The sequence below is a fragment of the Pseudomonas sp. OF001 genome (assembly GCF_904426495.1).
In the GTDB taxonomy this organism is placed as follows: Bacteria; Pseudomonadota; Gammaproteobacteria; order Pseudomonadales; family Pseudomonadaceae; genus Geopseudomonas.
Map to the genome: position 1 here is coordinate 1 of NZ_CAJGBM010000015.1, position 57,671 is coordinate 57,671.

General features: G+C 64.2%; 40 protein-coding genes and 3 pseudogenes (1 of these 43 running past the window's edge). 7 read left to right on the forward strand and 36 right to left on the reverse strand.

What is annotated here, in order from left to right; translation table 11 throughout:
- Positions 1–498: 498 nt before the first annotated feature.
- The 12 genes from RA210_RS10920 to RA210_RS10975 all read right to left on the reverse strand — a co-directional run bounded on the left by RA210_RS10920 (position 499) and on the right by RA210_RS10975 (position 14,597).
- Positions 499–2,082, reverse strand: a complete 1,584-nt coding sequence (locus RA210_RS10920; RefSeq protein WP_201486461.1) for an amidase — start codon at positions 2,080–2,082, stop codon at positions 499–501.
- A 118-nt stretch (positions 2,083–2,200) separates the two neighbouring features.
- Complete coding sequence (locus RA210_RS10925) at positions 2,201–2,992, reverse strand: SDR family NAD(P)-dependent oxidoreductase (protein WP_201486462.1); 792 nt, start codon at positions 2,990–2,992, stop codon at positions 2,201–2,203.
- A gap of 88 nt (positions 2,993–3,080) precedes the next feature.
- The gene (locus RA210_RS10930; protein ID WP_136490410.1) at positions 3,081–4,457 is read right to left on the reverse strand and encodes a DUF1329 domain-containing protein; all 1,377 of its coding nucleotides are present in this window, start codon (positions 4,455–4,457) and stop codon (positions 3,081–3,083) included.
- A 219-nt stretch (positions 4,458–4,676) separates the two neighbouring features.
- A complete protein-coding gene (locus tag RA210_RS10935) occupies positions 4,677–6,365 on the reverse strand; it encodes a class I adenylate-forming enzyme family protein (protein ID WP_201486463.1) in 1,689 nt (562 codons plus the stop codon).
- A 15-nt stretch (positions 6,366–6,380) separates the two neighbouring features.
- Positions 6,381–7,523: an acyl-CoA dehydrogenase family protein gene (locus tag RA210_RS10940; RefSeq protein ID WP_201486464.1), complete on the reverse strand. Its 1,143-nt coding sequence runs from the start codon at positions 7,521–7,523 to the stop codon at positions 6,381–6,383.
- A gap of 10 nt (positions 7,524–7,533) precedes the next feature.
- Complete coding sequence (locus RA210_RS10945) at positions 7,534–8,724, reverse strand: acyl-CoA dehydrogenase family protein (protein WP_201486465.1); 1,191 nt, start codon at positions 8,722–8,724, stop codon at positions 7,534–7,536.
- A 151-nt stretch (positions 8,725–8,875) separates the two neighbouring features.
- Positions 8,876–10,042 carry an acyl-CoA dehydrogenase family protein gene (locus tag RA210_RS10950; RefSeq protein WP_201486466.1) on the reverse strand — a complete coding sequence of 389 codons (1,167 nt, stop codon included), beginning with the start codon at positions 10,040–10,042 and terminating at the stop codon, positions 8,876–8,878.
- A gap of 10 nt (positions 10,043–10,052) precedes the next feature.
- A complete protein-coding gene (locus RA210_RS10955; RefSeq protein WP_201486467.1) occupies positions 10,053–11,228 on the reverse strand; it encodes a lipid-transfer protein in 1,176 nt (391 codons plus the stop codon).
- A 17-nt stretch (positions 11,229–11,245) separates the two neighbouring features.
- Positions 11,246–11,665, reverse strand: coding sequence for a MaoC family dehydratase (locus RA210_RS10960; protein WP_136490416.1), 420 nt, complete (start codon positions 11,663–11,665; stop codon positions 11,246–11,248).
- A complete protein-coding gene (locus RA210_RS10965; protein WP_201486468.1) occupies positions 11,637–12,770 on the reverse strand; it encodes an acyl-CoA dehydrogenase family protein in 1,134 nt (377 codons plus the stop codon). Before RA210_RS10965 ends, RA210_RS10960 begins: the two co-directional genes overlap by 29 nt.
- A gap of 10 nt (positions 12,771–12,780) precedes the next feature.
- Positions 12,781–13,740 carry an OB-fold domain-containing protein gene (locus RA210_RS10970; RefSeq protein WP_442963397.1) on the reverse strand — a complete coding sequence of 320 codons (960 nt, stop codon included), beginning with the start codon at positions 13,738–13,740 and terminating at the stop codon, positions 12,781–12,783.
- 74 nt (positions 13,741–13,814) lie between these two features.
- Positions 13,815–14,597, reverse strand: a complete 783-nt coding sequence (locus RA210_RS10975) for an SDR family oxidoreductase (protein ID WP_201486470.1) — start codon at positions 14,595–14,597, stop codon at positions 13,815–13,817.
- A gap of 137 nt (positions 14,598–14,734) precedes the next feature.
- On the opposite strand from RA210_RS10975, the gene RA210_RS10980 reads away from it, so the two are divergent.
- A complete protein-coding gene (locus RA210_RS10980; protein ID WP_136490420.1) occupies positions 14,735–15,520 on the forward strand; it encodes an enoyl-CoA hydratase in 786 nt (261 codons plus the stop codon).
- Positions 15,521–15,529: 9 nt separating this feature from the next.
- On the opposite strand, the gene RA210_RS10985 is transcribed toward RA210_RS10980, so the two are convergent.
- The 10 genes from RA210_RS10985 to RA210_RS11030 all read right to left on the reverse strand — a co-directional run bounded on the left by RA210_RS10985 (position 15,530) and on the right by RA210_RS11030 (position 26,096).
- Positions 15,530–15,760 carry a hypothetical protein gene (locus RA210_RS10985; protein ID WP_201486471.1) on the reverse strand — a complete coding sequence of 77 codons (231 nt, stop codon included), beginning with the start codon at positions 15,758–15,760 and terminating at the stop codon, positions 15,530–15,532.
- 392 nt (positions 15,761–16,152) lie between these two features.
- Positions 16,153–17,316 (reverse strand): helix-turn-helix transcriptional regulator, encoded by a 1,164-nt coding sequence (locus RA210_RS10990; protein ID WP_201486472.1) that lies wholly within the window; start codon positions 17,314–17,316, stop codon positions 16,153–16,155.
- On the reverse strand, positions 17,316–18,632 hold the full coding sequence (locus tag RA210_RS10995; protein WP_236574720.1) for a DUF1329 domain-containing protein: 1,317 nt from the start codon (positions 18,630–18,632) through the stop codon (positions 17,316–17,318). The genes RA210_RS10990 and RA210_RS10995 overlap by 1 nt, the downstream gene beginning before the upstream one ends.
- A 75-nt stretch (positions 18,633–18,707) precedes the next feature.
- Positions 18,708–20,333 (reverse strand): DUF1302 domain-containing protein, encoded by a 1,626-nt coding sequence (locus RA210_RS11000; protein ID WP_201486474.1) that lies wholly within the window; start codon positions 20,331–20,333, stop codon positions 18,708–18,710.
- 221 nt (positions 20,334–20,554) lie between these two features.
- Positions 20,555–21,241, reverse strand: a complete 687-nt coding sequence (locus RA210_RS11005; protein WP_201486475.1) for a protein phosphatase 2C domain-containing protein — start codon at positions 21,239–21,241, stop codon at positions 20,555–20,557.
- Positions 21,241–21,924 carry a hypothetical protein gene (locus RA210_RS11010; RefSeq protein WP_236574712.1) on the reverse strand — a complete coding sequence of 228 codons (684 nt, stop codon included), beginning with the start codon at positions 21,922–21,924 and terminating at the stop codon, positions 21,241–21,243. The genes RA210_RS11005 and RA210_RS11010 overlap by 1 nt, the downstream gene beginning before the upstream one ends.
- 23 nt (positions 21,925–21,947) lie before the next feature.
- The gene (locus tag RA210_RS11015; RefSeq protein WP_201486476.1) at positions 21,948–22,595 is read right to left on the reverse strand and encodes a hypothetical protein; all 648 of its coding nucleotides are present in this window, start codon (positions 22,593–22,595) and stop codon (positions 21,948–21,950) included.
- A gap of 157 nt (positions 22,596–22,752) precedes the next feature.
- A complete protein-coding gene (locus tag RA210_RS11020) occupies positions 22,753–23,655 on the reverse strand; it encodes a VOC family protein (protein WP_201486477.1) in 903 nt (300 codons plus the stop codon).
- 147 nt (positions 23,656–23,802) lie between these two features.
- Positions 23,803–24,879, reverse strand: coding sequence for a Rieske 2Fe-2S domain-containing protein (locus RA210_RS11025; RefSeq protein WP_201486478.1), 1,077 nt, complete (start codon positions 24,877–24,879; stop codon positions 23,803–23,805).
- A gap of 17 nt (positions 24,880–24,896) precedes the next feature.
- On the reverse strand, positions 24,897–26,096 hold the full coding sequence (locus RA210_RS11030; RefSeq protein WP_236574714.1) for an acyl-CoA dehydrogenase family protein: 1,200 nt from the start codon (positions 26,094–26,096) through the stop codon (positions 24,897–24,899).
- Positions 26,097–26,715: 619 nt separating this feature from the next.
- On the opposite strand from RA210_RS11030, the gene RA210_RS11035 reads away from it, so the two are divergent.
- Both RA210_RS11035 and RA210_RS11040 read left to right on the forward strand, forming a co-directional pair.
- The gene (locus RA210_RS11035; protein ID WP_201486479.1) at positions 26,716–27,606 is read left to right on the forward strand and encodes a HamA C-terminal domain-containing protein; all 891 of its coding nucleotides are present in this window, start codon (positions 26,716–26,718) and stop codon (positions 27,604–27,606) included.
- Complete coding sequence (locus RA210_RS11040) at positions 27,603–30,152, forward strand: DEAD/DEAH box helicase (protein WP_201486480.1); 2,550 nt, start codon at positions 27,603–27,605, stop codon at positions 30,150–30,152. The genes RA210_RS11035 and RA210_RS11040 overlap by 4 nt, the downstream gene beginning before the upstream one ends.
- Before the next feature lie 88 nt (positions 30,153–30,240).
- Here RA210_RS11040 and RA210_RS11045 read toward each other — a convergent pair whose 3' ends face one another.
- From RA210_RS11045 to RA210_RS11060, 4 genes are all read right to left on the reverse strand, one after another.
- Positions 30,241–30,405, reverse strand: coding sequence for a hypothetical protein (locus RA210_RS11045; protein WP_201486481.1), 165 nt, complete (start codon positions 30,403–30,405; stop codon positions 30,241–30,243).
- Positions 30,389–31,669, reverse strand: coding sequence for a type II toxin-antitoxin system HipA family toxin (locus RA210_RS11050; protein ID WP_201486482.1), 1,281 nt, complete (start codon positions 31,667–31,669; stop codon positions 30,389–30,391). The genes RA210_RS11045 and RA210_RS11050 overlap by 17 nt, the downstream gene beginning before the upstream one ends.
- Positions 31,659–31,913 carry a helix-turn-helix transcriptional regulator gene (locus RA210_RS11055; RefSeq protein ID WP_136490433.1) on the reverse strand — a complete coding sequence of 85 codons (255 nt, stop codon included), beginning with the start codon at positions 31,911–31,913 and terminating at the stop codon, positions 31,659–31,661. Before RA210_RS11055 ends, RA210_RS11050 begins: the two co-directional genes overlap by 11 nt.
- A 221-nt stretch (positions 31,914–32,134) precedes the next feature.
- Positions 32,135–34,015, reverse strand: coding sequence for a DUF262 domain-containing protein (locus RA210_RS11060; RefSeq protein WP_201486483.1), 1,881 nt, complete (start codon positions 34,013–34,015; stop codon positions 32,135–32,137).
- Between the two features lie 450 nt (positions 34,016–34,465).
- On the opposite strand from RA210_RS11060, the gene RA210_RS11065 reads away from it, so the two are divergent.
- Positions 34,466–34,807: a DUF2790 domain-containing protein gene (locus tag RA210_RS11065; RefSeq protein ID WP_178084087.1), complete on the forward strand. Its 342-nt coding sequence runs from the start codon at positions 34,466–34,468 to the stop codon at positions 34,805–34,807.
- Between the two features lie 75 nt (positions 34,808–34,882).
- Here RA210_RS11065 and RA210_RS11070 read toward each other — a convergent pair whose 3' ends face one another.
- The 3 genes and pseudogenes from RA210_RS11070 to RA210_RS11080 form a co-directional block, all read right to left on the reverse strand.
- A complete protein-coding gene (locus RA210_RS11070) occupies positions 34,883–35,713 on the reverse strand; it encodes a DMT family transporter (RefSeq protein ID WP_201486484.1) in 831 nt (276 codons plus the stop codon).
- A gap of 111 nt (positions 35,714–35,824) precedes the next feature.
- Positions 35,825–36,103: pseudogene (gene glyA, locus RA210_RS11075) on the reverse strand (serine hydroxymethyltransferase); the annotation flags it as partial.
- Positions 36,076–37,341: a benzoate/H(+) symporter BenE family transporter gene (locus RA210_RS11080; RefSeq protein WP_136491021.1), complete on the reverse strand. Its 1,266-nt coding sequence runs from the start codon at positions 37,339–37,341 to the stop codon at positions 36,076–36,078. The pseudogene glyA and the gene RA210_RS11080, both read right to left, overlap by 28 nt.
- A gap of 336 nt (positions 37,342–37,677) precedes the next feature.
- Here RA210_RS11080 and pdxR point away from each other — a divergent pair, with 336 nt between their 5' ends.
- Complete coding sequence (pdxR, locus tag RA210_RS11085) at positions 37,678–39,174, forward strand: MocR-like pyridoxine biosynthesis transcription factor PdxR (RefSeq protein WP_201486485.1); 1,497 nt, start codon at positions 37,678–37,680, stop codon at positions 39,172–39,174.
- A 266-nt stretch (positions 39,175–39,440) separates the two neighbouring features.
- Here pdxR and RA210_RS11090 read toward each other — a convergent pair.
- Positions 39,441–39,568 (reverse strand): annotated as a pseudogene (locus RA210_RS11090) (IS3 family transposase); the annotation flags it as partial.
- A 60-nt stretch (positions 39,569–39,628) separates the two neighbouring features.
- Here RA210_RS11090 and RA210_RS11095 point away from each other — a divergent pair.
- Positions 39,629–39,808 (forward strand): annotated as a pseudogene (locus RA210_RS11095) (transposase domain-containing protein); the annotation flags it as partial.
- Between the two features lie 341 nt (positions 39,809–40,149).
- On the opposite strand, the gene RA210_RS11100 reads toward RA210_RS11095, so the two are convergent.
- From RA210_RS11100 to RA210_RS11210, 6 genes are all read right to left on the reverse strand, one after another.
- Positions 40,150–41,517 carry an HlyD family type I secretion periplasmic adaptor subunit gene (locus tag RA210_RS11100; protein WP_136491019.1) on the reverse strand — a complete coding sequence of 456 codons (1,368 nt, stop codon included), beginning with the start codon at positions 41,515–41,517 and terminating at the stop codon, positions 40,150–40,152.
- Between the two features lie 13 nt (positions 41,518–41,530).
- Positions 41,531–42,547 (reverse strand): glycosyltransferase, encoded by a 1,017-nt coding sequence (locus RA210_RS11105; protein WP_136491018.1) that lies wholly within the window; start codon positions 42,545–42,547, stop codon positions 41,531–41,533.
- Positions 42,548–42,776: 229 nt separating this feature from the next.
- On the reverse strand, positions 42,777–53,360 hold the full coding sequence (locus tag RA210_RS22080) for a putative Ig domain-containing protein (RefSeq protein ID WP_236574716.1): 10,584 nt from the start codon (positions 53,358–53,360) through the stop codon (positions 42,777–42,779).
- A complete protein-coding gene (locus RA210_RS11200) occupies positions 53,357–53,668 on the reverse strand; it encodes a hypothetical protein (protein ID WP_136491819.1) in 312 nt (103 codons plus the stop codon). The genes RA210_RS22080 and RA210_RS11200 overlap by 4 nt, the downstream gene beginning before the upstream one ends.
- Complete coding sequence (locus RA210_RS11205) at positions 53,668–55,875, reverse strand: peptidase domain-containing ABC transporter (protein WP_201486486.1); 2,208 nt, start codon at positions 55,873–55,875, stop codon at positions 53,668–53,670. The genes RA210_RS11200 and RA210_RS11205 overlap by 1 nt, the downstream gene beginning before the upstream one ends.
- Positions 55,876–56,031: 156 nt before the next feature.
- A complete protein-coding gene (locus tag RA210_RS11210) occupies positions 56,032–56,925 on the reverse strand; it encodes a LysR family transcriptional regulator (protein WP_201486487.1) in 894 nt (297 codons plus the stop codon).
- A 174-nt stretch (positions 56,926–57,099) separates the two neighbouring features.
- Between RA210_RS11210 and RA210_RS11215 the strand changes: the two genes are divergently transcribed.
- Positions 57,100–57,671, forward strand: partial view of a CoA-acylating methylmalonate-semialdehyde dehydrogenase gene (locus RA210_RS11215; RefSeq protein ID WP_201486488.1) — the 5' portion only. 937 nt of this gene lie beyond the right edge of the window; only the first 572 of its 1,509 coding nucleotides appear in the window; it begins with the start codon at positions 57,100–57,102; its stop codon lies beyond the right edge, outside the window.

Consider the following 57,671-nt stretch of genomic DNA (forward strand, 5'->3'; position numbering starts at 1 on the left):
TGTTAGGCCTGCCGCCAGCGTTCAATCTGAGCCATGATCAAACTCTTCAGTTCAAATCAATTCGGGTTTTGAGAAAACCCTAAACTTGGCTCAGCAATCGCAAAAAACTCTCGAATTCACGAGTGTTACTTGTGATGCTGATAATCTTGCGACTGTCAGTCTTACCTCACAAGCACCCACACGAATTGCTTGATTCAACTTGTTAAAGAGCGTTTCGATCGATTCACTCAGCGCTTCCGCTTCATCTCAACCGAGGCCGCGCATTCTACAGCAGCCTTTCAACCTGTCAAGCGTTGACTTCAGAAAAAATCTTTCTAAATCAATCACTTACCCTCAATTGGCGAGCAATCCAAGCCAAGCGGGGCTGCGAATAATACAGCCATTCCGGCCGTTGTCAACACACGGAAGATCGAAAGTTCGGGCAACACCTGAGTGCAGGCGCGCCCCGATGGATGCCAAACGCCGCCCATGGCCGGGCGGCGTTCGCAGCTGCGATCCTCAGAGCACAGCCCGCCGCCCCTGCCACGGCCGCTCGCGCTCCAGCTGGGCGGCCAGCCTGAACAGCAGGCCCTCCCCGCCCAGCCGCGCGGTGTACATCATGCCGATCGGCAAGCCGCTCTCGCTCCAGCCGGAGGGCACCGACATCGCCGGCTGGCCGCTGACGTTGGCGACCACGGTGAACGCGGCGCTGCCGGTGGCGGCGCCGGCGTAGTCTTCCCAAGGCTGGCTGAGGCGCAGCTTGCCGAGTTCCGGGGTCAGGGTGGCGGTGACCGGCGAGAGGATCACGTCGAAGCGCTCGAACAGCTGCTCCATCGCCAGGCTGACCGCCTCGAAGGACTGGCGGGCGCGGAACAGCGCTTCGCCGCTGACGCCCTGGGCGCGCTCGAGCACCTTGCGGGTGACCTGTTCGAGGTCGTCCGCGCCGGCGCTACGGCCAAGCAGCTGCTCGCGGTCGCGGATCGCGGTCAGCAGCGCGGTGCCGACGACCGCGCCGTGGGTGCCGAACACCTGCTGCGGCTGCACCGGCTGCGGGATCTGCTCGATCTCGTGGCCGAGCGAGAGCAGCAGCTTGACCGTGTCGTCGAGCACCCGGCGGATGTCGGCGTCCAGCGCCAGGCCGGTCAGCGACTGGTCGATCAGCGCCACGCGCAGCTTGCCCGGATCGCGGCCGACCTCGTCGACGAAGGGCCGCTCCAGCGGCGGCAGCCAGTAAGGGCTACCCGGCTCGTGGCCCTGGCCGACATCGAGCAGCAGCGCCGAATCGCGCACGCTGCGCGACACCACGTGGGCGGCACTGGCGCCGAACCAGCCCTCGAACCTGCCGGGGCCGCTGGGCGTGCGGTAGCGGCTGGGCTTGAGACCGAACAGGCCGCAGTAGGAGGCGGGAGTGCGGATCGAGCCGCCGCCGTCGGTGGCATGGGCCGCCGGGACGATGCCGGCAGCCACCGCTGCGGCCGCGCCGCCCGAGGAGCCGCCGGCACTGTGCGCCAGGTTCCAGGGGTTGCGGGTCTGCCCCCACAGCAGCGACTCGGTGGTGGTGGTCAGGCCGAACTCGGGCACCGCCGTCTTGCCGAAGGTCACCGCGCCGGCAGCCTCGTAGCGGGCGGCCAGGGTGCTGGTGTACTTGGCTGGCGGGGCGTCTTTGAAGAAGCGCGAGCCGTTGCTGGTCGAGGTGCCGGCCAGGTAGGTATTGAGGTCCTTGAGCAGGAAGGGCACGCCGGCCAGCGCGCCCTCGCGGGACAGACCCTGGCCGCTCCGGGCGGACAGCAGCTGCCGGGCGTAGTCGTCGTGGTGCATCACCACGGCGTTGACCTTCGGGTTGACCGCATCGCAGCGCGCCAGCGCGGCGGCCAGCAGCTCCTCGGGGCTGATCGCGCCGCGGCGCACCTGCTCGGCCATGGCCGTGGCGTCCAGCTCGAGATATTCGCGTTGCGACAGCCCGCTGGCGGCGATGCCGAAGCGCGGCAACAGGCTCGCCCCGGCGAGCACCGCGCCGGCCTTGAGAAGCTGCCGGCGCTGCAGCTGCAGGCCTTCGCCAGCTTCGACCTGTAGTTGACCCTGCGGGCCATCCGCCTTTTCCATGATTCTCGCCTCTTATCGTTATGGTTCGCTCGGTTGCCACATACAGCCTGCAGGGGCGAACTCATTCGCCTGACAGGGCCGCGTTGGCGAATTAATTCGCCCCTACAGAGCGGTGCGGTCAGTCTTTCATCTGCGGCGCCCAGGCCACGCCATTGATGTGGGCGCCGCCGTCGACGAACAGGGTGTTGCCGGTCAGGTAGCGGGCGTCGTCGCTGGCCAGGAAGGCGGCCACCGGGCCGATGTCGTCGAGCGGATCGCCGACCCGGCCCATCGGGTTGGCGGCGGCGATGGCTGCGGCGTTGTCCGGACTGGCCGCGGCGAACCGCCGGTAGGCCTCGCTGACTGCGCCGGGGCAGATCACGTTGCAGCAGACGCCCTCCGCGGCCCATTCGCGGGCGGCGCTGCGGGTCAGGGTGCGCAGGGCCTCCTTGGCCGCGTTGTAGTCGGCCGTGTAGAGGTGGGCGTTGACCCCGTTGAGCGAGCACAGGTTGATGATGCGCCCGCCGCCGCGTTTGCGGAACTCCGACAGGGCCGCCTGCATGGCCCAGAAGGCGGCCATCACCGCCATGTTGAAGGCGCCGAGCAGACGCTCGTCGCCGAGATTTTCCAGCCTGGCGTAGCCCGAGCCGCGCCAGGCGTTGTTGACCAGGATGTCCAGCCGACCGAAGCGCTCGACTGCGGCAGCCACCATGGCCTGCACCTGCTGCTTGTCGGTGACGTCGACCCGCTGGAAAGCGGCGTCGACGCCCCAGGTTTCGCGCAGCCAGGCCGCGGTCTCCTCGCCGGCCTGTTCGTTCACTTCCGCCACCAGCACCCGGGCGCCCTCGCGAGCCAACGCTCCGGCGATGCCGCGGCCGATGCCCATGCCGGCGCCGGTGACGATGGCGACCCTGTCCTGCAGCTTGCCCATCTCCTTCTCCTTCGTGGCGATGCTCGAAAAAAGGGCCGCTCACCCGAAGGGAGCGGCCGAACGGAGCGACTCTGTGACGATGCCGGCCTCAGCGGCCCTGGGCGCGGATGGCGTCAGCCGTGTACATGCTGGGGACGTACTTGCCCTCGTTGAGGATCGGCCCGCGCTTGGACTCGTTGGTCAGGGTGTAGCCGACGTACTGTCCGGAGCTGAGGTCGTGGTAGAAGGACGAGCCCGCCTGCCAGGCGCTCATGTCGGGGTGGTAGTAGTAGTTGATGAACGCAAACTTCCACAGCTCGCCGCGCGAATCGTAGTTGTCCGCCATCACCGCGTTCCAGGTGTCCTCGTCGATGAACAGCACGCGCTTGCTGTACAGGTGGCGGTAGCCTTCCTTGAGAGTCGCCTCCAGCACCCAGACGCGGCGCAGCTCGTGGCGCAGCACATCGGGATTGGGGTGGTTGGGCGTCAGGATGTCGGCGTACTTGACCTCGCCGCTGTTGGCCTTGAATGCGTTGGCCGGCACGTACATCTCGCGCTTGCCGAGCAGCTTCCACTGATAGCGTTCGGGCGACCCGTTGAACAGGCGGTCCTCGTCGATGATCATGGTGCCGTTGGTGCCGATCATCGGCTGGTCGAAGCCATAGCCCGGCAGCTGGCGCACGCGTCGGGTGCCCGGGTTGTAGGTCCACGCCTGACGATCGCTGGTGACGAAGTTGTACGGCTCATGGGCGATGTTCATGGTGCCCTTCTCGCGCTGGGGCGAGAGGGTGGTGTTCCAGCTCATCGCCTGCATGCCGGTGGCGGTGTCCGGCTCGACCTTCGGGTCGTTGGCCTGCGACATGTTGCGCTGCCAGGTACGGCCCCAGGCGATCTTGCCGTTGGGCAGCACGCTGGCGATGTCGCGGATGTTGTCCTCGGTGTAGGCGCGCACCGGCAACTGGTGGTTCCACAGCACCTCCATGGCGCTCTTCGGGATCGGGAACGGCACCTGGCCGAGCCCCTTGACGCCCATGCCGTCGTTCTCCAGCTCGGCAGTCAGCGCGTTCTTCTTCGCCCGCTCGCAGACGTAGTCCGGATAGCGGAAGTCGCGATGACCAGGGTAGACGTTGATCTTGTAGGTCTCAGGATAACGCTTGAGCAGCGCCTTCTGCCCTTCGCTCAGGCGCTCGGCGTACTGATCCATGTTCTGCGCAGTGATCACCGCCACCGGCTTCTCGTCGGCGTAGGGATCGACCGGCTTCTGGCCGGAGAAGCGCACGTGGTTCCAGCCGGGAACCTCTCCCAGGTACTTGCCGGTGAATGCGGGAATGCTGCCGTCCGCGTTGCCGGCGCGCTCGGCGCCGGTGCAGGTGAGTTCCTTACCGAGCTTGGCGGCTTCCTCGGGGCTTACCTTGGCGTGGGCGCTGGCGATCAGGCCTGCATTGACCGCCAGTGCTATGGCTAGCGCAACACCTTTTCTGTTCATTGTTGTTGGTCTCCGATGGGGTGGTCCGGCTTGGGTGCCGGAGTCCATGTTTCCCAATGGGGGTTCTCCAACTCATCGTCCATCAGGACTACAACGCGCCGCTTGCGGTCGGGATCATGGGCACATCCTTGCGGCGGCGAAAACGCCAGCGCCCGCACCCGAGACTTCCGGGGAAGCTCGGGTGCGGGTGCACTCTGGCGTGCGTCTGAAACGGCGGCTCTAGCGCAGGAAACGGCGGACGAAGTCCTCGCGCAGCTCGCGCTTGAGCAGCTTGCCGGAGGCGTTGCGCGGCAACTCGCCGTGCACGACCTGCAGGTGCTCGGGGACCTTGAAGGCTGCCAGGTGGGCAGCGATGTGCGCGTGCAGCGCCACCTCGTCCACCCCGCTGCCCTCACGCACCCGCGCCACCAGCGCCACCGCCTCGCCCATGCGCTCGTCCGGCACGGCGAAGGCGGCCGCCTCCAGCACCCCGTCCAGGCCGCTGGCGCAGGCCTCGACCTCGGCGGCGGCGATCTTCTCGCCGCCGCGGTTGATCAGGTCCTTGAGCCGGTCGGTGATGCGCAGGAAGCCCTCCTCGTCCACGCAGCCGACGTCGCCGGTGGCCAGCCAGCCGTCCTGCAACACCTCGGCGGTGGCCGCCGGCAAGCCCCAGTAGCCGCTCATCAGGGTCGGCGTGCGCAGCCAGATCTGCCCTTCCACGCCCGGCGCCTGCGGTGCATCGGGCGTGTCGCCGATGCGTACCTCGACGATAGGCAGCGGCCAGCCGACACAGGCCGGCTTGTAGACGAACTGGTCGCCGCCGATGGCCGCGCCGACACTGTTGCTCTCGGTCATGCCGTAACCGGCGCCGCCGATGGCGTTCGGCTTGACGCTGGTCAGTTGCGCCAGCAGCCCCGGGTTGGCCGCCGCACCGCCTAACCCTAAGCCGAACAGGCTGGCGGTGGCGTCGCTGGCGAAGCGCGGCGAGGCCAGCAGTTGCTGCATCATCGCCGGCGAGCCACTGAACTGGGTGCAGCGCTCGCGCTCGATCAGGTCGAGGGCGCGTTCGGCGTCCCACTTGTACATCAGCACCAGACGCCGTCCGCCGCGTAGGGCCAGGAGGAACTGCGCGTGCAGGCCGCTGACATGGAACAGCGGCACGGCCATCAGGTTGGTCGGCGCGAAGCCGCTGTCGATGATTGCCTTGATGCGCTGCGGCGAGCTCATGGCGGCGAAGGCGCCCTGGAACTCCAGGGCGGCCAGCGCCTGGCACACCGCGCGATGGGTGGACAGCACGCCCTTGGGCTTGCTGGTGGTGCCGGAGGTGTAGAGGATCAGCAGCGGGTCGTCGGGCTGGAACACCAGTGGCGGCAGGAGTGCAACGTCCTCGGCGAGCAGCGCCTCGTAGTCGCACACCCACCGGCCCTGCCCCGGCGCGCCGACGGCGATGGCCTGCAGGTCGAGCGGCTCGAGATCGCCCTCGACCAGCGCCAGGCGCGCCGCGTCGCACAGCAGCACGCGCGAGCCGGAATCCTCCAGGCCGTGCAGCAGCTCCTCGCGCTGGCCCCAGCTGTTCAGCGGCACCACGATGGCGCCGCTGGCCACCGCGGCGACGAAGGCCACCAGCCAGGCCGGCTGGTTGCGCATGGCGATGGCCACGCGGTCGCCCTTGCGCACGCCGAAGCGCGTACGCAGCTGCGCGGCCAGGCGGTCGACCTGGGCGAAGAACTCGGCGAAGGTCAGCCGCTGGTCCTCCCAGACCACGAACTCGCGCTCGCCGTGGGCGCGTCCGGCGTTCAGTGCGGTCAGCAGGTCCGGCTGCGCGTTGCGGAAGCAGCGCGGGCCGTCGTCGTCAGGCGCCACCACCTCGAAGGGCGAGCCCGGTGCGATCAGTTGCCGCCAGGCCGCTTGCCAGTTTTCCATGCTCATCTGTCACCCCCGCCGTCAGACCAGCGCGCCGTAGCGCTGGCAGTGGTAGTCGGTGTCGCCGAGGCAGGCCTGGGCGACGCGGATACGCTTGAGGTACAGGCCGACGTCCAGCTCGTCGGTGACGCCGATGCCGCCGTGCATCTGTACCGCCTCGTTGCTCACCTTGTCGGCGGCGACCCCGGCCTTCCACTTGGCCAGACTGGCCAGGCGGGCGCGCTCGCCAGCATCGAGGCTGGCATCGTCGAGGGCGGCGAGGCCGGCCATGACCGCGCTGCGCGCCAGCGCCAGCTCGACGTACAGACGCGCGGCGCGGTGCTGCAGGGCCTGGAACGAGCCGATCGGCGCGTCGAACTGCACGCGGGTCTTCAGGTAGTCGAGGGTGGTGGCGAACAGCGTCTCGGCGGCGCCGAGCAGCTCGGCGGCCAGACACACGCGGCCGCGATCCAGCGCCGTTTCCAGCGCCGGCAGGCCGTTGTCGAGTTCGCCGACCAGCGCATCCGCGCCGACCGTCACGCCATCGAACTGCAGGCGCGCGCAGTTGCGCGAGTCGATCAGCGCGGCCGGAGATACCGTGAGACCCGGCGTGCCGGCCTCGACCAGCAGCAGCGACAGGCCGTGGGCCTCGCCGCGCTGACCGGCGGTGCGCGCCAGCACCAGGTAGGCATCAGCCTGGACACCGTCGACCACGAACAGCTTGGCGCCGGACAGCCGCCAGCCGGCCTCGCTGCGCTCGGCGCGCAGCTCGGTGGCCAGCGGGTCGTGGCGGCCGCTCTCGTCGATGGCCAGGGCCAGGCGCTTGTCGCCTGCGATCAGCGCCGGCAGCCAGCGCTGCTGTTGTTCGGCCGTTCCGGCCAGTTGCAGCAGGGAGCCGGCCAGCACCACGCTGGACAGTAGCGGACTGGCGCTGAGGTTGCGGCCGATCTGCTCGAACAGCGGGCCGAGGCTCTGGCAGCCGAAGTCCAGGCCGCCGAAATCTTCGGGGAACGGGATGGCGCTCCAGCCCAGCGCGACCATCTCGCTCCACAGGGCGGGATCGAAGCCGAGCGGCGCGCGCTCGTCGCGCAGGCGGCGCTGGGCGGCCACCGGGCTGCGCGCGGCGAGGAATTCGCGCGCGGTGTCGGCCAGCAGCCGTTGTTCTTGGTTGAAAATCAGGCTCATGGCGTGCTCCTCACTTGGCGTCCGGCAGGCCGAGCACACGCTTGGCGATGACGTTGAGTTGAACTTCCGAGGCGCCGCCGGCGATGGTCAGGGCGAAGCCGTTCAGCCAGGCCTTGGTGATCGCCAGCTCTTCGCTGGTGAAGGCGTCGCCTTCCCAGCCGAGGGCGTGATAGCCGAGGGCGTCGAGGAGGATCTCGAACTTGTCGCGATCCTGCTCGCTGTGCACCAGCTTCATGATCGCCATCAGCCCGGAGATGTCCTGGCCGCTGCGCGCCTCCTCGCCCATGCGCTGCACGGTGAGGCCGTAGGCGTGCTCGTCCATCGCACAGGCCAGCGCGCGGGCGCGCAGGGCCTGGTCGGCCGCGCTACGCGGTTCGGGCAGGTAGCGCTCGACCAGCGGCAACAGGTGGAAGTGGTTCGGCAGGCTGGTCTCGCCGAACTTGGACATGGCCTTGCGCTCGTGCTGCAGCAGGCTCTTGCCCAGCGTCCAGCCGCCGTTGAGCGGGCCGATCAGCTGGCTCTTCGGCACCTTGACGTTGTCGAAGAACACCTGGCAGAACGCCGACTTGCCGCTGATCAGGTCGATCGGGCTGACGCTGATGCCCGGCGAGCGCATGTCCAGCACGATCAGGCTGATGCCCAGGTGCTTGGGCGCGCTGGCATCGGTGCGCACCAGGGCGTACATCCAGTCGGACTTGTCGCCGTAGGAGGTCCAGATCTTGGTGCCGTTGACCACGAAGTGGTCGCCCTCGTCGCGGGCGCTGGTCTTCAGGCTGGCCAGGTCGGAGCCGGCGTTGGGCTCGGAGAAGCCCTGGCACCAGCGGATCTCGCCGCGCGCCATGGGCGTGAGCAGGTCGCGCTTCTGCTGTTCGCTGCCGTATTCGAGCAGCACCGGGCCGAGCATCCAGATGCCCAGGTTGATCTGCGGCGGCCGGCACTTGAGCCGGCGCAGCTCGCTTTCCAGCACGGCCACCTGCGCGGGCGACAGCCCGCCGCCGCCGTATTCGGTCGGCCAGTCCGGGCAGAACCAGCCCTTGTCGCGCATGCGCTCGAACCACAGGCGCTGGTCTTCACTGCTGAACTCGACCTGGCTGCCGCCCCACACCAGCTCGCCCTCGGGCGTCGGGGTGCGCTGCGAGGGCGGGCAGTTGGCCTCGAGCCAGGCCCGCGTTTCCTGGCGGAAATCGTCGATTGCGCTCATCTGTTGTTGTCCTTCTGTCGTGCGCGGGGACTCTGGCTGGGCCGGCCCCCGACGAGCAATGTAACGGAGTTCGCCGCTTGGCAGCACACCGGGGCACGCCTGTAGGGGCGAATTCATTCGCCCCTACAGGGAGCCGTCCGTGCGTTTGCCCTCAGCGCCCGCGCGGCATGCCGAGGCCGAACTGGGCGATCAGCTCGCGCTGGATCTCGTTGGTGCCGCCGCCGAAGGTCAGAGTCACCGAGGCGCGCACCTCGTACTCCAGCTCGCCCTGCAGCAGGGAGGCCGCCGAACCCTCGCGGATCAGGCCGTTGGCACCGACGATCTCCGACAGCTTGCGCAGGATCTCGATGGCCGACTCGGCGCCGTAGACCTTGGTGGTCGAGGCCAGCGCCACGCCCATCTGCCCGCGCTCGAGGTCGGCGGCGATGCGGAAGTTGATCAGGCGCATCGCCTCCAGGCGTGCGTAGCACTCGGCCAGCGCGCTGCGCACCCAGCCGTGGTCGACGGCGCGGCGGCCCTGCTCATCGGCGCTCCTGGCCCACAGGTAGACGCGGCGGAACAGCCCGGCCACCTTGTCCGCCCAGGAGCCCAGGCCCAGGCGCTCGTGGTTGAGCTGCGCGGTGATCAGCTTCCAGCCGCCGTTCAGCTCGCCCACCAGCATGTCGGCCGGCACCCTGACGTTGTCGTAGTAGGTGGCCGCGGTCGGGTTGCTGCAGGTCGGGATCACCGTGGTCGAGAAGCCGGGCAGCTGGGTGTCGAGGATCAGGATCGACACGCCCTTGTGGCGCGGGCGCTCCGGGTCGGTGCGCGCGGCCAGCCAGATGTAGTCGGCCGCCTCGGCGCCGGAGGTCCACAGTTTGTTGCCGTTGACCACGAAGTGCTCGCCTTCCGGGCGCGCGGTGGTCTTCAGCACGGCCAGGTCGGAACCGGCATCCGGCTCGGAGTAGCCGATGGCGAAGATGATCTCGCCGGCGGCGATGCCGGGCAGGAACTTCTCCTTCTGCAGCGCGGTGCCGTACTCCATCAGCGCCGGTCCCACGGTGCTGATGGTGACGAAGGGCAGCGGCGCGCCGGCGATGTTGGCCTCCTCGAAGAAGATCAGCTGCTCGGTGGCCGCGTAGCCCTGGCCACCGTGTTCCTTCGGCCAGCCGACCGCCAGCCAGCCGTCGCGGCCCATCTGGCGGATGGTCTGGCGGTACAGGTCGCCGCCTTCCTTGCCGCGCAGCTCGCTGCGCAGCTCGGGAGTCATCAGGTTCTGGAAATAGTCCCGCACCTTGAGGCGCAGGGCGTGTTGCTCGGGGGTCAGATCGACGAACATGTTGCGCTCCTCAGGCCGCGCCCAGGATCAGGCCACTGGTGGGCACGCCGGTACCGGCGGTGACCAGCACGTTCTCCGCGCCGGCGACCTGGTTGACCGAGCTGCCGCGCACCTGGCGCACGCCCTCGGCCACGCCGTTCATGCCGTGGATGTAGGCCTCGCCGAGCTGGCCGCCGTGGGTGTTGATCGGCAGGCTGCCGCCGCGGGCGTGCAGGCCGTCGCGGATGAAGTCCTTGGCCTCGCCGCGCTTGCAGAAGCCGAACTCCTCCAGCTGCGGCAGCACGAACGGGGTGAAGTGGTCGTAGATCACCGCGGTCTGCAGGTCCTGCGGGCCGAGGCCGGACTGCGCGTACAGCTCGCGCGCCACCACGCCCATCTCCGGCAGGCCGGTGATGTCCTCGCGGTAGAACGAGGTCATGCTCTGCTGGCCCTCGGCGATGCCCTGCGAGGCGCCCTTGATGATCACCGGCTTCTGCCGGAGATCGCGGGCGCGCTCGGCCGAAGTGATGACCATGGCCACCGCGCCGTCGGACTCCTGGCAGCAGTCGAGCAGGTGCAGCGGCTCGCAGATCCAGCGCGAGGCCTGGTGCTCCTCGAGGGTGATCGGCTTGCCGTAGAAGAACGCCGCCGGGTTGGTGGCGGCGAAGTCGCGCACCGCCACGGCCACGCGGCCGAAGTCCTCGCTGGTCGCGCCATAGGTGTGCATGTAGCGCTGGGCGAACATGCCGACCCAGGCGGCCGGGGTGTGGAAGCCGTGCGGCATGTACCAGCCGTAGTTGACCGCGTCGAAGATCGGCGCGCCGCCGAAGTCGTGCGGCTTGCCGAAGCGGTACCAGGAGCGCTCGTTCATCGCCCGGTACACCACCACCACCTTGGCCACGCCGGTGGCCACGGCCATCGCCGCGTGCATCAGCGGCGCGCAGGCGCCGCCGCCACCGTGGGGGATCTGCGAGAAGAACTTGACGTTCTTGCAGCCGAGCAGGCGCGCCACCTCGTACTCCGGCACGTTGTCCATGGTGTAGGAGCTGAAGCCCTCCACCTCGGACGGGTCGATGCCGGCGTCGGCCAGCGCGCCCAGGGTGGCTTCCATGGCCAGGCGCAGCTCGGTGCGCCCGGAGTTCTTGGAGAATTCGGTCGCGCCGAGGCCGACGATGGCCGCGCGTCCGGAAATCGAATTGCTGGTCATATCCTGTCTCCTGCGCCTTACGGCAGCACCAGCGTGGCCGTGCCGGTCACGTGGTTGCCCATGGAATTCTTGCCCTTGAGCGTCACCTGCACGGTGCGGCTGGCGGCGTCCTGAGCGGTCACTTCGCCGCTGAAGGTCATGGTGTCGCCCGGGTAGTTGGGCGCGCCCAGCTTGATCTTCAGGTCGGCGAAGCGCGCGGCGGGGCCGGCCCACTCCTCGACGTAGCGCTGCACCAGGCCGCTGGTGGTGAGGATGTTCATGAACACGTGCGGCGAGCCGAGCTCGCGCGCGGCGTCCTTGTCGTGGTGGCCGGGGAAGTAGTCGCGGGTGGCGATGGCGCCGGCGGTGATCAGCTGCACGGTGATCGGGATCGCCAGCTCCGGCAGCGCCTGGCCGGGGAGCACTTCGTCAAATGCCTTGGTTTTCTTCGAGGTCATATTTCCATCCCAGCTTGTCGTTGTTGGCCAGCCAGTCGCCGAGGCGCTCGAGGGTCGCGGCGCTGCCACCAAGGGTGATGCCCAGGGCGCGGCTCCAGTAGAGGTAGCGGTGGATCGGATAGGTCAGGTCGACGCCGATGCCGCCGTGCACGTGTTGCGCCTTGTGGCCGACCAGGTGGCCGGCCTCGCAGGCGAGATACTTGGTCGCCAGCGCCTCGGCAGTCGCCGGCAGGCCGGCGTCGAGGCGCCAGACCAGTTGCCAGAGCGCCGAGCGCAGCGCTTCGACGGCGATATGCGCGTCGGCCATGCTCATCTGCACCGCCTGGAAGCTGCCGATGGCGCGGTCGAACTGGCGGCGCTCGTTGACGTATTCCACGGTGCGGCGGATCTGCTCGACGGAGACGCCCAGCTGCAGGGCGGCCAGCGCGGCGATGGCGCGGCTTTCCAGCCAGTCCAGCGCGGCGACCGGCAGCAGCGCCCCGGTCGGCACCACCACGGAGCTGAAGCACAGGTCGGCGACCGCCTCGCCCTGGGTGAACACCCCGGCGGTCTTGTCGATGCCGGCCACGCGCAGGTCGACCAGCAGCAGGCGCGGCGCGCCGGCAACGTTGGCCAGCAGCAGGGCCTGGCAGACGTTGGCGCCCAGCGGCACGGCGGACGCCGTGCCGTCCAGCTGCCAGCCGCCTTCTACTTCGCTGGCCTCGAGGGCGATGCCCTTGGCGTTGGCCAGACCATCGAGCGCCAGGGTCAGCAGGCGCTGGCTCTCGGCGGCGGCCTGCACGGTCTCGGCGGCGGCGTCAGGGGCGAATTTCGCCAGGGTGGCGGCGGCCAGCTGGTGGCGCCACAGCGGCACCTGGCCGAGCGCGCGGCCCTGGGCTTCCAGCACCAGCATCAGCTCGGTCATGCCCAGGCCGCTGCCGCCGAAGTCCTCGGGGATGGCCAGGGCGTGCAGGCCGGTTTCCACGCAGCTCTTCCACAGGCCGCCCATGAACGGCTCGCCGGAGCCGTCGAAGGCGCGTAGGCGGTCGTCGGTGCAGTAGTCGGCGAACAGGCTGCCGGCCATCTCGGCGATGGCGCGCTGTTCCTCGTTCAGTTCGAAGTCCATGGTCCGTTCCTCACTGCGCGACCGGCCGGAACAGCGGCAGGATCAGTTCGTCGTCGAAGGTGTGGAACTCGACCTGCACGGCCTGGCCGATGGCCAGCTGGTCGCGCTTGACGCCGACCAGGCCGGCGGTCAGGCGCACGCCCTCCTCCAGCTCGATCAGGCCGATCGGGTTCGGGTAGTCGAACGGCGGCACTTCCGGGTAGTGCATGACCACGAACGAATAGATCGTGCCCTTGCCGGAGGACTGCACGCTGTCCCAGTCGAAGGAATGGCAGCTGGCGCACACCGGCGCCGGCGGATGGCGCAGGGTGTTGCAGGCGGTGCAGCGCTGGATCAGCAGCTTGCCTTCGGCGCAGCCTTCCCAGAAGAAGCGGGTGTCGTCGCTGATGCCGGGCTTCGGCCGCTTGATCTTCGGGATGGCGGAGGCGCTGTCGCCCTCGGCGGCCGGCTTGACCGGGTTGGCCGGACGGAACTTGAACACGCGGAACAGCAACTGGCCAACCGGCTCGTCGCCTTCGGGCTGCTCGGAGAAGAAGCTCATCACCAGGGTGACGAAGTAGCCGGTGCCCAGCGCGGTGGTCTTCTCATCGCCCACCGCGTCGAGGCGGGTGGTGTAGTAGAGCTTCTCGCCGAGTTTCACGTAGCGGTCGAAGCTCAGGTCGGAGTTGACCGCCACCACCGAGGCGAAGCCGTTGGCTTCCAGCAGCTTGAGCACCTCGTAGGGGTTGGCGTCGGTGGACCCCGGCGCGTAGTTGTTCTGATGCAGGCCTTCCAGGCACCAGGCCTGCAGCATGGCCGGCGGCGCGACGATGCCGCCGTGCTCCGTGGTGGCCGCGTAGTCGGCGTCGAGGTACAGCGGGTTGTCGATGCCCATGACCTCGCACCACTGGCGGATCATCGGCGCGTTGACCGCGTCCCAGGCGTAGACGCGACCGTACTCGCGTCCCACCATGGCCCGCACGGCGGGCATGAATTCTTGTTCAGCCAAGATGTTCTCCTCGGAGTTGAGGGCGGCCCGCCGCACGGCGGACGCGCCGGCTTCGGTCATTGATGGGCGGAATTGGCTGCGGCGAGGAACGCGGGCGTCTCCCCGCCCCCGTGCAGCAGGAGGTTGCAGCCGCTGGCGTAACCGGCCAGCGGCGAAGCGATGTACAGGCAGGCGTTGCCGATGTCCTCGGGGCTGGCCATGCGCCCGGCCGGGATGGTGCCGGCGACCGCGGCGATGCCCGCCTCGTCGCCGTAGTGCAGGTGAGCCTGCTCGGTGCGCACCAGGCCCGGGCTGACGGTGACCACGCGCACCTTGGGCGCCCACTCCACCGCCAGCGAAGTGACCAGGGCCAGCACGCCGGCCTTGGCCGCGCCGTAGGCGGCGGTGCCCGGCGAGGGACGCAGGGCGCTGATGCTGCCGATGAACACGATCACCCCGCCCTCTTCCTGGCGCTGCATCAGCCGGTTGGCGTGCTGGGCGACGTTGAGCGGGGCGATCAGGTTGAGGCGGATGATGCCCTCGTGGAAGCGCGGCGAGGCCTCGCCGGCCAGCACGTGGGGGCTGCCGCCGGCGTTGTTGACCAGCACGTCGAGGCGCCCGCAGCGCTCCTCGATCACCGCGAACAGGGTGGCCAGCGAGTCGGCGTCGCGCACGTCGGCGGGGAGGAATTCGGCCTGGCGGCCGTCGGCTTGCGGCAGCGCCTCCGGGGCGTTGCGACCGCAGACCAGCACGCGGGCGCCGGCGGCGAGGAAGCTCTGGGCGATGCCCGCGCCGACGCCCTTGGTGCCGCCGGTGACCAGCACCACCTTGCCGGTGTAATCGAGGTTCTGAGTGGCCATTGCATGCTCCTTGATAGCTGCATGGCTTCACTCTAGGGACTGGCCTTCGCCGAACTCGTCGTTCAAACGGACGATGAGTGACGGCCCCGCACCTGCGAACAATCGCCCATCGCTCCCGTCTTGCAGAGAGGTCGCGCATGTCCGCCGACAACCTTGTTCCCGTGCTTCTCGACTTTCCCGCCGAAGGCGTCGCCCGCCTGCGCCTGAACCGCCCGCAGGCCACCAACGCCCTCAGCCTGGAGCTGCAGGCGCTGCTCTCCCGGCACTTCGCCGAACTGGGCGAGGACCCGGCGGTGCGCTGCATCGTCCTCACCGGGGGCGACAAGGTGTTCGCCGCCGGCGGCGACATCACCAGCATGGCCGGGGTCGGCGCCATCGACATCTACCAGCGCCACACCGAGCGGGTCTGGGCGCCGATCCAGCACTGCCCCAAGCCGGTGATCGCCGCGGTGTGCGGCTACGCCTACGGCGGCGGCTGCGAGCTGGCGATGCACGCCGACATCATCATCGCCGGGCGCAGCGCGCGCTTCTGCCAGCCGGAAATCCGCATCGGCATCATGCCCGGCATCGGCGGCACCCAGCGCCTGGTGCGCGCGGTGGGCAAGGCCAAGGCAATGCGCATGGCGCTCACCGGCGCGCCGATCAGCGCCGAGGAAGCCTGGGTCGCCGGGCTGGTCAGCGAGCTGGTCGACGACACCGAGGTGCAGGAACGCGCCCTGGAGATGGCCCGCGACATCGCCGCCATGCCGCCGCTGGCCGCCGAGCAGATCAAGGAAGTGATCCTCGCCGGCATGGACGCCTCGCTGGAGGCGGGCCTGGCCCTGGAACGCAAGGCCAACGCCCTGCTGTTCGCCTCGCGCGACCAGAAGGAAGGCATGCAGGCGTTCATCGACAAGCGCAAGCCGCGCTTCGAGGGGCGTTGAGGGCCTTCCTCAGCAGGCGACCAGCTTGTCCTGCACCGACAGACGCATCACGTAGCCGAGCTTGACCAGCGACGGCCCGACGATGGTCAGCATGTGCGAGCCGACCACCAGGCCGAGGCCGATGGCCTCGTCGAAGCAGTAGGCGCCGAGCACGCCGACGAGCAGGACGACCACGCCGGACACGACCAGGTTGTTGGCCAGATGGAAGACTTTGCTGGGGGATTCAAGCACACCGGACATCTCAGGCACCTCCACAACGGGTTTCAGCAGTTGCGGAAGACCAATCAGGAAACGTGCCAGGCGGGCGGGGGCTTGCAGATCAATAACCTAGCGAAGAGCTCGGGCATTTGCGGTCGAAACGACACGAAAAACAGCTGTCATAGCGACTACACAGGCGAGTCGGAATGACCCGCACGCCTTGCCGTAGGGTGCGCCCTGCGAACCATCCAGTGGGCCGTTTGTCCGCACGCAGACAAGGTGCGCACGGCGCACCCTACCGGAGTATCTTGCCGAACGCCAGACAGGTTTGCCCGGCTAGCTCCCGGAGCTGCCCGGCTGGCCCCTGAGCCGATTAATCCACCTATTCGGCTCATCAGATGAGCCGAATAACCGCCGCAATCGGCTCACGCCCCTCAATCCAACGCCACCACACTGCACAACAACAGCTGCACCAGCGCGGTCTGCCGCTTCACCCCCGTCTTGGCGAACACCGCGCGCAGGTGGCTGCGGGCGGTGTTGCGGCTGATGCCGAGGCGGCTGGCACTTTCCTCGAGGGTCAGGCCTTCGCCGAGCAGCACGGCCAGTGCGGCTTCGGCCGGGGTGAGCTGGTAGAGCTGGCGCAGCAGGGGCTCGGAAGGCTGCGCCGGGCGGCTGCTGTCGCGCAGGATCAGCTCGACGGCCGCGGCGCGGCCGGCCTCGGCGCTGGCGGAAAGGGGGATGCTGCGCACCAGCACGCTGAGGCCGCCGGGCTGGCCGCCGCGATCCAGGGCGATGGCTTCCACCAGGCCGCTGCCGTTGCGGCCGGCGGCGGCCTGCTTGATCAGCCGCCACAGGCGGCGGTCGTCGCGCGGGGCGACGGCTTCAAGCATGCCGTTGTGCAGCTGCAGGCTGTCGCCCTCGGCGAGGATCTCCTCGGCGACCTTGTTGATCCGGCAGATGCCGCCGTTCTCGTCGAGCAGGATCGAGCCGATGCCGATGCGCTCCAGGGTGCCGACGTACAGCCGGCAGGCGCTCTCCACCCGGTCGAGGTGGGCATACAGGCGCAGCGCGCGCCGCAGATGCGGCAGCAACAGGGCGCACAGAGCCCGCTCCGTCTCGCTGAACGGCCCGCTCTGCGGCGGGCGGCTCAGACGCAAGCGGAATTCACGCTCGCGGCCGTCGTCGCTGCGGATGTCGGCGCCCATCATGTAGCGCACCTGCAGCGGTTCGAGAAAATCGCGGTAGATCACGCTGCCCAGCCACTCGCGCTCGTCGATCAACTCCTCGAGCATCACCACGGTGTCGCGCGGCAGGTTGACGAACGGGTCGACCGCGTACAGCGAGCTGCTGTACAGGGCGTGGATGTGCGGCCGCGCCTCGCCGGCGAACACCACCAGGCCGCGATCCTCGGCGCTGGGCAGGCGGATGGTCAGCGAGGCGTAGTTGGCGCGGAACTGCCGGCGCAGGGCGTCGAGCAGGGCGTTCCACGGCTTGTCCTCGAGCAGGCCGTCGTAGACCAGGCCGATCAGCCCCTGCAGCTCGGCGTAGCTGGTGCCTGCAGCGAGGCAAGGGGCGCACGCGCCCCCTGCCCCGTCCATCACAGACCGCCCCGGCGGGCCGCCTCCGGTCCGAACATCGCCGGGCGGAAGCCCGCCACGTTCAGCTTGAAGCCCTTGGGCTGCTCGTTGATCAGGTTGAACGCCAGATAGGTGTTCTCCAGCAGGTCGTGGTACAGGCCGACACCGGCCTGCATCGTCTGGGTCTCGTAGGCGTAGAAGAAGTTGAGCATCGAGGTGCGCCACAGTTCGCCGCGGCTGTCGTAGTTGTCGGCGACGATGGGGAACCAGGTGTCCTCGTCGATGTACAGACGACGCTTGCCGTACAGGTGGCGGTAGTCGGTCTTGAGGGTGCCTTCCAGCACCCACACGCGGTGCTTCTCGTAGCGCATGTGGGTCGGGTCGATATGGCCCGGCTTGAGGAGGTCGGCGTACTTCAGCTCCGGCGAATGGATGCGATAGGCGTTGTAGGGGATGTACAGCTCCTTCTTCTCGACGATCTTCCAGTCGTAGCGCTGGCCGGAACCGTTGAACAGCCGTACCTCGTCCACGGTGATCGAGCCGCCGGTGCCGGGGAACGCCATGTCGAAGCCGTAGCCGGGGGCCTGGCGCACGCGGCGGGTGCCCGGGTCGTAACGCCAGCTCTGGCGCGGCTCGGTCTTGTCGTTCCAGAACTCCATGCCGGTGTTCACCTCGCCCTTGTCGCGCAGCGGCAGCAGGGTCTCGTTGAGGTAGAAGGACGACTGGCCGCTGGTGTCGCCGATGCGCCCCGGCTCCAGGTGCGGCGCCAGGTTCTTCGAGTGCACGCGGCCCCAGTTGACCTTGCCGTCGCGCAGCACATAGGCGTTGTCCGAGACGTATTCCTCGGTCCACGCGCGCACGGTGAACAGCGAGGCGTTCTTCAGCAGTTCCAGACCATTCTTCGGCAGCGGGAACGGCGTGCCGCCGGTCTTGGCCACCACGCCCTCGCCGTCGTCGGTCAGCTGGGCATAGCCGACGTTGGCCTTGGTCGCCTGGCACACGCTGTCGTTGAAGCGGAAGTCGCGATGCGAGGGATAGACCGGCATGCGGAAGGTGTCCGGATACTGCCGGAACAGCGCCTTCATGCCGTCGGTGAGGTGCTGCTCGTACTCGGCCATGTTCGCCGCGGTGATGGTGAACAGCGGCTTCTCGTCCGCATAGGGATCGAGCGGATGGTTGCCGGTGCCCTGGAAATTCACATGGGGCGGCGCGCCCAGCCACTTGCCGGAATACTCCGGAATGCTGCCGTCGGCGTTGCCGGCGCGCTCGGCGCCCATGCAGGTGAGGGTGCTGCTGTCCAGCTGGGCCGCTTCATCGGTCTTGGCCAGTGCCGGCATGGCGAGCGCGAACAGCGCGCCGCAGGCGAACAGGCTGGCGAGTTGCGTGTGCTTCTTCATGGGTCCCTCCCCTTCTCAATAGGTGTACTTGGCGTTCAGCGACAGGTAGTCGCGATCCGCCAGGGTGCGGCCGTTGGCGATGTCGGCCGAGCCGAGGTAGCCGACGTAGGTCAGGCCGACCTGGAAGTTGCCCAGGTACTTGAAGTCGCCGCCGACGGTGATGCGCTTCTCGTCGCGGCCCAGGCCCGAATAGGCGCTGCCGGAGACGTTCTGGTTCCAGAACACCTTGGTGGTCAGGTCCCAGCCGCTGAACAGGCTCGGGTAGTCGAACATCGCGCCGACGCCGACCAGCGTGCTGCCGCGGGTCTGGCCGTCGTACTCGAAGTCGTCGAAGGTGCCGTTCTGAATGCCGCCGGTGACGACCAGATCCTCGACGCTGTCGATGCGCTGGTGCACCACCTCGCCCATCAGCGTGGTCTGGTGGGCCAGTGCGGTCGGGCCGATCATGTACACGGCGTTGAGGTTGCCTTGGATCAGGTTGCCGCGGGTCGGCGCGCCGTTGGACAGGTAGACCGCGGCGTCCTCGCGGTAGCTGAGGTCGCTGCCGATCTGCACCGCATCGCCGAGCTTGGTGCTCAGGCTCAACCCGGTCAGGGCGATGTCGTCGAAGTAGCCGAGCTGGTAGGCCGGCGCGTTGCCCGGCCCGGTACCGCGGCCCACGCGCTTGAGCGAGGAGTACTGGGTGTTGCCGGTGAAATCGAAGAACAGCGCCGGCACCCGGTCGTGGTAGCGGTAGTGGTAGAGGCCGACCTCGGTGTTCTGCGCCAGCTGGTAGCGCAAGCCCAGGCCCCACTGGCCATCGTCATCCGGCTCCACCTCGCCGGCGTAGTTGACCACTGCCCCCCCGGGCAGACGGAAGAACTGCGCGCCCGGTCCGAAGTAGTCGCTGCCGAAGAAGTCGCCCACCGGGTTGATCAGGGTCTCCTCCCACTCGTACTGCCAGAAGCCGACCAGGGTCAGGTCGTCGGTCAGCGAGAAGGATGCCGACAGCTGGCCGACCGGCAGGTAGGCGTCCTTGGCCTCGGTGCCCGGCACGTTGAACTTGGTGGCGTCCACCGGCGCCTGGCCCTGGCTGATGTTCGGCCAGAACAGGCTCTCGCCCCAGGCCACCAGGTGGCGACCGGCCTTCACCGACAGGTAGCGGTCGTCGAAATTCCAGCTACCGAACACGAAGGCGTCCAGCAGTCGGAACTCGCCGCCGCTGCGCTCGCGGGTCTTCTCGATGAAGTGGTCGTGGGCGCCGAACTTGTTGACGGTGGCCGGCGAGTCGTTGTCGTTGCTGCCGTGGTAGGCCGCATCGTAGAAGTGGCTGGCGCGGACCATGGCGCCGACGTTGTCGTGGCGCAGCAGCGCCTCGCCGAACAGGCTGACGCGGTTGGTGATCAGCGAACCACGGTCGAAGTTGCGCGTGCCGTCGTCGGAGTTGATATCGTTGAGGTACTCGTCGGCGGGCTTCTCGGTCCGCACCGAGGCGGTGTAGTTCACCGTCAGCGACGATTCGAGGGTGGTCGACTCGCCGAGTTCGAGGGTCGGCAGGGCGCTCGCCGCCCCGCTGCTCAATGCCACGGCCACTGCGAGCAACTCGCGCAGGTACGGCGGCTGGCCGGCGCGCCGGCACTCCTTTCTTGCTGCCTTGGGCATACTGCCTCCGGATTATTGTTTTTCTGGCATTGCAGGCCCGCGCTCGGACAAAGCCACCACGCGGGCAGGTCCATGACCCCGCCGCGCGTGAATCCGGCGCGGCGGGGACGGGTCCAGTGTGGGAATGGGCGGGTGGGTGACACATCACCCATTTGAGGGATATCCGGGCGATTGCAGGCGCCAGAGAGGCCTTTGCGCGCCCGGCGCGCGGGAGGGGCAGATCAGTCCGCGATGATGAACAAGTTGTCGCTGTCAGGCGCTTGGATCACACGCATGGCCCCCGGGCTCAAGCGCAACTCGCTGGCATCGTCATGCACTCGCGATAGCGCAACTCCTTGCTGCCGATGCTCGTACCAGTATCCGTCGGTACAGAGCAGCAGTTCGGTACCGGTCGCTAGCATCGTCACCCGATGCTCCGGGGCGCAAAAACGTCGGGCATTCAAGGAGCGGGTCAGCAGATGTCTGGACGCGGGATCACTGGCCTGCGGGGTCGAGTGATAGAAGGGCTGTCTGCTCAGGGTGTGCGGGATCGTCAGCCAGTCGATTTGCCCATCGGGCTGACAGACTCCGGCCAGGCAGTCGCCGACATGCAGGACATCCAGCCGACGGCTGTTCAGATCGAGCCGCACGCAGCAATAGCTGGCGATTTCGTGCAGGTAGTGCTGACGCAACTCACGCTGCCGCGCCTGCATCAAGCGAACGAGTGCGGATGCTTCAGGCGGTTCGTCCGCCGCCAAGGCATCGGTGATGATGCTAATCGCCCAGTGCCTCGCAAGCGCCTGCCCCTCGCCACGTTCGGCTCCGTCGACCAGCATGGCCAACAGGCAGTTTCCCTTGCGCCCCACAGCTGCTGCATCGTTGTTGGTGCGCGTCTGAGATCCTTGTTGGCTGGTCCACTCCACGCGCATCAGCCGTGTTCCCCGGCCAGCGCTTCCAAGCGGGCGAAAAGCAGCGCCTCGCGCTCCCGGGAGCCATAGGCCTGACTGGCGACGGCGTACTCGAAATCGGCATCAGCGAGCAAACTGGACAGTTCCCGAGCAATGTAACTGCGCACCTCGGCAGCCGCAGCGCGGATCTCTTCCAGCAGCTCCTCCCTCCCGTCGACCAGGTTGAGAATGTCCTCGATATCCCGGCTGGACAGTGCATCGCCACCACCACGTCCTTTATAGGCCTCCAGCTTGGTGGCGACAAAGTAGACGGGGTGGACCAGATTGATGGTGGTCTCCTTGTCCAAGGCATAGACCGTCGAGGTCGCCATCGCCTCCCGGTACCAGCGGTTGCTGAAACCCAGCACCTGCTCGTCGTCGGGCATGAAGTCGACGCGCAGATCGCCCAGGCGCATGGCGCAGATCGGAAAGTCGTCATCCATCTCCGCGACATCCAGACGGAAACCACGCCGGATCAGTTGCTCTTGCAGAGAGGAGAAGCCTGTGTAGCTCATGACATGCACGATCAGGTCGACATCGTCGGTGCTGCGCACCTGCTCGCGGGTGAAGGCATCGGTCAACAGCAGGCCGGTGGTGCACCCACCGACGAAAGTCATCTGCCGACACAGATCCGGTCCCAGAGCCTTGGCGACCAGCTTGAGCATGTCTCTCTGGGTGTTGAATGTCGTCATCGGATCTCTAGGCGCTCCTTGAGCAGGCTCGTGGCCAGATTGCTCTCGCGCGGCTGGCCAAGGCGGATGGCATCGATCAGCGCCATCAGCGCGTACATCTCCGGATCCCGCTTGGCGGCATAGGTCGCCGTCTTGAACAGCGGCTCGACCTTCAGCCCCTTGGTGTTGCCGTAGGCATCGGGCCAGACCAGCAGGTGCTCGCCGGCACTCAGCAACCTGCCCGCCAGCACCGGAGCAGCGAAGGAAGTGCCGATGCCCCTGGTCAGCTCCCCGGCACGCGCAGGGAACACATATTTCAGACCATGAACGATAAACTCCAGCAGCACCCTGGTATTGGCACGCGGCACGCCCAGCTTGCGATCCTCCCTGGCCAGACCGATGTCCATGCAATGCTTCAGCGAGCGGTTGATCTGCGTCTTGCTGATGCCGGTCTGCAGCTCCAGGGCGCGCGCCGTGTAGAGCGACGGACTTCCGACCGGCAGTGCAGCCAGATCCACCTCGCCCGGATATTCCGGGGCGTTCTCCTCACTCCAGTCCTGCCAGTCGTGGGGCCAGGCCTTGTCCGAAACTTCTGCACGGGCAGCCATTTCCTGCCGCTGCAGGCAGACCAGTTTCAGCAGCACCCCTATATCTTGACTTTTCATGACCACCACAGAGCCAGTGTCCCAGGTCCCGGGACCTGGGACAATGCTCATTGAGAGAAACCAGAAAAGCAAGAACCACCTGTCGAACACATCACGACAACCCAGATGTCAGGGCCAGAGCTCCAACGACGGCCAGAGAGAGCGACCGACCCACTCATCACCCCGCCGGCGCGTTGAATCCCACCCCAAAGTCATGACCCCACACGCTCACCTCGCTGGCCTCGTAGACGCTGTGCCGCGTCCAGTCGAGGACCAGGCCGCCGAAGCCGTACTCGATGGCGAAGCCCGAGGGCGTGTCCATGTAGAAGGAGGTCATGCGGTCGTTGACGTGCTGGCCGAGGGTGGCCATCAGCTTGACGCCCGCGCGCTGCATGCGGTCGTGGGCGCGGCCGACTTCCACCAGGTTCTCCACCTCCACCATCAGGTGCACGCAGCCGCTGGGCACCGGCGCGCCGAACAGCGCCAGGCTGTGGTGGCGGCCGTTGTTGCAGTGCAGGAAGTAGATGGGGATGGCCGGGGCGTCCGGCGCCGGCTGGAAGCGGTGGATGTCGGACAGGCCGAAGCCCATCACATCGCGCAGGAAGGCCCAGGTTTCATCGAAGTTCGACGCCGGCAGCACGGTGTGGCCCATGCCCAGCTCGCCGGTGACGAAGCCCGGCACGCCGGCCGGCGAGACGAAGCGGCGAAAGTCCGAGCGCACGCCCCATACCAGCTCGTGCAGGTTGCCGGACGGGTCGCGCAGGCTGGCCAGGCCGTTGACCCGGCGCACCGCGCACAGCTCGGCGCAGCCGCGCTCGAACGGCACCCCGGCGCGCTCCAGCTCCGCGCAGGCCTGCTCGAAGGCTTCCTCGCCCGCCAGCTCCCAGCCGCTGGCCACGTAACGGTCGGCCGGCCCGCCTGAGACGAACAGGCGGAACGGCCGCTCGTCCATCTTGATATAGAGGTCGCCCAGCGGCCCCTCCTCCACCATCATGCCCAGCACGTCCTCGGCCTGCCGGCGCCAGGCGTCCAGGTCGCGGCTCGACGCCACCACGTAGGCCAGTCCACGAATGTCCATCATCGGATTCTCCTCGTCGCGGCGCCGGGCGGGGCCACCATGGCGGCGTATGAACACCCCCTGTAGGGGCGAATTCATTCGCCAAACCACTCCGCGAAGGCGAATGAATTCGCCCCTACAGGAGACCGCGCCCGGCGCACTATTCGGCAATCAGCCGCGCAGGTGGCGCAGTTCCGGCTTCACGCCGACGTAGTCCATGTCGATCTCGTGCTCGTAGCGGCGGGTCGACTCCTCGGACGCCTCGTTGATCGGCTGGAAGAACTGGTCGTACCACTTGCGCGCGTGGTAGATCGGCCCGTCGCTTTCGCAGAGCATCGGGTTGCCGATGCGCACCTTGTTGTCCCAGATGGCCACGTCGGTGCCCAGGGCGACCTGCTGCAGCTCGGTCCACTCGGCGATCAGTTGCTGGTTCTCCGCCTTGCTCAGCCCCGGGATGTTCCTGGTGGCCACGCCGAAGTGCAGGGTGAAGCTGTTGTGGTCGATGGCGGTGTTGCCGACGATGTAGATGGTCTCCATGTAGTGGCCCTTGTACGGCCCCTTCAGCGACACCAGCAGCACGCCCGGCCCGTAGTAGGTGGCGTAGGTGATCACCGCCTCGCCCGCGCTCATGATCCGCGAGCCGGAGATCTGCACCTGGGTGGCCTTGTGGTCCTCGAACAGGTTGGCGAAGAACAGCGACGGCGACTGGTGCGTCTCGTCGAAGTGCCCCATGTCGACGATGTTGTCCACCAGCTCGCGGCTGTTGGCGTTGATCACCCACTCGGCCCAGCGCATCTCGCTGTACTCCGGCGAATACAGCTCCTCGAGGCGCGGGATCTCCTGGCCCTCGATCGGCGGGTTGCCGTCCGGGTCGTGCCAGATGAACAGCGCCTCGTTCAGCTCGGCGGTGGCCCAGCGCCCTACCCGCGCCTTCGGCGGCACGCGCTTGCAGTAGGGAATGCTCACCGCCTTGCCCTCGCGGTCGAACTGCCAGCCGTGGAACGGGCAGACCACGTTGTCGTTCTCCAGGCGGCCGTGGCTGAGGTCGCCGCCCATGTGCGGGCACCAGGCGTCGAGCACCTGCAGCGCGCCGTCGGAGGTCTGGAACACCACCAGGCGGTAGCCGAAGGCGTTCACCGTGTGCGGCTTGCCGTCCTTGTACTTCTGGGCCGAGCCCAGGCAGTGCCAGCCGCGGGCGTAACGCTCGGGGATCGGGTCGGCGATGATCTTGGCGCGATTCATGGACATGGTCGGGTCTCCTGGGCTCAGAGGAAGCTGTCGGTGGTGGTCTGGTCGGTGAGGGCGATGAAGCCGAAGGCGCGGCCGAACAGGTCGACGTTGTTGGCGATGTGCGCGCGGCCGGTGAACACGTCGAGGAAGATCCGCGTCAGCGGATTGCTCCGGTAGGTGCCGGTGGCGCCGCAGCAGCGCAGCAGCTCGTTGATGTGGTGGGCGCACTCGTTGGCCACCTGGGCGAGCTGGTAGCGCTGGCGCAGCCGCTCGTTGACCGGCGCCGCCTCGCCGCGCTCGGCCCAGGCCATCTGCACCTCGTAGTGGCGCTTGCGGTTCTCCACCATCTGCTCGTGGGCGACCACCGCGCGGGCGTAGGCCAGCTGCGCGTTGGGATCGTCCACCGTGCGCATGCCGACGTTCTTGCTGATGCCCTGCTGGGCGTAGTCCTTGAAGTGCTGGATGGCTGCCGCCAGGCCGCCGATGCAGGCGTTGGACACCGCCGGGATGAACATCTGCGCGAACGGCACCCGGTACAGCGGCGCGCTGTTCAGCTCGCGCCCGGGGTTGGCCGCGTCGTCGTGCTGCTGGGTGGCGTGGGTGCGGTGCAGCGGCACGAAGGCGTCCTCCACCACGATGTCGTGGCTGCCGGTGCCGCGCAGGCCGATGACGTCCCAGTTGCGCTCGATGCGGAAATCGCTCTTGGGCACCAGGAAGGTGCGGTAGCTGTTGCCCTTGCCGACGCCCGGCGTCAGGTTGCCGCCGAGGAACACCCACTCGCAGTGCTCGCAGCCGGTGGAGAAGCCCCAGCGCCCGCTGATGCGGTAGCCGCCCTCCACTTCCGTGACCCTGGCCACCGGCATGTAGGTCGAGGCCACCAGCGTCGAGGCGTCCTCGCCCCACACCTCCTGCTGCGCCTGCTCGGGGAACAGCGCCAGCTGCCACGGATGCACCGCCACCACGCCGTACATCCAGGCGGTGGACATGCAGCCCTCGGCCAGCGTCTGCTGGATCTCGGCGAACACCTTGGGCCCGAACTCGAAGCCGCCGTGGCGTTTCGGCTGCATGACGCGGAACAGCTGCGCCTCCTGCAGCGCGGCGATCACCTCGTCGGCCACCTTCAGCTCGGCCTCGGCCTGCGCGGCACGCTCGGCCAGCAGCGGCACCAGCGCCCGGGCACGGGCCACCATCTGCTCGGGGGAAATTCTTGTTGTTTGCTCCATCGACTCACCCATGGTCGTGCGGGAAGAAGTCGCGGGCCGCCAGCGTTTGCGCAGCGGCTCGCCCTGTGTGACACGGGACGGATTCTTTGGCGGGGGCCGGGGGGCGACATCATCCGAATGGAGTAGCCGCGCGGGTAGTGGGGGTTTTGTTGATCTGGAGCAAGGAATGAGATGTAAAAAGGGCGGCTGGAACAAGATTAGGCAAGGAGGAACAGGCCTTGGTGTGCCACATAAGTGTTGTAACGCCAGGAGTGACGGTTGTCATACTTCTGTGATAAATCTACTCTCATGCCTTTAGCCACCAAAAACATAGGGATTTTTTGTAATGGTGCATGTATCTACCCTATCCCCTCTCCCCCGCGACAGCATCTGCATGTCAGTCGAATCAATACGAGATATGCCTGTGCTCGAGGACGCTGCGTTGAAAAGCGCCTCCGGATGCTCACTTACGACTAGCAAAGCCTGCGTCTTCACCACTTTTCACTTTGTTTGAAATTCGCTCAGCCGCTTTTTCGCACAGAGTTCATGAGTGACATGGCTACAGATTTAGTTATTAACCCTCAGCCCACCAATTTATTCGCGCGCCATATAAAAGCACAACAATCAGGCCAGCTTAATCGGACTTAACAAAATGACCGAAGAGAATATATCAAAACTACTAACAAATATTGATTCACTTGTAAGTCACACCTATCACTTCCAGCTAGATATATCCAAGCCAGAAGGAAAAAGCCACAAAGGGATCGCAATAAACTACACAGACATTCAGGAAAGAAAGAGCGATTTTATAAGAGAGTTAAGGAATACCGTTTGCGGCTGGGTTTATGGAAAGAAAAAATACCACCAGCTATTTCAAAAAGAACTGGAGAAGAGAGGGTATGATTATCAAAATGCCTCTTCCCATATTGACAATCTGGCAAGAGAAAAATTTCGAAAAGGAATCCCTCAAGGCCAGTTTGGCGAACTACTGCTTTTCAACTTTTTACAGTTTTTCTTTGGCGCCCCCGCCTTGCTTAGAAAAATGCCCTTAACAACGAGCCGAGGGCATGAAAGATTTGGGGCGGATGCAATACACTTCAAAAAGCAAGACGGCCAAAACATTATATACATTGGTGAATCAAAAACATACAAATCCATATACAAATTCAACACAGCACTAAAGGATTCTATAGACAGCATCTTAAACACATTTAGCTCCTTGCAGGATGAGCTCCTCCTTTACACGTACGACGACTTTATGGACCCCTCACTGCAAGAAGTTGCCGAGTCTTACAAAGAAGGCGGACTCGCAAACGTGAAGCACGAACTTGTTTGCCTAATATCATACAATGAAAATAACAGTCCTTCCGCAAGTACGGAGCAAGAGATCAAGGAAAATATAAAGAACATCGTGCTCGATAGATTGACCTCCTCACCTGACGAACTAACCAGCGGAATAGGAAAGCCCATCCTCAATAGAATTCATTACATTATTTTTCCATGCTGGGAAATGGATAGCCTACTTGATGGATTTGACGCATGAATAGCATAAATAAAACCCAGCGGGAAGTCGTTAACGCTCTTCTTGAAGCAGAGCATATAAATTACGCAATTAAGCTGGGACTGATAAACCGCAATCCCGTAACTCTGGAAAGGCCGGCCCTAGCGCAAGCGGTTTCATTAATTGACAAGCTATCCAGAAGCAACCAAGAGTTTGCAAAGCGCGTCTCAGTACTGGCCATTGCGTTAACCTGGGAATACGCGAACGGCGATTACCGAGATTCTCTTAGAGAAATATTTATCACCATGCTGAGTCGAATGGGAATTGCACCCGCGACAATTCTTATTGACGAGGAATTCAAAAGCAGCGGCAAATATAGCCCATTCTCAAGCTACATAAACAAGATTTCCATTCTCGCAAACCAGATAAGCCATGAAGTCACCCTAAACAATCAAATATATTTGCTCACTGAATTCCAAAAGGAGGTTTGGGATTCGATAGACAAAAACAAGATAACGTGTATTTCCGCCCCAACATCGGCCGGGAAATCATTCATTATTTACTTAAAGATAATTGAAAGGCTTGCGAGAAAAAAAGTTCGGATAATATACATAGTACCAACAATCAGCTTGGTTGCTCAAGTGACAAGGGATCTAACCAATTTGATTAAGGAGTTCTCTCTCGAAGGTATTGAGGTTTACACGGGGATCCAGGAATCCCCTCCGAAATGCTATATATACGTATTGACCCAAGAAAGAGCCATTTCAGGGTTCAACGAAACCAATCATTTCAATGAAATTGACTTGCTCGTCGTTGATGAAATCCAGAACATTGAAAGAGTTGCTAGCGATGGAGACCAAAGATCAAAAATACTATATGACTTCCTCAAGGAAATTAAGCATCAAACAAAGACGGAAAAAATCATACTAAGCGGGCCGCGCCTCAAGAATATCGGAAACTTAGGTTATGAAATTTTTGATGAGGTATCATATGAGGCGGAAACAAAACTTCCGCCCGTTGTCAATGTAACCTATTCCATCGCCAAGACCGGAAGGACGTATCTTCTAAATCAATATAGCGATATATCAGAACAACCAAGATCAATTAAAATTGAGAACTCCAGCAACATCAGCGGGCTAGGAGGAACCCTTTATAATGAAGGGTTCCATAGTTACTTACTTTCAATCCTGAGCAAGGTAGATAAAGATAAGAGCAATCTAATATTCTCGCCAACCGCCATTCAAGCAAGAAAGACCGCAAATTATCTAGCTGATCACAAAGCGCCCGCAAAAGACCCAAAACTAGAATCGCTATCGAAATACATCGAGTACTTTGTTCATCCGGATTACGACTTGGCCAAGATGGTCAAGTGCGGAGTGGCATATCACACAGGAAAACTCCCTTTGCATATCCGGTCAGTAATTGAGGAGTCATTTGCAAAGGGCTCTATAAAAAATATTGTTTGCACAACAACTTTGATGCAAGGCGTAAACTTCCCCGCCTCCACCATCTTGGTTAGAAATCCGTACCTGTTCGTTAAAAGAAAGAGCAACTCCGAAAACGTTAAGCTTTCAAATTATGAATTCTCAAACCTGCGAGGCCGTGCCGGCAGACTGCTAAAGGAATTCATAGGAAGGACCATAGTACTGGACGAGTCATCTTTCGAAGTTGAGTCAAATCAAGAAAGCCTTTTTGAGCAAACAGAGAAAGAACTTACTGCCGGCTATGGCGAATACTTCGATAGATTTCGATCAGAAATAGAGGAAGGAATCAAAAACCAGCAACCCATTGACGAAGGAAAAGAAAAAAGCCTACTAACGCATATCAGGCAGACAGTATTTAGACATGGGAATAACAGCCTTGCCAGACTGGAAGAGGTTGGGATAAACCTCGATAAAGAAAAAATATCGAAAATCATAGAGTCTCTAGCCCGCATCGAAGTACCCAAAGAGGTCGTACTGAAAAACAGATACTGGGACCCTCTTGATTTAGAGATTATTTTTCAAGCATTAAAAAGCAGAAAACTAAAGCCACTTCCAAGAAATATTTGGGATCAAAACCTTCTTGACTCCTTAAAGAACTCATTAGCCACATTTTCAGAAATAATGCCTTACTATTTTAAGCGCTACATCGGAGACCCAAGCGGAGACGCCGAAATGCGCAGTAGATACATATGGAGCATATGCAGATATGCCACAGACTGGGGGCGTGAAAATTTGCTCCGGGAGATACTATCGGAAAGAAATTTCACAGAGAACTCAAGTGATGAGATCGACAAAGCAGTTCAGACCATATCTTCAAAAGCCTGCTTCGGCTTGCCAATGTTGCTAAAGCCATTAGCTGACATGTCGCCAGAGGACAATGCCGTTCTCAGCATTATAGAAAATGGCGCGCACCACAAGATCACAAAATTTCTTATCTCCAAAGGCGTCCCTAGAGATACTGCAATTTATTTAAAAAACAAGCACCTTTCAATGTTTGACAAGGATAATTTGGATTTCAGAGAGGTGCAAATCTACCTCTCCGAATTAAGGAAAAATATCTCCCCCTGGATTTCAATTCAAATTGAGAGTGCCTGCCTTTATTAATGTTCCCACCTGATCCGTTATTGGTGACTTTACCAATATTGGCCGGGGCAAATAGCCCCGGCCTCTCTGTTTCCCGTTTTTCCCGTGCTCAATGGAACAGGCTGCCGGCGACCAGCGTCAGGTTGCTCAGAGTGTGCTTGAGGCGGTCACGTTGTTCGGTGAAGGCTTGTTTGCCCTGCGGGTTCTTCTGCACGGCATTGGGCAGCGGCCAGTGCTCGTCCCACTTCAGCCCGCATTCATCGGGCCGAATCATCGCCTTCTTCTGTGAGGCGCCGGGTAGTCAGTGCCGCGCGCTGCTCGATCAGGGTGGCAATCTGTTCGATCAGTGGCTCTCCCGCAAACATGGGCGTCGCCTGCAAGGTGCGCGCAGCCCTGGGCAGCGCCTGCGCCATGCCAAGGATTCGCTTGCGGGTCTGGGCGCGTGCCAGCCCGGCGGCCTCGGCGAATTGCTCCCAGTGCCGGAGCTGGACCTCGCTGAACTTGTACTTGCTGCCCAGCTTCATCGCCATCTTCGGGGTGAGGCTCGGGTAGATGGCGGTCGACAGCACGTCGTAGAGCGGCGCCAGGGTCGGTGCCGCTCTGGATGATGGGGGGGCGAACAGCAGCGAGAAGTTCTTGGCGTGCGCATCGTGGTTGCCGACCAGGGCGTTGAACACCACATAGTCCAACAGACGCAGCACCTGGGGGGCGCTGGGACGGGTGATGCGCCGCAGCAGATCGAAGCAGGCTTTCAGGTCGGGGCCGCCCTCGTTCTGATACTTCATTTCCGGTACCACGCCGAGCGCCTGGCAGAAATCCTCCTGATGCAGACGTATCAGGCTGCCTTGTGCGTCGCGCTGGCGGTCATAGCGTGCGACCAATAGGAAGCGGCGGTCGCCAGCCTGATGAATCCGCGCTTCGGCGCTTGGCAACTTCATCGCCTGGGCCAGGGCGAGACAGAAGCCTTCGTTGAGCACCGTATTATCGAGGGCGTGGATCGGCGGCTTGAGGATATGCGTGCTGGGCTGTCCTCCCAGAGGCAAGCCGATGCGCTGCCCGTCGAACACCACCGGCAGCTTGTCCTGAGCGCCGGCGAGCGACAGGCGCAGGCCGTCCTGACCGGCCAGCATCGGGCGACGGGGCAGCTCGTCGAGGATCGCGGACAGTCGTTGATCGTCCAGCCACGACACCTCGCCCGCGCCGGCGACCTGCGGGACTGCATCCTTCGGCAGCAGCGTGATGGCCCCGGCGCACTCGCCGCCGATGGCATCCAGCAGGGCGAAATCGTTCTGCCTCGATACCTGGAACCGTTGGGCGATCAAGCGCCGCAGATGGCCTTCCGGTAACAGCCCGGCAAAGAAAGGCCGGGTACGAATGTCATCGAAGGGGGCCGCCTGCAGCGGCAGGGAGCACGACAGCGCTACCGCGTCGGGGTTCGCCAGCCAGCTGGGGTGATACGCAAAGCTCAGGCGACCATCCACCAGCGCCAAGGTGCCGACCTGCTCGGCGAACAGCCAGACTTCGAGTTCATGCGCCATGACGAGTGGGCTCTGCTGGAGTCGGAGAACCCGCCAGTCCGTCCAGTCGGACCCGGCCGCCCAGGGCATCGATCACGCGGAGCACCTGCTCCAGCCGCACCGTGGGCTTGCCGGCCTCCAGATCGACCACGAAGCGCACGCCCACCCCGGCGGCCAGGGCCAGATCGGCTTGCGTCAGGCCCAGTTGCTTGCGTGCGGCTCGCAGGGCTGCGCCGAGCGCTTGTGTGGAGTCGATAGGAATCATGGCGTACTCGATTGTTTTCCCGATCGGGAAATTATTCGACCGAAACCGCGCCAACGCAAGCCAATCTTCCTGATCGGGAAGATTGGGCGCATTCAGGCGGCTGTACGGGCGATTAATTCCCGATCGGGAATGGGATGCGGGGGATCGCCGCATCGGCCACCGGCGCGCACCGCGCAGGGCCGATGCCCCTGGTAACGGCCCAGGCCATCCCGCGAGCCGATCTATGCCTCGCGATACGGCGCCGCCTGAACCGCTGACGGATAGGGCCAGAGTGCACAGGCCACCTCCGCCAACACCTCCCCCCTGGCCAGAATCTCCCGCTCCGCCCAGTCCTCCAGCGCATGCAGCTCGCGGCTCAGCCCCGGCTGGCCGTACCTGAGCAGCTCCGCCTTCTTCACCTCCCACGGCGAGCGCGACAGCGCCGGGTTCAGGCTGCCGGCGAGCAGCGTCAGGTTGCCCAGGGTGTGTTTGAGGCGGTCGCGTTGTTCGGTGAAGGCCTGTTTGCCTTGCGGGTTCTTCTGCACGGCTTTCGGCAGCGGCCAGTGTTCGTCCCACTTCTGCGGCAGGATGTGTTCGATGGCAAACGCGGATGGCTGGGCTTCCGCCGCGCTTTCTTGGTTGCCGAGCGCGGCGTCGAGGGCTTCCAGCACGGCGCGCACGCGGTACTGCGGCCACCACTGGTACAGCGGGTGGTCGAGTATCGCCCGCTTGAGTTCGGCATCGGTGGGGAAGCGCGCGCCCTCGCCTTCGCTGGCCAGCAGGAACTGCTCGACGGCGCGGGCGCTGATGTTGCCCCGGACCTCCAGATGGCGGATCAGGTCGAGGAACGGGCGGTTGTAGTTCTTGCTGGTCAGGCCGCAGATCATGCGGCGGAACAGGAAGGATTCGAGCACGTCGAGGATCGACTCGAACTCGTTCTCCTGCTGCGGGCGCAGCTGCCGGCTGCACAAGAGCAGCAGCGGATAAATCGCCGAGGTGTCGAGCGTCTCCAGGCGCTTGAGGAAGCGCGCCAGGTGCGAGCCCGATTCGGGGCTGGCGAACTCGCGGAAGTGCTCGGCGTAGCCGGCGAGCAGCGCCAGGTGTTCGCGGGCGCTGGTGGCTTCGCCGATCAGGCACGAGCGCCAGTCGTCGGTGTACTGCACGTAGTGCTTGTACTCGTCGAACAGGTGCACGAAGCGGACGTCCCGGCGCATGGCCAGGGTCAGGAAGTGGCGGATGAAGATGTCGATGCGCGGCCGGCTGTCGCGGCCCTGGCGGACTTCCTCGCGCCAGAACTCGCCGTCGAACTGCGCCCAGCAGGTGCGGTACAGCAGGTCGATGTCGTCGCCTTCGGCCTGGGCGCGGCGGAACAGGAAGTTCTTGATCAGGTCGGCCGGCAGCAGTTGGGTGCCGCGGGCGTTGAGGGTCTCGAAGATCACCTGGGCTTCGTCGTGCTCGCCGAGTTCGATCACCACGAACTGCAGGCCCTTCTGCACCACCGCCCAGAGCGCCTCGAGGCGGTCCTCCAGCTCCAGGCAGGGGCGTTCCTCGACCGGCTGCGCCAGCCAGTCGGCGAACTGTTCGTGGAAGTACAGGTAGGCGCCGGCGATGCCCTGCTCCAGGTCGACGGCCTCGCCGGCTTCCTGCAACTGCGCCAGCAACGCCTCGGGGCTGCCGGCCCGGTGCACCAAGGCGTAGGCGCGGCGGTCCAAGTTGGTCGGCAGCAGCTTGCAGAGCTCGTCCGGGCTGTCGACCAGCGCGGCGCGGTTGGAGACCAGCGAGTCGAAGCGCTCGAAGTAGCGCGCGCTGCCGAGGCTCCCGCACAGGTCGCGCAGGGCGATCAGCAGCAGTTGCAGGGTGGTGAAGCGCTGCTGGCCGTCAATGACCTGGCGCAGCTGCACCCAGCCGCTGGCGTCGAACAGCTGCTCGATCACCACCGCGCCGAGGAAGTGCGGACGCAGGCGCTGGCCGGCCAGCGCTTGGTCGAGCAACCGCTCGAAGTCGTCCCACAGCGGCTGCCAGTTGCACTCGCGCCGCCAGACGTAGGGGCGCTGGAACAGCGGGATCTGGTAGCACACGGTGGGCTCGAAGATGCGCATCAGGGGACGGCTGTTGGCTTCCATGAACAGGTTCCTGCAGAGGGTTTCGAGAATCGGCTGGCCCGGATCATACACCGCCTGCGTCGGCGTGCATGGCTCCTGCCTGCGCCGCGCACGGCGCCCCAGGCGATGAACGGCAGGTCGCGCAGTTCGGCCCCGCCTGCCGGCGGGCAGCCGTGCCGCCGCGGCGGCGGACAGGCCGCGCGTCGCCCGAAGATGCCCATCCAGACGCGCGCGCCCCGGGCGGCGAATCGGCGGCGGCAGTCGGCCCGCGGCAGCGGCCGTAGCACGCACCGGGCCGGGCGCGAGAGAAGCGGACGAACGGCCGCGCCCGCGGCAGCAGGGCGGACCCAGTCTGCTAGCGTTACGGCTGACGGAACCCGTGCAGGGTTGCCGGACAGCCGATGCCCAACCCGGTGCCCCTGCATCGAAAGATCATGATGGAGCCCGATTCCTGATTCCGGGAGGCATCCCATGAAGCTGTTGAAAAGTCGATCCATGCAGTTGTGCTGTGCCGTCGCCGTGCTCTCGGCCGTGTCCGCCACGTCCGTGGTCATCGCGCAAAGCGAAAGCGATACCCCGCCCCCGCTGATGGTGATGAAGGGCGTTAAGGACGTGCAGACCCCCGAGTTCAAGCAGTACCAGTACGGCATGCCGCTGGACATCTCCAAGGTGGTCAAGGTCGAGTACTTCATTCCCGACAAGGCCAAGACCTACTGCGGAGCCATTCCCGCGGCCATGACCTACGAGGACTCCAAGGGTGAAAAACGCGGCCTGGTCTACCTGTACCCGGAGACCTCCGGCTGCACCAACTAGGGCATGAAAGGCGCAGTCACGACCGGCGCAGTTGCGGCTGCGCCGGCCGGCTGCAGGTGAATCCCCCCAAGCACCTCAAGGAAGCCGCAGGGCCACCGCGCCGAGCGCGATGACGCAGGCGGCGGCGATGCGCACCGCACTCAGCCGTTCCTTGAGGATCAGCCCGGAGATGGCCGTGGCGAACAGGATCGAGGTTTCCCGCAGGGCGGCGATCACCGCCACCGGGGCCTGGGTCATGGCCCACAGCGCCAGGCTGTACGAGGCGATGGTGCCGAAGCCACCGATCAGTCCGTAGTGCCAGTTGCCGCCGAGGTAGCGGACCAGCGCCCCGCGCCTGTGCAACTGCGCCAGCGCCCAGGCGACCAGCGCCAGGCCGCTGAGCAGGAAGATCCACAGGCCATACGCGACCGGCGCCCCGGACAGGCGTACGCCGACGCCGTCGATCAGGGTATAGCCGGCGATCACCCCGGCATTGGCCAGCGCGAGTCCCAGCCCGGGGCTGCCGGCGAGCCCGCGTCCGGCCATGCCGAGGATGCCGCCGCAGATGATCGCGATGCCCAGCCAGGCGCTGCCGCTCAGCGGCTCGCCCAGCCAGTAGATACCGAGGACCGCGACCAGCAGGGGCGCGCAGCCGCGCATCAGCGGGTAGGCATGGCTCATGTCGGCGACCTGATAGGCCCTGGCCAGCAGGGCGTAATAGACCACCTGGAGCAGTACCGACGCGGCGATGTACGGCCAGCTCGACGCGGCCGGCTGGTCGAGGAACGGCAGCGCCACGCCGGCGAGCAGCGCGGCCGAGCCGGCGACCAGCACGGTGGTGAGCAGCTTGTCGCTGCCGCCCTTGACGATGGCGTTCCAGGAGGCGTGCAGCAGGGCCGCGAACAAGACGATGCCGTAGACGGTCACGAGGGAGTCCTTGCGGGATGGCTCTCCAGTGTATAGCCGCGCCGGTGAAACTTTGACGGCCGGCGCCGCTCAGCCCACCGCCGCGCGCAGCCCGCCCTCAGGGCCGTGGGTTTACCGATACACCGGATGGCGACGGCACAGCTCCACCACCTGTTCGCGGACACGCTGGGCGACCTGCTCGCTGCCACCGGATTCCAGTGCGTCCAGCACGTCACAGAGCCAGCCTGCCAGTAGCTCGCACTCCGGCACGCCGAAGCCGCGGGTGGTCACGACCGGGGGGCCGATGCGCAGCCCCGAGGTCACGAACGGCGAGCGCGGGTCGTTCGGCACCGAGTTCTTGTTGGCGGTGATGTAGGCGGCGCTCAGCGCGGCAGGCGCACGCCGGCCGGATCGCGACCGACCCTCCCTTCAGTGCTGACAGTCTCGGCGACCGGCTCGCGGCGCGGCAGGCGACCGTTGAGCACGGCATGGGCCAGCAGGCCGATCAGCAATCCCCAGAACGCCCCGCCGATCCCGAACAGGGTGATGTTGGCGGCGGCCGCCAGGAAGGTGATCAGCGAGGCTTCGCGGGACTTGGCGTCGGTCATGGCGCTGGCCAGGCTGCCGCCGATGGTGCCCAGCAGGGCGAGCCCGGCCAGGGTGGTGATGAAGGTCGCCGGGAAGGCCATGAACAGCGCCGCGAGGGTGACGCCGAAGACCCCGACGAGGATGTAGAACAGGCCTGCAGCGATACCGGCGATCCAGCGTTTGCCGGGTTCCTCGTGGGCGTCCCTGCCGGTGCAGATGGCTGCGGTGATCGCGGCGATGTTGAAGGCGTGCGAGCCGAACGGCGCCATCAGCAGGGAACCCAGCCCGGTGACGGTCACGATCGGGTTGGCGCTGGTGCGAAAGCCATCGTTGCGCAGCACCAGCATGCCGGGCATGTACTGGCCGGTCAGGGTGATCAGAAACAGCGGCAGAGCGACGCTCAGCAAGGCATTCAGCGAGAACTCGGGCACGGTGAACACCGGCGCGCCGAACTGCAGCGTCAGCCCCGACAGCTCGACCCGTCCCTGAGTCAGCAGGAAAGTCAGCCCCAGTACCAGGATGCCCACCACCGCGTAGCGTGCGGTGAAGCGCTTGAGCAGCAGGTAGGCGACGATCAGCAGCCCGGCCAGCAGCGGGTCGAGGCTCATGCCGGCGAAGGCGCCGATGCCGAACTGCAGCAGGATGCCGGCCAGCAGCCCGGAGGCCACGCCCGGCGGGATCAGGCGGATGACCTTGTCGAAGCAGCCGGACAGCCCCAGCAGCACGAAGGCGGCGGCGGAGATCAGGTACGCGCCCACCGCCTCGGCATAGGGCGTGCTGCCCAGGGCGACGACCAGGAAGGCCGCCGCGGGCGTCGACCAAGCGGTGATGATCGGCTCGCGGGAAATCCAGCTGAGCAGCAGCCCGGTCACGCCCACACCGATCGACACGGACCACACCCACGAAGCCGTCAATTCAGGGCTCAGCCCTGCCACCTTGGCTGCCTGGAAGACCAGGATGAAGGTGCCGCCATAGTTGACGAGGACCGAGATCAGACCGGCGACAATCGGATGGACGAGATCGCCGGGGCGAACGGGGGTCTTTGACGCTGAAGACGACATGGCGGGACGGTGCTCCTTGCAAAGCGAGGCGCTTGACCTCGAATGGAAGGAGATTTATAGCGCCGCATTGGCCTGCCTCGCCCGTACACTTCAGCAAGACAAGCCAGACCACTTTTCGGGCCGCCTGCCGAATTCTGGGCGCCCCGGACTCAGCCATGCACGCGGGCGGTTACGTTCTCCGTGCAGTGCAGACAGGCGGCACCCGGATTGAGGTTGCAGTCCGTCTCGACAGGAACGGCACCCGATACTCGCCGGGCACCGCACTGGCGACGGGCAGATTCCACGAATAGACTGGCCTGCCCTTTCAGGCCAGCCCAACCATCCGGGGCAGACCACATGGCGAAGACCTTCGAACTCGAAACGCTGAAGATGCGGCTCAACGATGCCGAGTTCCGACTGCTGGATCTGCACCAGCGGATTCAGCGCGCCCTGCGCGCACTGATCCTCGACGGCGCCCTCGCTCCGGGCCTGAAGCTGCCGGCGACCCGCGCCCTGGCCGGCTCGCTCGGGGTGGCTCGCGACACGGTCGAGAACGCCTACGTGCAACTGCACCGCGACGGTTTCATCGTGCGGCGCGGCGGCTCGGGCAGCTATGTTTCGCAGACGCTGGGCAACGAACTGCGCGGGACCATGCGCCGGCGCGGCAAGGCGCAGGACACCCGGCGCAACGAGGCGCCCCCCGGACCGGGCCTGAGTCGGCGCGGCCGGATGATCCTCGACAGCGGCGGCGTGGCCGATCAACAGGTGATAAAGGCCTTCGCCACCGGCCTGCCGGAAACCCGCACCTTCCCCACCGATGTCTGGGAACGCCTGCAGCGCCGGGTCGTGAAGGACTGCCAGGGCAATGCCCTGTTGCATGGCGATCCGCAAGGCGCCGAGCCGCTGCGCAAGGCCATCGCCACCTATCTGAATCTCGAACGCGGCGCCAAGTGCTCCGCCGAGCAGATCCTGGTGCTGAGCAGCACGCGCCAGGCCCTGTTCCTCTGCGCACAGTTGCTGGTCGACGCCGGCAAACCGATCCTGCTGGAAAACCCCGGCTACTACGGCGCCCGGAAAGCCTTCGAGACCGCCGAGGCGGGGATCGTGCCCATCGACGTGGATGCGCAGGGCATCCGCACCGACCTGCTGCAGGCAGACCGCAGCGGCGCCCAGTGCGTGTATGTCACGCCGTCCCATCAATACCCCAGCGGGGCGACCCTGTCGCTGGAGCGCCGGCTCGAGCTGATTCGCTGGGCCGTCGAGCAGGACAAGTGGATCATCGAGGACGACTACGACAGCGAGTTCCACTACGACGGGCTACCGACCGCCTGCGTGCAGGGCCTGGACAAGTACCAGCGCACCCTCTACATCGGCACCTTCAGCAAGACGCTCTACCCGGGCTTGCGGATCGGCTACATGGTGCTGCCCCACGAGCTGGTCAGAGCCTTCACCTACGCGCGCAGCATGATGGATGGCCACACGCCACAGATCCCTCAGCTGACCCTGGCGCGCTTCATGGAAGACGGTCACTACAATTCCCACGTCCGCGCCATGCGCAAACTCTACGGGGAACGCCGGGCCATCATGCTCGATGCCATCGGCCGGCACCTGAACGGGATTGCCACCGCTCTGCGCCCGCCGGGCGGGCTGCAGATCCCCTGCCTGCTGGCCGCGGGCTGGTCGGAGGAACAGACCATCCGCCAGGCTGCCAGCGTCGGCGTGCAACTGTCCGGCCTCAGCCGGCTGTACGCCGGTGAGGCAACGCAGCAGGGCTGGCTGCTCGGTTATTCGTCCTTGGCGGGGCATGAAATCGAAACGGCCATGCGGCGCCTGGCCGGTGCGCTACGTGCCTAGCAGCCTGTCTGGCCAGAGTGCAGCAGGGTCCATGAAACACAGGGTGGCGACTGGCGATTCACGTGTTGCTTGTCCAGCGATCCTCCCCCGCAACGCCGAAAAACATGTCGGCCAGGTACTGAAATGAGCGCTTCCGAGTCAGTCTGGTTACCTGCCGCCGATCTGCGGCCCTGGGTCGACTTCCACATTCAGTGCAGTACACCGGAGGCGTCGGGGCGGCTGACCACTGAACCGCCCCGAGAACTCCGGAGGCTCTCTGGTTTGAGTCATGCCGCCCGGGCTGACTCGTCGATTTGTCGATAATAGCGGCTTCAGCTTCCGCCGGCGGGATGTTGCCGATGGAACTCAGCAGCCGGCGGTTGTTGTACCAGTCCACCCAGGTCAGGATTGAAATGGTGTCCACGATAAAATAAATACGTGGACACCATCGCTTAGCTGGGCGGGGTCAAACCAGGCGGGATGCCTGGACGGTTACCGTGCGGCTGCGCTGATGCCCCTGATCCAGTCAGCGCGACCGAACAGACATGATCCGTATGCCTACCTGAGTGGCGTGCTCACACGCCTGCCAACGCAGAAGACCAGCGCACTGACTGAACTGCTGCCACACAACTGGGTGCCCGCCAGCAAGGTGTGATGCCCGGCCGCTTACCGCCTACCTGCTGATCCCCCTACCTGAATAGGCACTGCACACTTCTCCGTGTGCAGTTGTGGGCGGGGCGCATAGATATTTTTCAAGGCATAGTACAGAATAAATCACTGGATATAGATCGCTCCGGACTCACCTTCCCCGTAAGCAGGCTCATATGCTAGGGAGATGTGTTCGCCGTCGCTTACCATTCAGTCACTGGTTGTGCGCCAATTGGAACAGCAAGGACAACACGGTGGTATCGCGAGTACCGACGACAGCCAGCCAGTGGATGCCTGACACTTGGCTCGACAACGCACCCGTCAATGTTGGGAATGGCGGAGCACTGCTCATCGCTCCCGGCCCGCCTCGTGCCAAGCCTTTTTCACTGGTGATAGTAGGTATTCCGCCACAGTGCGGTCGCCCAGCAATATTTCTGCCGTGGCCTGCATCCCAACGGACAGGGGATACTTCATACCATCCATCTCTAGGGCATCCCCGTCAAGTATCACCAAGGCTTTGTAGCGCAACGGACGTTGCCCGACTCCGGTCAGCCCCTTGTCACGTGCTTCCTCCTCGCTCTGAGCGTCGGCGCTGACGTGCTCGACGGTGCCGTGTCCCATGCCATACTTCTGGAAAGTGTAAGCGGCGAGCTTCAGTTTGACCGGCTGACCCGGTCGCACGAAGCCGATGTCCTCATTGGAGACCCACACCTCCGCCTTGAGCTTTTTTTCTCGGGGCACAAGACTGGCCAGCACAGTACCGGGCTGCACCACGGTGCCCGCCGTGTGGGTCGCCAAGTCCTTGATTACGCCGTCCTGCGGAGCCCTGAGTTCCAGCAACTCGCGCCGGTGTTGCTGCTTTTCCTGCTCCTTGGCCAGCTTGTCTATCTGCGCTTGTACCTCGGTGCGCTCAGCGTGCAACTGCCGCAAATAATCCGCCTCGATCTGCTTGAGCTTATTCTGTGACTGATCAATGCTGGCCTGAGCGGACGCGATCAAGTGTCTCTGTGTAGCTAGCTCCTGCTCCTTTTCGATTCGCTCACGCCGTTTTTCCGAGCCCATTAGCGCACCAGCAAAGCCATCCTTAACGAGTTTTTCGTAAGCCTTGTCCTGCTCGCGGTAATGCGGCAGTACGGCTTCGAGCCGTCTCCACTGCTGCCGGGCAGCCGCCAATTCCTGTTGAGCCTTTATCAGACGGCTGTGCTCTTCAGCCAGCGCAGCGGCCAAAGCATTGCGGTTGGCCTGGTATTGAGCACTGGTTTCCCGCACTAGCGCCATCGGAGCTAGTGCCTCTGGTTGGAAGGGCTGACCAGCGAGTTCTGCGTCGATGCGGGTAAGTTGAAGCCGCTTGCGCGCAAGCTCTATCATGAGAGCATCGAGATCGGCGTTGGTGATAAGAGCGTCCATGCGCATGAGCACCTGACCGGCGCGTACCGCCGCCCCCTCGCGCACCAAGATTTCCTTGACGATGCCGGCCTCCGATGGCTGAACGATCTTGAGGTAGCTGGCGGGCACCAGCTTGCCGTCAGCCACCGCGACGATGTCCAGCCGCCCAAGTAACGCCCATACGATGAGAAAGGCAAACAGCATCAGGAATGCCCTCAACACCCGCCGCCCCTGCGGATGCGGCGCGCTGTGCTGCAAACGAATAAGCGGTGGATGGAAATCCAGATGATCGCTGTGCGCGTGTTGTACGAGGGACTTCAATGAAGGCATGCCGGGGGCTCTCCTAGGGACATTGGGCATGTTGGGTAGGATCAGCCTTCCAGCTGTCAAGAAATGCCCGCTCGATGAGGGACAGGCTTTGCTCTACGGCTTGTTCAGGCGAGAAATACCGATGGGTGCTCTGAAACGTCTGGGCAGCCTGCCGGTACTGGCGCTTGTCGAGCAGCTCCTGCAATGACGCGGTGACGCTGTCCGCATCGATCCGGCCAACGAGCAACTTGCCCGCGCCCAGGGCCTCCACACGATGTGCAAAGAGCGCCTGCTCGACATGCCGGGGCCGCATCGCCAAGGGCACTCCCGCCAGCAAGGCTTGGGTCGAGAAGCCGCCGTTGCCGTAGCCAAGCGCCAGATCGGCATGTTCAAGCAGGGGCGGCAGGTCAACTGGCGCCAGCGCAATGCGCAAGCGCCTAGTGGCGCAACGTTTCGCAGCCTCGGGGCTCATGCCAGGCGCAACACATAGCACTTCGGCATCCAGCCGGACGAGCGCCTGCAAGATGGCCGCAAAGCCGGGTACGGCGGGTCGCAGGTAGGCCAGCACTTTTGGACCTTCCCGGCTTTGCCAGGAAACGCGCAAGGCGTGGGGCACCGAGACGATGGGCCCGACGTAGCGCCCATTCGGACGCGCGCCGTAGTGGTCGAGTTCGGCAAACGTGTCCAAAATGTCGTACTCTCCAAACAAGTTGCGCACACGTACCGCCCTTGTATGACCCAGCGACTTCTGCGCCGCATCCAGCACGCAGTCGAGACTTGTCTCGGCAGTGGCGAGTGCCTGATCGGAAACCGGCTCCCAAGACCGAATCGAGGGCCAGGGATGAACAGCGGGGGGAATCACAAAGCCGTTGCCGATGGAGAGACGGGGAATTTCGGCGAGCTGTGCCGCCAGCAAGGCCGTCGGCGCATGGTCGGCGACCAGCACATCAGGCCGTACCAACGAAAACAATCCCTGCCAGGCGTTAAGCCGAGCGGCCACATCCCGCACATCAGCAAACCCGCTGACACGCAGCACGTCGGCGTAGTTCACCGGCGCCCTGCTGCCCGCACCTGCCTGTGGGGTCAAGGGCGCAGACAGCACGGTGATACCAGGCGCCGGGACCTGCCCGGCGGGTAGCCGAACGTCCTTCAGCGCCAATGTCACCCCGTGCCCACGGGCCACTAGTCCTTGTGCCAGCCGCAGACACCGGGCGAGGTGCCCGAAGGCCTCGCCCAGTTCCCACGCGATCAGGACGCGCGCCATCGGCACGGGTGACGGCTTACCATGACAGCTTGCCCACGCCTTCCTTGATGCCGGAAAAGCCCTTGAGCTGAGTGCCCGTGCCGCAGGTCAGCGACACAGCATCGACGCCGCCGCGTGCACCGTGGGCACCGCCTTGCATCCAGCCAGCCAAGCCAGACAGATCAGAGCCCTGGTTGGCGTGGCTCCAGGCCGGTGCGCTCTGCCGCTCGGCGTCGAGTCGGTTCAGAGCATGCGTCAGTTCCGCCCAGTGGCGCTCCACGTCGTGGTTGGCCTGGCCCTGAGCAGCCTGCTCGGACGCTTGCTGCTGCTCGCCCCATTGCGCGAACCAGCGGCGATCCAGTGCGGGCAAGGTCGAATGGTGCGACTGGTCGGACTTTTCATCGCGCCTGAAGCCGTCGAGGAAACGCCCCAGCGGATCATCATCGTCGTCACCGCGCTCCGATCCGTGCTTGCGACCTGGCTGGCCCGGCGAGGCGCTCGCACCGTCGTTGATGTTGCCGCTGTGCCCGGGTGGAGGCGCATCTGCGCCGTTGCCCACACCCTCGTTGCCCTTGGTGGCGGTCGGCACCACAGTCTTGTTGCCAAAACTCACCGTGAAGTCATCCGAGGCAGTCGAGCACTCGCCATGGCCATCGCTAGTGGTGACGCGCACATCGATGCTGCTCTTGGCATTGGCCGGAGCTGTGCCGCTGAAGGTCTGCGTGGCGGCGTCGAACTTGAGCCAGGTGGGCAGCGCCTTGCCGTTAGAAAGGGTCGCCGTGTAGCTCAGCGTATCGTTGCGATCGGTATCTTTAAAACTGCCTGCGGGCATTTGCCACGAGAACGCCTTGCCCTTGGCAAGTTGTACATCACTCAGGCGGCGCACCAGATCGGGCGTATCGTTGGAGCCCTGCACGGTCACCGTCAATGCGCCGTCGCTGTGTTGGGTGCCGTCACTGGCCAGATAGTTGAAAGTCTCCGTAGCCGTCTCGCCTACGCCCAAGCCTTGCACCTTACTGGAGCAATCATCAAGCACATAGGCATAGGTACCGTTGGATAGTAGCGTCAGCACGCCGTATTCACCTCGGCGGATACCCGGATCGGCGACGCGCAGGCGCTCGCCTTCCGGATCGCGGTCATTGGACAGCACATTGCCCCAGGCCAGCAGCTTGCGATCCTCGATCACGTTTGCCGCATCGGGTGCCGTGACCGGTGCCTGGTTGCCGCCGCCGGATTCGACCGCCAGGGCGAAGCTCTGGCTGGCCTGTGCGCCAGCGAGGTCGGTGGCGGTGACCCGCAGGGCATAGTTTCCTGCCGAGGCCGGAGTGCCGCTGAAGGTGCCAGTAGCCGCGTCGAATGCGAGCCAGTCGGGCAGTGCGCTGCCGTCGGACAAGGTGGCCGAGTAAGTCAGCACATCTCCTGCATCGACATCGACGAAGGCCGTTGCGGGCAGTTGCCAGCTCAGTGCCGTGCCCGCGCGTCCGGTCTGGTTGGCGAGCAACGTGCCAACCTCGGGCGCGTCGTTGACGTTGGTCACGCCGATGGCGAACGTCTGGCTAGCCAGAGCGCCAACCACGTCAGAGGCCGTCAAGCGCACGGAAATACTGCCCACATCGCCGTTGAGCGGGGTGCCGCTAAAGGTGCGCGTTGCCGCATCAAAACGCAGCCAGGTCGGCAGCGCGGAGCCATCGGTTTGGGTGGCCGAGAGCATGAGCGTGTCGCCCGCATCCACGTCGCGGAAGGCATCCAGCGGCACGGCGAAGGCAAACGGTGCATCCTCGGTCGCCTGCTGGTCGGCCAGTGCGACGGCGACTTCCGGCACGTCGTTGGTGTTGGCTACCGTGAGGCTGAACGACTGGCTGACGCTGGCGCCGATCAAATCGGTGGCCGTCACGCGAATCTCCACCGCACCGACGTTGTCGTTGCCGGGCGTGCCGCTGAAGGTACCGGTTACCGCATCCAGTTGAAGCCAGGCAGGCAGCACAGAACCATCGGCCAGCATGGCCGAGTAGCTCAGGCGGTCACCCAGATCGGCATCGACAAAGGCGTCCGTCGGCAGGGTGAAAGTGAAAGCAGCGTCTTCGGTCGCGGTCTGCGTGGCCAGCGCAGCGCCGATGGCCGGGGCGTCGTTCGTGTTGGTCACCTCCAGCCCGAATGTCTGGCTGGCCGATGCGGCCGCCAGATCGGTTGCGGTCACGGTGAGTTGCAGCGCATCTACATCACCATTCACCGGAGTACCGGAGAAGGTGCCGGTCTGCGAATCGAATGTGAGCCAATCGGGAAGCAGATCGCCGTTTGCCAGCGTGGCCGTGTAGGTGAGCACATCGCCCACGTCGACGTCACTGAAGCTGCCAGCGGATAGCGTGAAGCTGAAGTCGCTATCTTCCAGGGAGCGCAGGTCGGACCAGGGCCTGCCGACTTCGGGCGCGTCGTTGGTGTTTTGTACCGTGACGTGGAAGCTGTGCAGACTCGATGCCCCCAGCGTGTCTATGCCTTGCACGATGATGTCGAACTCGCCTACGTCGCCGTTGTCCGGCGTGCCGGACAGGGTACGCGTGGCGGCGTCGTACTGCAGCCAGTCCGGCAGCGTCGTGTAACCAGAGACCATGACCCGCGTCAGAACGTCGTCGCCATCGGCGTCGATGAACAGGTCGTCTGGCAGCACCAAGTTGAAGGCTGCATCTTCCAGCGCGATTTGATCGTCGATGGGATTGGCCACTTCCGGTGCGCGGTTCATGAACTCGCGCAACGTGACGGCGGTGCCATCTGCAAACTCGAAGCTGTCGATCACCGTGCCACCGTCAGTGCCTTCTGGAGCGTAGTTGCTTACGCGTACCACATCGCCATTGGCGCCGTAATGGATGAGCAAGTCGTCGCCATCCACTTCCAGCCGCACGTCCTCGCGGGCGATGCCTTCGCCGAAGGTGAGCACGTTGCCGATTCCCGCATCGAGATCATCCTCGATCACGTCCTCGCCATCGCCCAGATTCACTACATAGGCGTCACGCTGGGCGCCACCGCGCAGGACATCGTTGCCCAAACCACCGGTGAGCACATCCTCGCCGTCGCCCGACTCCATCACGTCGTCGCCGTCGTAGCCGTAGAGGCGGTCGCCGACGTTGCTACCCTCGAGGACGTTACCCGCGTTGCCGCCCTCGACCACGAAAGTCCAAGACACCAAGGTGGCGTAATCCACCGCCGTGCCGTCGGCGAACTCGAAGCGTTCGATGGCGTGGCTGCCGAGTACGTCCTGCGGGTTGAAACCTGTCAGGCGCACCATGTCACCGCCGGCACCATAGGGGATGAGCAGGACGTGGCCGCCGTTGCCGCCCGTCTCGAAGCGCAGGTTGTTGCGCAAATCGTTCGGATCGATGCCGGGGCCGAAGCGCAGCACGTTACCGACATCTTGTTCAGCTACGTCATCGATGGTGACGATGCCGTCGCCCAGCTTCACCACATAGGTGTCGTTGCCGCCTTCGCCCGCCAGCCAGTCGCCGCCCGGGGTGGCTTCAAACAGGTCGTTGCCGTCGCCGCCCCAGACACGATCCGTGAGTGTAGTTCCCTTGAGTGCGTCGCTTTCCTCCGTGCCGACGATGTCGAAACCACGTGCAAGCAATTCCTCGTAGCCGATCTCGTCGCCGTCGATACCAAAGCGGAAACGCTCCACGGCGCGTGATCCACGCGGGTTTTCCGGATCGAAACCTGAGAGACGAATGCGGTTGCCTGTGTTGTCGAGATCGAGGATCAGAAAGCCCTCGGCGTCGTAAGACAGGCGAACGTCATCGAGGGTCGTACCCTCAGGCAGCACCAGCGTATTGGGCGCATCGCCGTTTTCGCTGTCGATGATGGTGTCGCTGCTCGCATCGGCGTCGATGAGGTAAAGATCGCCGCCTGCGCCGCCGCTCATCGTATCGTCGGACTCGCGGCCCTCAATCCAGTCGGCCAGCGCCGTGCCGGTGAGCACGTCGTCGCTGGGTGTGCCGATGATGCGGACGCCGCGCGAGAGCAAGTCGTCGAATGACAGACTGGTATCCCACCAGGGCATGCTGATTTCCGAAACCGGCGCTTGCATGCCCTCTGCGCGTGGGTCGAACCCCGCAAAACGGATGGCATCGCCATCTTCGGTCAAGCGCAGCAACAGGTCGCGTCCGTCGAACTCCAGGCGCAGGTCGTCAGAGTTGATTTCGCCAGTGATCTCGATGCGGTTCGTGTCCTGCTCGCGCCAGGTCTCGGCAATGAGCGTCTCGGTTGGGCGAGTGCCCCACTCCTTGTGAATACGGTAGGTGTCCGAGCCTGCACTACCTACCAACCTGTCTCCGCCGCCTTGGCCATTAAGCGTGTCGTCGCCGTCGCCGCCGATCAGCGTGTCGGCAAACGGCGTATCGTCGAGCCAACCGCCTTCATCACCGGCCATTTCGGTCTTGCCCGTGGGTTCGATGTTCTCGGCCACGATCTCAGTGCCATCGGCGAAGCGGATGATGTCCACCGAGCGGGTCTGCGTGGCTCGATTCGGCTCATAGCCCCTCAGGATCACCCGGTCGCCAGGCTGGTTGGCGAACTCGATTACAAGATCGCCGTTACGCTCTGAATAGCGCAGGTCTTCGGGCCGGATGCCGGGGCCGAAGGTGAGAATGTTGGGCGCATCGTCGATGATGGTGCCTCCGTAGCCGCCCTCACCGCCGTCCCAACCGCCGCCATAGCCACCGTCACCTCCATCCCATTCGCCACCATAACCGGACGACATAGCAGCAAGCGCAGGCATTTCACCGCCGTAACCGCCTTCACCATCGCCGTAGCCCCAGTTGAGCACGCGATGGTCGTCGTCAATGGTCACTTCGCCGTGGCCGGGTTGATACACGTAGGTGTCGCCATCCCATTCGCCGAAGAGTTGGTCATTGCCGGTGCCGCCGGTGAGTTGATCCGCACCCCAGCCGCCGTAGATCACATCGTTTCCGGCATTACCCTCCAGCACGTCATCGCCATCGCCGCCGTGGATCAGGTCGTTGCCGTCACCGCCGAGGATGACATCGTCCCCGGCCAGACCCAGCGCAATGTCGTTGCCCGCACCCGCGTCCAGCGGGTCGACATTAGGCGTGCCGTAAAGCACGTCATCGCCGTCGGTCGAGGTGTTGTTGGCGAAGTTGGCAGAAGCAAACAGATCGCCGGACTGCGCATAGGCCACCGCCCCCATACCACCCGCCGGAGCCACTGTGCCGGTTAGCTCGAAGCCCGCGCCGTCAAAGGCCAGCGGCGCATCGGCCGTTGCCGACAGCAAGGCACCCGCATGGGCCTGCAGCCAGCCCGCAAGGTCGAATACACGCGTCTTGCCATCCGCGTCGATGAACTGGATGCGCTCCAGATCGCCAGGCAGATCGTTGATGCGCGTGTTGTCGAGCATGATCGAGCCGCCTGCGCCTGCATCCAGCAGTAACACCACCCGTCCGTCGTGATCCAATGCTGCGGAAAGCATCGTCGGCGTCAACGTGGCACCGAAGGACAGAGTGTCCGTGCCCTCGCTAGTGCGTAGCGTATCTTTGCCATCGCCGTGGTTGAAGACAACCACATCGTCGCCCGCGCCGGTATTGATGTTGTCGTTGCCTGGTTCTCCGGCAACCAGATCCTCGCCCGTGCCGGAGTAAACATTGTCGTCGCCGCTGCCAGCAGACACCCGGTCATTGCCGGCCTCCAGGTAGACGTTGTCGTTGTTGCCGCGCGCCTGCACGGTGACCGACTGGCCGGTGTAGTCGTAAATGTCATCGTCAGCCTGGCTGCCGACAATATTGGTTGAGTCGCCCCAATAGCGCTGCTGCCAGCCCATCTTGCCGCCATCGACCCGAGCGATCACGTCGGCCAGCGTCCAGTCGGTGCCATCGTCGAAGCGGAAATGCTGCAGCGCTCCGCGCCCAAGGTCGTCCCAGTTGTCGGAGCGAACGACCAGCGCGTCGTTGCCACCGATGCCAATGACCAGGTTGTAGTAGCCGACATCACCCGCCTGGCCACTCCAGCTCGCATCCCCCAACTGCACCGACACATTCTCGGGTCGGATGCCCGGTGCAAACACCACGGTGTCGTTGGCCACCGCCAGGCTTGCGCCCACCGCGTTGTCCAGCCCCATGCCCACGGCAACGCGGTAGCTGTTGTTGCCTTCGCCGCCGTAGAGCCAATCCCGGTCTGCGCCGCCATCCAGCGTGTCATCACCGGCTTCGCCGAAGATCTGATCACTGCCCGCACCGCCAGTGAGCACGTCGTTGCTTTCGCGACCACAGAGCGTGCTGTCCTTCTCGGTGCCGGTCAGCGCATCTTCGCCCGGCGAACCGTAGAGGATTTCCGAGCCTTCGCTGACGTTGAGCTTGGCCAGCACGTCATTGACGTTCAAGCGAGCACCGTTGTCAAAGTCGAAACGGTCGATGCGCTGCCAACTGTTCAACCAATCCTTGATGCGCACCACGTCACTCGACGCGGCGACGGTGGCAATCAGGTCGTTGCCGTCGCGGGTAAAGCTCACGTCGTTCTGGCCGATACCGGACTTGAACAGCACACTGCCATAGTTGTCGGCAATAGTGTCCTGGCCATCGCCAGTGCCGAAGCGATAGATGTCATAACCGCCCAGGTCCTGGAACTGGTCGTTGCCGCTGCCGCCGTCAAGCGTGTCGTTCTGGTAGCCGCCAACGATGGCGTCGTCCCCGGTAGTGGCTGCAAGAGCCCGGGATGCCAGCTCGGAGCGATCCCAAACCGTGCCGTCGGCAAAGTGCAGTTGTTCGATCCCTCGCTCGGTAGACCAGGTATCTGCCTGACCGCGCACGGTGAGTTTGCTGCCATCGGGCAGCGTGACAGCCATGTCGCCTTGCAGGGTCCAGCGCACGGTCACGTCAAGAGGCGTGACACCTGCGGTCAACTCCACCGTGTCCGTGCCAGCGGTGTAGCCGTCAGTGATCACGTCCTGACCGTCCCCCAAGCCGAAGTGGTAGGTGTCGGAGCCTGAGCCGCCTTCCAACAAGTCGTTGCCAGCGCCGCCCACCAATACATCATCGCAACCGTTGAAGCCGCGCAGCTCATCATTTCCTGCTTCGCCCAGCAGGCTGCGGGACTTGATTGTCTCTGCATCCCATAGCGTGCCGTCGGCAAAGGCAATCTCTTCCACCGCATAGCGGTTGCTCTCATTGAAGTGGTTCTTGACGACGAGCGTCTCGCCGGTGTCGCGAATCGTGATCTTCAGGTCGTCGCTGACCTGCCAGCCGTTGACCGTGCGCACCCGCTCCAGCCGTACATCGGAGGGCAGCACACCCGTCTTGAGTTCGATGCGGTCGGTCTCGCCTTGCTGCCAAGAGTCCTCAATGATTGAGTCGTTTCCATCGCCACGGCCGAAGCGGTAAGTGTCGCCCTCGTCGAACGATTCGTAGACCTGATTCCCCCAACCAATGGCACCCCCGCCGCGCAACACATCGTTGCCTGCACCGCCGTCCAGGATGTCCCTGCCCGCGCCGCCGAGCAGCACGTCATCGCCGCCCTGGCCGGTCAGCACATCCGCTACCCGCGAGCCGATGATGGTTTCCGCCTCTTCGCTACCGGCAAAGAGAATGGCTTGCACGTTGGCATAGGACAGCACTGTGCCGTCGGAAAAGGCAATGCGCTCGATTAGGTAGGGACCATTGACGCCATTCCAGGCTACGTCGAAATACTGCTTGAGCGTCACCTGATCGCTGCTGCCGCGTATCGCCAGCACCAGATCGTTGCCGCTGCGGATGAGCTTCACGTCCGCAGGCGCCACTCCTTCCCTGAAGCGCAAGGTGTCGGTGTTGCCGGAGGTGTAATCACCGTCAATCACCGTGTCTTGCCCGTCGCCCCGGCCGAAGAGGTAGGTGTCGTTGTCGTTGGGGGAGACTTGCGGCGTGGTATTGCGCTCGACGCGATAGCTGCCGTTCTCGTAAATCCAGTTCCAGCCGCTGGAGCCGATCAGGAGGTCATTGCCCGCGCCACCGTCGATGACGTCATTCCCACCATTGCCGATCAGCGTATCGTTGCCCGACTGGCCGGTGATCCTGTCTCCGGCAGACGAGCCGTAGATGGTGTCGTCGCGCTCAGTGGTCGCGGACACGGTGGCGCGCAGAGCATCATCGTGGCTCCACACCGTGCCGTCGTCGAAGACGTACTGGCCAACGCCATTCTGGCCCCACCAGTAGCCGCCGAGCGGCACGGACAGCGTCTCACCGGTATCGACAATGGTGAAGACGAGGTTGTCGGCGTAGTCTGCCGTGACCTGAACGTCTGCTGGATTGAGCCCCAGCAGACGTACGGTGTCGCGTTGCACGCCGTTCTCGGCGTAGTCGCTGACGGTGTCGTTGCCATACCCACGCCCGAAGACGTAGGTGTCGGCCCCAGATTCACCCGCCAGCACATCGTTGCCCGCACCACCGGAGATCAGGTCGTCGCCCGCACCGCCATAAATGCGGTCATCTCCGCCTTGGCCGAACAGGCGGTCGTTGCCGTTGTAGCCGTAGAGTGTGTCCTTTCCGTCGCCCGCCAGCACGATGTCGGCCTTGTCGGTGAGTCCCGTCACGTCATCGCCACTGGTCAGCGTACGCACTTTGAACTCGTTGAGCAAAGCCGTGATGCCCGTCGTCTGCGGCAGGGTGTCGATGAGGCTGTCGAAGTCGGCCAGGCCCTGCCAGTTGGTGCCGGAGAGGAAACCAGTGGCGTAGCGGTCCAGATCGAGCAGGTCGCCCAGGTAGTTCTCCGGATCGGCGGCTTTCTTGGCTGCGAGGGCTTGATTGAGTTGGGTGGCGTCGAGCCGCAGGCCGCTGTCGTCGATGACGAGTTCGATCTGATCGAGGTAGGGCTTCAAGCGCGTCTGCATCACCAGGCTGGCGTAAACGCTTTCCTTCAGGCTGTCGTAGGCCTGCTGCAGCAGGTCGAGCTGGGTCTGCGAGAAATTCACGCGCATGGTCGGGAAGGCTTCGATGGCCATCGCAGCGCCACCACTGCTTCCGCCACCACCCGATCCCGCCGAGATGGCCAGTCCCCAGCTGGCCCCATCGGTTTGGCTCTTCTTCTCCGGCAGGTTGAAGAAGTACTGGCCGTTGAAGGCTTCGAGCACGTGCAGCTTGCGGCTCCACTCACTGATGAGGTCGCGGTAGCGATCAGAGAGGTACATTCCGCCGAAGTCGCTCATCAGCGCAGCACCACCGGCACCACTGCCCACGCTGCCGGAGGAGATCGCAGCGAAGGTCACGGTGTCGATACTGCTGCTGCGCCTCTCGTTGCCAAAGGCCTCGTAGACGATGCGATATTTGCCGGCGGCGCGCTCTTCGAGGCTCCTGGCCATGCCTGAGGTGTCGGCCCAGGCGGTGATCATCCGATCGAGAAGGGCCTTCTGTTCGGAGCGGGCGGGGGCCGACTGGAACTGCGCCAGCACGCCCGCCACACTGCTGGACTGGGCAGCGGCTTGTTGCAGTTCGCGTACGTTGCCGGCCCCACCCATGGTGGGCAGACTCTTGATGGACTCGGGGACTTCGATCTCGTTGGCAAACTTGGTGGAAAAGGTGTCGGTAGCCAGGCGGAACTCTCCCATGCCGCCCGTAGAACCGTCGGCTCGAGTGAAGCTGCCTTCGCGGGTGAGCTGGTTGCCGTTGGCGAACCCTTGGTTCTTGAGGGTGTTGGCTAGGTGCAGGCTGACGATCCCGGCATCCGCCAGCGAGATCATTTCGCCCATGCCGGTCTGACCGTCTTGCGAAACGTCACGCCAGAGTTTGAGGCTGGTAAAGGCGGGGTCGCTGGCATCGAGGATGCCGTCGCCGTTGGCATCCAGCGCGGCCAGAGCGGTAAAGCCATTGGGTGCTAAGGTGCCGTTGGGCAAGGGCGTGAAGTCGCCGAAGAGCTCAGCGCCGGACTCGATGCTGCCGTTGGCGTTCCGGTCCCAGACCAGCAATGTGTCATTCGGCCCGACCCAGCCGGTTTTGGTGAGCACGCCGTCGCCGTCATGGTCGAAATAGATGTTGGAGGCAAGGCTAACGGTTTCAAAGCCATTACCGTCTAAGTCGAGGATTATGGGGTCACGGGGCCAGTCCCAGTTTTTGGCGCGATCCCACAAGTCTTTGATGTCTTTGCCGAGGCCGTTGAGGCTCTTGATCAGGTCGAGCAGGGTGTCGAGAGTAATTTTTTCTAGGTATTCCGCAATGTCAAAATCTTTACCTGTGAACCCTCTACTGCGAGCCGCATCAATTCCATCCCTGATCATTTGTTGATCACCCGGATTGTCCCCCTTGTTTCTGTGATCAAGCAATGACCGAGCAATTGACTCTGCATTGGATAATCCATCTGCCTTTCCCTGAGCCCACCCAGCACCATACTCTAGAACAGCATCCGGGATACCTAGCGCACGCCCAACGGCTCCGTAATTGAAATTTCCAAAATCCGCATATTTCGACTTCGGCTCAAGCTGCTTATAATCCATGGACTGACTTGGCGGCAAATGCCCATCCTTATTATTCCTAACACGCTCATAAAACCAATCAAATGTTTCCTTAGGCGTATGAGTAGCCTGATACTGATTTGCCTGAAAAACGTTATTAGCAACGCTCACCCCCGGTGGAACTGCGCCAGCAAAACCATAGTTATCATTCACTTTTTAAGCTCCTCAAAAAAGCGCTTGAAAACATACAAATGAACCAGCACAACCCCCGGCAGAGAAAACAACAACGACCCGAGCGCTGCCATAACCATAATCAATCCAGAGCCAATATCGTCCCCTCTAGCTACAGGATCTGGCATGACATGAGTACTGTCATAAATATAACCAGCTATGGAGGCAAAAAATCCGCCAACAGCGAAAACCAAAAAGACACTAGCAAGCATGGCTACTATCTCAAGAAAAATAAATCGCACCAGCCTGACGTGAAGCAACGAGCGAACCTTGTTAGATATCCAATCCATCAAATCTCTTCCTGCACCAAACTTACGTGCATGCTCTGACGCCCCATATTCACCACCCCATCCACTTGCAGCCCCCTGGGCACTTGGTGGGTAATAAATATCATCGTCACCTTGCCCTTGAGCCGATTGATGGTTTGAGCGAAGTACTCAGCGGTCTGTTGGTCGAGATTGGAAATCGCCTCATCGAAAATCAGCACCTTGGGGCGCTTCAAAAGCGCGCGGGCAATCGCAACACGCTGACGCTGGCCGCCCGATAGCCCTGTGCCGCGCTCACCGATTTCGGTCTGGTAGCCCTGCGGCAGCTTTTCGATCACGTCGTGAATCTCGGCGGCCCGGCACGCAGCGATCACGTCCTCAAAGCCCGCATGCGGGTGGGCCATGATCAGGTTGTCGTACACCGTGCCGGAGAACAGCACCGTCTCCTGCGGTACCACGCCGAAGGTGGCGCGCAGTTCGTTGGCCGCCAGTTGCCGGATCTCGCGCCCATCCAGCGTGATCTGCCCTTCCTGCGGCCAGTAGAAGCCCTGCATCAGTTTCGCCAGCGTGCTCTTGCCGCAGCCGCTGGGGCCCATCAGCACGGTGAGCTTGCCTGTGGGGATGGCAAGGCTCAGGTTGCGGTACAGCCAGGGGTGTTGCTCGGAGTAACGGAAACCCACGTCGCGGATGTCGATCCGGCCTTCACCGCCAGCCGCTCGCTGTGGCGTGAGGGTGAAGGGCTCCTGCGGCATGTCCAGGATGTCGCCCAAGCGCTTGACGGAAATGCTGGCCTGCTGGAATTCCTGCCACAGGCCGACCAGGCGCAGCAGCGGCTGGCTCATGCGGCTGGCGAACATCTGGAAAGCGACCAGCATGCCCACGGTCATCCCATCGGTCTGCATCACCAACCAGGCGCCAACGATTAGGATGGACAGCGTCATCACCTGCTCCAGCCCATTGGCGACGACATTGTAGGTGTTGCCGACCTGCTTGGTGGCGAAGCCCGCAGACAGATACTGGGCCAGATAGGTGCCGTAGCGCTTGCCCACGTCCGGCTCCAGCTGCAGGGACTTCACCGTGGCCATGCCGGCCAAGTATTCGGTCAGGAAAGCCTGGTTGCGTGCGCCGAGCAGGAATTGCTTGTCGAGCCGTTCGCGGAAAATCGGCACCATGAACAAGCTAGCCGTGACGATCAGCGTCATGATGCCGACGGCGATCAGTGTGAGCTGCCAGCTATAGGCGAACATCACAGCGAGGAAGACGACCAGGAAGGGCAGGTCGAGCACCAGGCTCACCGCCGCGCCGGAGATGAATTCGCGCAACTGCTCCACGCCGTGCAAGCGAGCGACCAAGGTGCCGGTAGGCCGAGCCTCGAAATACGGCAGCGGCAGGTGCAGCAAGTGGCGCAGCACCTTGTCGCCCAACACCGCGTCAATGCGGCTGCCGGTGTGCAACAGCAGATACTGGCGCAGCCAGGTCATGCCGCTGGTAAAGAGCATGAACACTACTAGGGCGACACCCAGCACGATGAGGGTGCTTTCCGAATGATGGGCGATGACCTTGTCGATGATGACTTGGGTGAACAGGGGTGTGGCCAAACCGACGAGCTGGATGGCCAGGCTGGCGAGCAGCACATCCCGCCAAATGGTCTTGTGACGTAGCAGTTCGGGGACGAACCAGGAGAAGCCGAAGGGTTTGCGTGACTCGCGGCTTTCCTGCTGCCGGACACTCGATTCGCTAGTAGATTCGCTGACCGGCGGTTCAGCTTCAGCCACCAGTAACATCAGCGGCAGGCACTGTGTGCCGGCGGCTTCGGCGGATAGTGGTTCGGGGCTGGTCTGGCCGGGGCGCACCCATGCCAGCGTATGGTCGCCGTGTTTGACGATCAGCGCCGGCGACAGACTGGAAATGGCTCCAGTCGGGGCGGATTCTGGAGTAGTGGCGATGGACTGCGGGTCGGCTTCTGCCTCCGGCAGGAACACCACCGCCGGCAGCGGCAGGCTTGACCAGTCGTCCTCGGGCCAGTCGAACAGCCCGGCCTTGAGCCCCAGCGCCTCCAGTGCCTCAACTATGGCAGGGAAATCAAACGGCGGCGCAAAGCGCTGCAGCACCAGGGCAGCGTCGAAAGGGCGGCGGTAAAAGCTGGCTAGACTGCCCAGTAGCCACAGAGCCGAAGCTGTATCGAGCAGTCCTTGCGAATAGACAACCGCATCCTGCGGTGCTCCCTGCATATTATTTGTCCTTGTAGGTCGTCAGACAACGACAAACGCATCATTTGCTCTTATGAGTGTGGGGCATCTCAAGAGCAAATGTGGCGACATGAGTCGCATATGTGCAGCGCTGCCCGAGAGGCAACGGCCGGACCGAGCCCCCAGAGGCATGGCCGCTCAGCCCCGCCCCATCATCAGGTCGAGGTTGTCCGCCGCCATCTCGCGCAAAAAATCCCAGCACACCCGCATGCGCGCCAGGTCCTTGTTCTCCGCCGGCATCAGCATCCAGAAGGTGCGCACGAACTCGATGTCGTCGGCCAGTACCTCGACCAGCTTCGGCTCGCGGCGCGCGGTGAAGCTCGGCAGGATCGCCAGCCCGGCATCGGCCAGCACCGCATTCTGCTGGGCGAGGATGCTGGTGCTGCGCAGGGCGACCTGGCCGGGGCGGCCGATCTCGTCCAGGTAGTACAGCTCCTTGCTGTACAGCAGGTCCTCGATGTAGCTGACGAAGCGGTGCTGGCGCAGGTCCTCGCGGCGGCGGATCGGCGGATGGCGAGCCAGATAGTCGCGCGAGCCGTACAGGCGCAGCACGTAGTCGGTGAGCCGGGTGATGATGTACGGCCCGCGCTCCGGGCGCTCCAGGGTGATGACGATGTCCGCCTCGTGACGCGCCAGATGCACGGTGCGCGGTACCGCCAGCAGGTCGATGCCCAGGTGCGGGTAGCGCTGGCCGAGGCCCGCCAGCTGCCCGGCCAGCAGGGCGACGCCGTAGCCCTCGGTGGCGCCGATGCGCACCGAGCCGGACAGGGTGTCCGGCCCGCCCTCCCCCGGCTGCTCGATGGCGAGGAAGGCGCTTTCCATCGCCTCGGCCTGCGCCAGCAGGCGCCGCCCGGCCTCGGCCAGGCTGTAGCCGGTGCCGCCGCGGATGAACAGCGGCTGGCCGAACTGCTTCTCCAGCGCCTGCACCCGGCGCGCCACCGTGGTGTGGTCGACGCCCAGGCGCCGCGCCGCCGCGGTCAGCGTGCCAGCGCGCGACAGTTCGAGGAAATAGCGCAGGTTGTCCCAGTCCATCGGTGGCTCCCGGAGTGCCCAGGCACGGGCGTTTCGGCGCCATTGTGCAGATTTGCAGAGCGCTTGTGCAAATCGCCCGGCTACCAACGGCAATTTTCCACTGCTAGCTTGGTTCCCAGAGCCAGCATCACCGGCCACAACAACTACAAGGAAAGCCTTCGAGGCGAGGTGAACATGACCGCTACCCGCTCCATCCCCACCGTCAAGCTGCTGATCAATGGCGAGTTCGTCGAATCGAAAACCACCGAGTGGCGCGACGTCGTCAACCCGGCCACCCAGGAAGTGCTGGCCCGCGTACCCTTCGCCACCCAGGAAGAAATGAACGCCGCCGTGGCCAGCGCCAAGGCCGCCTTCAAGACCTGGCGCAAGACCCCGATCGGCGCCCGCGCCCGCATCTTCCTCAAGTACCAGCAGCTAATCCGCGAGAACATGAAGGAGCTGGCGGCGATCCTCACCGCCGAACAGGGCAAGACCCTGCCGGATGCCGAGGGCGACGTGTTCCGCGGCCTGGAGGTGGTCGAGCACGCCGCCAACATCGGCAGCCTGCAGCTCGGCGAGCTGGCCAACAACGTCGCCGGCGGCGTCGACACCTACACCCTCAACCAGCCGCTGGGCGTGTGCGCCGGCATCACCCCGTTCAACTTCCCGGCGATGATCCCGCTGTGGATGTTCCCGATGGCCATCGCCACCGGCAACACCTTCGTCCTAAAGCCCTCCGAGCAGGACCCGATGGTCACCATGCGCCT

Bases quoted from the DNA above. Each gene is read 5' to 3' on its own strand.
- RA210_RS11045 (WP_201486481.1), bottom strand. From the start codon at position 30,405: ATGATTCGGCCCGATGAATGCGGGCTGAAGTGGGACGAGCACTGGCCG.
- RA210_RS11080 (WP_136491021.1), bottom strand. From the start codon at position 37,341: ATGTCGTCTTCAGCGTCAAAGACCCCCGTTCGCCCCGGCGATCTCGTC.
- RA210_RS10975 (WP_201486470.1), bottom strand. From the start codon at position 14,597: ATGGCCACTCAGAACCTCGATTACACCGGCAAGGTGGTGCTGGTCACC.
- RA210_RS11030 (WP_236574714.1), bottom strand. From the start codon at position 26,096: ATGGGTGAGTCGATGGAGCAAACAACAAGAATTTCCCCCGAGCAGATG.
- RA210_RS11100 (WP_136491019.1), bottom strand. From the start codon at position 41,517: ATGCCTTCATTGAAGTCCCTCGTACAACACGCGCACAGCGATCATCTG.
- RA210_RS11020 (WP_201486477.1), bottom strand. From the start codon at position 23,655: ATGATGGACATTCGTGGACTGGCCTACGTGGTGGCGTCGAGCCGCGAC.
- RA210_RS11210 (WP_201486487.1), bottom strand. From the start codon at position 56,925: ATGGACTGGGACAACCTGCGCTATTTCCTCGAACTGTCGCGCGCTGGC.
- RA210_RS11040 (WP_201486480.1), top strand. From the start codon at position 27,603: ATGAATAGCATAAATAAAACCCAGCGGGAAGTCGTTAACGCTCTTCTT.
- pdxR (WP_201486485.1), top strand. From the start codon at position 37,678: ATGGCGAAGACCTTCGAACTCGAAACGCTGAAGATGCGGCTCAACGAT.
- RA210_RS10940 (WP_201486464.1), bottom strand. From the start codon at position 7,523: ATGAGCCTGATTTTCAACCAAGAACAACGGCTGCTGGCCGACACCGCG.
- RA210_RS10980 (WP_136490420.1), top strand. From the start codon at position 14,735: ATGTCCGCCGACAACCTTGTTCCCGTGCTTCTCGACTTTCCCGCCGAA.
- RA210_RS11035 (WP_201486479.1), top strand. From the start codon at position 26,716: ATGACCGAAGAGAATATATCAAAACTACTAACAAATATTGATTCACTT.
- RA210_RS10965 (WP_201486468.1), bottom strand. From the start codon at position 12,770: ATGGACTTCGAACTGAACGAGGAACAGCGCGCCATCGCCGAGATGGCC.
- RA210_RS10985 (WP_201486471.1), bottom strand. From the start codon at position 15,760: ATGTCCGGTGTGCTTGAATCCCCCAGCAAAGTCTTCCATCTGGCCAAC.
- RA210_RS10990 (WP_201486472.1), bottom strand. From the start codon at position 17,316: ATGGACGGGGCAGGGGGCGCGTGCGCCCCTTGCCTCGCTGCAGGCACC.
- RA210_RS11205 (WP_201486486.1), bottom strand. From the start codon at position 55,875: ATGCAGGGAGCACCGCAGGATGCGGTTGTCTATTCGCAAGGACTGCTC.
- RA210_RS10935 (WP_201486463.1), bottom strand. From the start codon at position 6,365: ATGAGCATGGAAAACTGGCAAGCGGCCTGGCGGCAACTGATCGCACCG.
- RA210_RS10920 (WP_201486461.1), bottom strand. From the start codon at position 2,082: ATGGAAAAGGCGGATGGCCCGCAGGGTCAACTACAGGTCGAAGCTGGC.
- RA210_RS11010 (WP_236574712.1), bottom strand. From the start codon at position 21,924: ATGCTCAAGCTGGTCGCCAAGGCTCTGGGACCGGATCTGTGTCGGCAG.
- RA210_RS10930 (WP_136490410.1), bottom strand. From the start codon at position 4,457: ATGAACAGAAAAGGTGTTGCGCTAGCCATAGCACTGGCGGTCAATGCA.
- RA210_RS11050 (WP_201486482.1), bottom strand. From the start codon at position 31,669: ATGGCGCATGAACTCGAAGTCTGGCTGTTCGCCGAGCAGGTCGGCACC.
- RA210_RS11055 (WP_136490433.1), bottom strand. From the start codon at position 31,913: ATGATTCCTATCGACTCCACACAAGCGCTCGGCGCAGCCCTGCGAGCC.
- RA210_RS10950 (WP_201486466.1), bottom strand. From the start codon at position 10,042: ATGTTCGTCGATCTGACCCCCGAGCAACACGCCCTGCGCCTCAAGGTG.
- RA210_RS11005 (WP_201486475.1), bottom strand. From the start codon at position 21,241: ATGCGCGTGGAGTGGACCAGCCAACAAGGATCTCAGACGCGCACCAAC.
- RA210_RS11015 (WP_201486476.1), bottom strand. From the start codon at position 22,595: ATGAAAAGTCAAGATATAGGGGTGCTGCTGAAACTGGTCTGCCTGCAG.
- RA210_RS11200 (WP_136491819.1), bottom strand. From the start codon at position 53,668: ATGGATTGGATATCTAACAAGGTTCGCTCGTTGCTTCACGTCAGGCTG.
- RA210_RS10925 (WP_201486462.1), bottom strand. From the start codon at position 2,992: ATGGGCAAGCTGCAGGACAGGGTCGCCATCGTCACCGGCGCCGGCATG.
- RA210_RS10960 (WP_136490416.1), bottom strand. From the start codon at position 11,665: ATGACCTCGAAGAAAACCAAGGCATTTGACGAAGTGCTCCCCGGCCAG.
- RA210_RS10945 (WP_201486465.1), bottom strand. From the start codon at position 8,724: ATGAGCGCAATCGACGATTTCCGCCAGGAAACGCGGGCCTGGCTCGAG.
- RA210_RS11065 (WP_178084087.1), top strand. From the start codon at position 34,466: ATGAAGCTGTTGAAAAGTCGATCCATGCAGTTGTGCTGTGCCGTCGCC.
- RA210_RS10995 (WP_236574720.1), bottom strand. From the start codon at position 18,632: ATGCCGGCACTGGCCAAGACCGATGAAGCGGCCCAGCTGGACAGCAGC.
- RA210_RS10970 (WP_442963397.1), bottom strand. From the start codon at position 13,740: ATGCCCGCCGTGCGGGCCATGGTGGGACGCGAGTACGGTCGCGTCTAC.
- RA210_RS10955 (WP_201486467.1), bottom strand. From the start codon at position 11,228: ATGACCAGCAATTCGATTTCCGGACGCGCGGCCATCGTCGGCCTCGGC.
- RA210_RS11025 (WP_201486478.1), bottom strand. From the start codon at position 24,879: ATGTCCATGAATCGCGCCAAGATCATCGCCGACCCGATCCCCGAGCGT.
- RA210_RS11060 (WP_201486483.1), bottom strand. From the start codon at position 34,015: ATGGAAGCCAACAGCCGTCCCCTGATGCGCATCTTCGAGCCCACCGTG.
- RA210_RS11000 (WP_201486474.1), bottom strand. From the start codon at position 20,333: ATGCCCAAGGCAGCAAGAAAGGAGTGCCGGCGCGCCGGCCAGCCGCCG.